The sequence below is a fragment of the Larkinella insperata genome (genome assembly GCF_026248825.1).
Classification (GTDB): Bacteria; Bacteroidota; Bacteroidia; order Cytophagales; family Spirosomataceae; genus Larkinella; species Larkinella insperata.
On record NZ_CP110973.1, the window covers coordinates 3,101,268 to 3,158,938 of the forward strand.

The window sequence follows — 57,671 nt, forward strand, 5'->3', positions numbered from 1 at the left end:
TCTCGAAGAACTCGTTGTTGAGCCCGTCGCGGTGGCTTTTCCGCCAGATATTCTGCGCAATGTACGCTTTAAGCTGCGTCTGGACGTATTTCTTCGACCGCTTGAATTCGGCTTCGTTGAACTTAATGCCCTGCGCCGTGGCGTCGTCCGTGAGTCGTTTCAGCATGGCGTCCGTTATGACGAAGTTCTTCTTGTAGCTATCAAAACCGTCTTTTTCCAGTTGTTTGCGGTGATCGTTGGCGTATTCCATGGCCTGCTCCCGCACAATGTTCTTGTTGAACAACTGAATCAGATACTTGGTCATAAACATCGTGTCGCGGGGCACAAATACGTCGGGGGTAATGCCGCCCGCGCCAAATACCGTCCGTCCGCCGGTGGTTTTGAACTTGTACTTCTCGTTGTTCTTGATGCTGTCGGCAATGTAATATTCACCGCTTTTCGAGCGGGCTTCCAGCTCTTTTTCGTAGTCCTCGCCGTGGCCCGCCATGTACGGTTTCTGGATACTCCGGCCGCTCGGGGTGTAATACCGGGAAATGGTCAGCCGCAGCTCCGAACCGTCAGACAGCATAACCGGCATCTGCACCAGTCCTTTGCCGAACGACCGCCGACCGACGATCAGCGCCCGGTCGTGGTCCTGCAACGCACCGGCCACGATCTCCGACGCCGACGCACTGCCTTCGTCCACCAGCACGATCACCGGGCCGTCTTCAAACTGGCCCGCAATCCGGGCTTTGGTCTGGCGGTCGTAACGGTCGTCTTTCCCGTCGGTGTAAACCAGCAGTTTATCGCCGGAAATGAATTCGTCGGCCAGACTCGTGGCCTTGTCCATGTAACCACCGGGGTTGTTGCGCAGGTCGAGCACCAACTGGCTCATTCCGCGTCCTTTCAACGATCCGAGGGCCTTTTTAAATTCGTCGTACGTGGTTTCCGAGAACCGGTTTACTTTGATGTAGCCCGTTTTGTCATCGATCATGTAAGAAGCATCCACCGAATAGGTCGGAATGCGATCCCGCCGAACCGTGAACGTCAGCGGTTTTTTTTCTCCCTTCCGCAAGATGCTCAGCTTCACTTCCGTTCCTTTTTTACCGCGCAGCATTTTAAACACGAGCGCGTTGTCGAGTTTGCTGCCGGTCATTTCCGTGTTATCGACCTTAACGATCTTGTCACCGCTCAGGATTCCGGCGGTTTCGGACGGGCCACCCGCCATGGGCGTCACGACGTACACGGTATCTTTGTAAATGTTGAATTCGACGCCAATACCGTCGAAACCACCTTCCAGCTGGGTCCGGGCGGCTACGGCATCCTGCGGATTCATGTACGTGGTGTGCGGGTCGAGTTTCTCCAGCATTTTGGAGATCGAATAATCCACCAATTCTTCCGTATTGACCGAATCGACGTAGTTGTTTTCAATCAGTTGCAGCACCTCCTTGAATTTGGAGTAACCCCGCCCGATGTTGTTGAGGCTTTTGCCGCCCCCAAAAAACGTAGCGCCGATCAACACGCCGGCCGCCAGCGTAATCCCCAGAAGCATGGGCAACCGCACGGTCGCCTTGTCGTTGTTAATTTTTTCGTGTTCAGGTTCTCTCATCATAAACGTACCCACGCATTAAAGCCCGTGTTTTTCATTTAATTGACTGTGTCATTTACCAGCTGTATAGACCAAACTCACACGGTCCGGCCTATCGGTACGTAACTTCTGCATAACGTAAAATAACCGGTAAATTGTTTGTCGGATTCCTAATGAAAGATAGGTAATTTCTTCCGACTCTCCTACTTGACCAGTAAATCTGATTTCATGGTATCCGCCAGTTGAATATACGTATCAAGGGCCGACGGATTTCGGAGCGTATCCGGGTTAGCGACCCGTTCGGGCGATAGTCCCATCAGGATCTTTTTCACGGGCATTTCTACCTTTTTACCGCTGATCGTGTACGGAATTTCCGGTACCTGATAAATGATATCGGGCACGTGCCGGGGGCTGTACTGCGTCCGGAGCGCCTGCCGGATCTGCTGGGCCGTTGCCTCATCCAGCTCCGCTGTCTGCCGGTTTTGGGTGTCTTTCAAGACAACGAACAGGGGCATAAGATACCGTCCGCCGTGCAGCTCCAGACAAACCACCAGGCTGTCGGCCACCGCCGGAACGCTTTCAACGGCGCTGTAGATTTCGCTTGTCCCGATCCGGACTCCGTCGCGGTTGAGGGTGGCATCGGACCGGCCGTAGATGATGACGGTTTTGCGGTCGGTGATTTTAATCCAGTCGCCGTGCCGCCAAATGCCTTCGTACTGCTCAAAATAGCTGGCTTTGTAGCGCTGGTTGTCGGGGTCGTTCCAGAAATACACCGGCATCGACGGCATGGGTTCCAGAATGACCATTTCGCCTAGTTCGTTTCGCACCGGCTTGCTGTTTTCATCAAACGATTCAAGCTTGCAGCCCAGCATCCGGCATTGGATTTCCCCTTCGTATACCGGTAGGAGCGGAGAGCCACCGACGAAACCGCTGCAAACGTCGGTACCCCCGCTGAGCGACACCAGCCAGACGTTTTTCTTGACCGACTCGTAAACCCAGCGAAACCCTTCGGGCGGCAGGGGTGAACCCGTCGAACCAATGGTTTTCAGGTGCGGTAATCTGGACGAACCCGCGAAAGACAAACCGGCCCGCATACAGGCCAGCAGGTAAGCCGCCCCCGTCCCGAAATGATTGACTTTGGCCCGCTCGGTCAGGTTCCAGAGCACGTCCAGGTTCGGGTGGATTGCCGAGCCGTCGTAAAGCACGAGTGTCGACCCAACCAGCAGCGAGGCCAACGAATAATTCCACATCATCCAGCCCGTCGTCGAATACCAGAAATAGCGGTCGCCGGGCTGCACGTCCTGGTGCAGGGCCAGCGCCTTGAGGTGTTCGAGTAGGCAGCCGCCGACGCTGTGGGTAATGGCTTTGGGTTTGCCCGTGGTTCCCGACGAAAATAAAATCCAGAGCGGATGTTCAAACGGTACGGGTTCAAACGACAGGGGGGCGTTGGGCTCGGTTTCGAGCACGGTATTCCACAAAACGGCTTTGCTGCGCGGACCGGCCGGTGGCTCAAAGGACGGGTTCAGGTACGGAATCCAGACCACTTTCTTTACCGTTGGCAGGACGCCCTGCAGGTCGTTCAGCGCGTCGGTTTTATCAATCTCTTTGCCGCCGTACACGTAGCCGTCAACGACAAACAGGACTTTGGGCTCAATGGGCCGGAACCGGTCAACGATGCTGGCCGTTCCGAAATCCGGCGAACAGCTCGACCAGATAGCCCCCACGCTGTTGGTTGCCAGGAACGCCACAACGGCTTCCGGAATATTGGGCAGGACCGACACCACGCGGTCGCCGGGCTGTACATCGTTTTTGCGCAGAAATTCGGCCACTGCATTTACCTGCTGCTCCAGTTCCGACCAGCTCATGGATGTCAGCGGGTTTCGTTCTGATTGGTAAAGCAGGGCCGGCCGTTCGTTGGTTTTGTTGCGAAAAATATGCTCGGCGTAGTTCAGGGTAGACCCCGTAAACCAGCGGGTGCCAATCTGGCCCGAAGCCGGTTTCTCGATGACTTCCTGGTAGTCCTTGTGGCAGATGACGTTAAAAAACTGCCAGATGCTCAGCCAGAAATCTTCCAGATCAGTGGTCGACCAGTCCCAGAGATCGTGGTAGTCGCGGAAATACAGTCCTTTTTTGACAAACAGCCAGTCCAGATACCGCTTCATCTGTGAAGAATCGATGAACCGCCGGTCGGGTTTCCAGAGCGGTTCTTTGCGTTCAGCGTGTGTGGGGAAGTGTTCAGAAGCCATAGTAAAAATCTAACTCGAAATTCCTGGAATTATTCTGAATCGTTTCGAACGAAATTGTGTTCCGTTTCAGAACAAAGTCAGAATTTATACGAAAATACGCTAACTTTGCAGCCCATTTCAGAAAGCGTTTTAGAACTGGCTGAAAATCAAATTATTCTACACAAACTACAGTAGTGATACTGCAACTTTTATGAGCAAAAGGAGAGAAGAACCAACAGGTCGCCGGGAAGGCCGAACAGGTGGAGCGGGGCGGCCTGATTCAGCCAGTAAATTCTACAGTAAATTCAATAAAGATACCGAACGGCGGGACGATTCCCGCGGGGAAGAACGCCGGGAGCGCAGCTTCGATAAACAGCGGGGAGAGCGTTCGTCGGGTGCCCCACGCCGGTCTGACGACAACCGGTCGCGGAATGATTCGCCACGCGGGGAGCGGAGTGGCCGCTACGAAGGCGGAGGACCCCGCCGGGAGTTTGACCGGCCGCGCGAATCCCGCGATGACAACCGGGAGTCTCGCCGGGACAACGACCGGGGGTTCCGTCGGGATGATAACCGCAGCAACCGGTTTGAAGGCGGAGGACCCCGTCGCGATTTCGAAGGACCGCGCTCAGGCCGGCCTTCGTCGGATCGGGATAACGATAATAGAGGATTTCGGAGGGATGAACGCGGCTCCGCAGACCGGGGCAACGCCGGACGCCCCCGCTTCGACGAGAACCGCTCACGAAACGATGACCGCGGGGAGCGGAGTGGCCGCTACGAAGGCGGAGGACCCCGCCGAGACTTTGACCGGCCGCGCGAATCCCGCGATGACAACCGGGAGTCTCGCCGGGACAACGACCGGGGATTCCGTCGGGATGATGACCGCAGCAACCGGTTTGGCAATTCGGAACCCCGCGAGGACCGTTTCGGCGGGGAACGCTCGTACGGTGACCGTTCACGGAATGCCGACGCCCGTCCTGAGCGTCGGGACAATCGTTTTGGTAATGAACGCAGCTACAGCGATCGCTCTGATCGCAGCCGTGATCAAGAATCCCGCCATCAGCGCGATGCGCGTCCGGGTTTCGACCGTTCGCGCCGGGATGACCGTCCGTCACGCGATGATCGCCCGGGCTACTCCGACCGTTCGCGCCGGGACGAGAACGATGAATCTTACCGCCGGAAAGTGCAAGACAGCCGGGAGCGGCAGGTGGGTCGGTCGCAGGCGCCGGACTATGATATTGATAAATTGAGAGCCAAAGCGTTTGCCGGCCGTGATTCCCGCGATAAACGGGGGAAGAAACCGGGTCGGAGCCAGGCCGTCAGCAGAAGCCGGAGCGAGTCCACTTCAGAGGAGGAAGATTCGGGCCTGATTCGGTTGAACCGCTACATTGCCAACTCCGGGATCTGTTCGCGCCGGGATGCCGACGAATTGATTGCCCAGGGCGACGTGAGCGTCAACGGGAAAGTGATCACCGAGATGGGCTACAAAGTGAAGCCCACCGACGTGGTCAAATACGGCAGCCGGGTGTTGAATCCGGAGAAGATGACCTACGTGCTGCTGAACAAACCCAAAGATTACATCACCACCACCGATGATCCGAACGACCGCAATACGGTGATGGATCTGGTGGCAGGTGCTACACCGTACCGCATTTATCCGGTGGGGCGTCTCGACCGTAATACAACTGGCCTGCTGCTGCTGACGAACGACGGTGAACTGGTTGAAAAATTGACGCACCCGTCAAACGAGGTGAAGAAAGTGTACCAGGTAGAACTTGATAAACCGATTAGCGAGGAGCATTTCGAAGCGATTCGCGACGGGATTGAACTTGAGGACGGTTACATCAAGCCCGATGATCTGGGAATTGTTACCCCGGACGCTCAGGTGATTGGCATTGAAATTCACAGTGGTCGCAACCGGATTGTCCGCCGAATCTTCGAGCATTTTGGTTACGAAGTCACCAAGCTGGACCGTACGGTTTATGCCGGTTTGACCAAGAAAGAGTTGCCGCGCGGTTCGTGGCGGTATCTGGACGAGAAAGAAGTGATTCGGCTGAAGTTTTTGCTGTAACTGAGTTTTATGTTTTGATGCTATAAAAAACAGGGCCTCACCAAGTGAGGCCCTGTTTTTTATTCTGCTCCCTGAACTGCCGTTCAATGGAGAGAAAAATAGACTTGCTTACTTATTGCCTCCTTCGTCCAGCGTTTTTAAGCCTACGGCAATATCGCCAAACAGAACGGTCAGTTTGTCCCGAATTTCGTCGTCGGGCATGGTGGGGTTTCGTTCCAGCTTTTTCAGTTCAGCGGCCAGTCCCAGCATGGCAAGCGAATTGAGCGAGGAGCGAAACCGGTGAGCCACCCGGTCGAACTCAACCCGGTCTTTCTGCTCGAGTGCACCAAAGAGTGCCTTCCGGTTATTGGGAAGGTCGTTTTTAAAGTAACTGATCAGCTCATTCAATAACTCGCTGCTGCCTCCCGTCATTTCTTCCAGATAAGGCCGATCAATTACGGGCAGCTTTTGTTCTTTCTCCGGAAGATACCGCTCCAAGACGGCTTCGAGCTGCCTTTTCTGAACGGGCTTCGACAGAAAATCATTCATGCCCGCGGCCTGGCAACGGGGGCGGGCGTCAAACTCGGGGTTTGAAGTAACCGCTACAATCGGAACCGAAAGTTGTAGTTGCTCCCGAATCACCCTGGTAGCCATCAGACCGTCCATCACCGGCATCTGAATATCCATCAGTATTAGATCGACGGTTTCGCTCTTTAGGAAATTAACCGCTTCCAACCCATTGTTGACCACCACATTAGAAATACCATACTTGCGAAGCAAGGTCGACAGAAAGGCCTGGTTGATCAGGTTATCTTCAACAATCAGAACCCGACCAGCCAAGTCAGCTCTTGGGGGTTGTTGTGAAATTGGAAAACTCATGATGATTTACTGGCAAAGGGCTTTTCGTAATTTTAAGGCAACAGTACAACTTTTTGAAGGAATTATTGTCTGATAATTCGAATTGCTTAGTACTTTTAGAGAAATTTTTTAAAGATAGTATTATACAAATACAGTAACAAGGAGCGGTACGGTTTTTGCCCTTTCTATTATAATTATGGCCGTTTCACGACACTAGTGACCACTTCGGTTGCGATTAGGGAACTGGAATTGTCTGAGTCAAGTTGCGAGTTACTTTAGAGGGCCACTTCGCGTAAAATTTCAATTTGTTGCTACCGTCTCCGGCTTTAGGCGTATGAAAATTTCATCAACCAGGTGGTTGTCCATCGGATCAGTCATTGCACTGCTGATCTTTGTTAGCATCGGCATTATTGCGTTTCGAACCATTCGGAATCAGTTAGAAGAAGCGCGGTGGGTGGAGCACAGTTATATGGTTTTAAACCAGATTGGGCATACCCGGCAGTTGCTCATCGATATGGAAACGGGTCGGCGGGGCTTCCGGAGCACCAACGAGCCGCGGTTTTTGAAGCCTTACAATGAGGCTATCCATAAAGTAATGCCAGCGGCCAGTCATATTAAAGATCTGGTAACGGACAATCAGAGCCAGCGTGAGCGGGCTGTGGAGATTGAACGAGGGGTGCTGGAAATGTTGCAGTACTGGAAAAGCCTGGGCAACGACGCCAGCCAGTACAGCAAGGTCGACATTGTTCGCATCACGGACGGGGAGAAGACCCGCATGGATAACTTGCGGCAGCAACTGGCAACCATGACTCGTGTGGAAGAATCCTTACTGGCCAACCGGGAAAGGGAAAGCAACCGGGCGGTGATGTTGGCGATCAATGTGTTTAGCCTGGGTGCCGTTTTCCTGCTGGGTCTGGGCGCCCTACTTTATTACCTGTTTTCTTCGGAGATCAAGAAACGCCAGAATGCGGAGGGCAACCTGCAGCAGAATCTGGATGAGGTCGAACAGTTGAATCAGATTAGTACGGAAAAAAACTGGATGCTGACCGGTGTATCGCTGATGAACGACGCCATCCAGGTGGTGGGCGAGTCGGACTCGCTGGCGCAGGAGGTTTTGCAAACAATTACCCGCTACCTGGAGGTTCCGGCGGGCGCTTTTTACTGCTACGACGAAGATCGGCAACTGCTGGAACTGAATGCCGCCGTGGCCCTGCCGACCCAGATTTCCCGCGCCTACAGTTTGCACGAAGGTTTGGTGGGGCAGGCGGCTACGAGCCATGAGATGATTGTGATCAATCACGTTCCGGCGGGGTATTGGTCGATTCAGTCGGGAAGTGGACAGGCGCTTGCGGGACAAATCATTTGTGTGCCTCTCTGGTACAAAAAAGAGTTGAAGGGCGTGATGGAACTGGCAACTTTCCAGCCACTGGGCATGGCGCAACTGGATCTGCTGAAAACCGTTGGCAACAACATTGCCATTGCCCTGAATGCCGCCGAAGCCCGGAAACGAGTGATGCGTTTGCTGGAACAGGTTCAGGAACAGAAAGGAGCGCTGGAGCATCAGCAGGAAGAACTCCGGCAGTCGAACGAGGAACTGACGCGTCAGGCCGAGATCCTGCAGGCGTCGGAGGAGGAATTGCGGGTTCAGGAAGAAGAACTCCGGCAAATCAACGCCGAACTGGAAGAAAAAAACGAAGCCGTGGAGGTGGGTCGTCAGGCCCTGTCGCAGAAAGCCCGCGAGCTCGAAAACACCAGCCAGTATAAATCAGAGTTCCTGGCGAATATGTCGCACGAGTTACGGACGCCGTTGAACAGCGTACTGATTCTGGCCAAAATGCTGTCCGAAAACAAAGCCAGTAACCTGACCGACAAACAGATTGAGTACGCCAATGTCATTCACAAATCCGGGTCGGACCTGCTCAACCTGATCAACGACATCCTGGATTTGTCTAAAATTGAAGCGGGCAAAATCGACATGGTGGCCGAAAATACGTTGGTCAGTAACATGGTCTACGACCAGGAGCAATTGTTCAGCGTGGTGGCCGAGCAGAAAGAGGTGAAACTGGTAACGGAAGTCGACGAGTCGGTTCCGCAAACCCTGTTCATCGCCCGGACGCGACTCGAACAGGTGATCAAAAACCTGCTGTCCAACGCCTTTAAGTTTACGCCCATGGGCGGTACCATCACGCTTTCTTTCCGAACGCAGGCGCCCATGAACGGCTTTACCAACGAACCGCTGATCCGCGCCAACCGCCTGCTGGTTATTTCCGTAACCGATACGGGCATTGGTATTCCGGCCGATAAACAGCAGTTGATCTTCGAAGCCTTCCAGCAGGCCGACGGTTCAACCAGCCGGAAATACGGCGGTACGGGGTTGGGTCTTTCCATCAGCAAAGAACTGGTCAAACGGCTGGGGGGCGAAATGCGCCTGCAGAGCGAAGAAGGAAAGGGCAGCACCTTTACGGTTTACCTGCCGCTGGTTGAGGCCCCAACGAACCCGGCACCGAAAAAACAGCCCACGCCGGAACCCAAGAAGGAGCCCGCGATGGCAAAGGACGCAGTGGCGCATTTGCAAAAGAATATTGTCGAGCAAAACGATCTGAAAGATGACCGTAACTCACTGCAGAAAGGCGATAAGGTGATGCTGATTGTGGAAGATGATCCGGTATTTGCCGCTGTCGTTCAGGATTTTGCCCGCGGGAAAGGTTACAAAACCGTGGTGGCATTGCAAGGTGACGAGGGCATCCATTACGCTCGGAAGTACAAACCGTCGGCCATTATTCTGGACATGCAGTTGCCGGTTGTCGACGGCTGGAGCGTGCTGAACTGGCTTAAAAACGACGAAAACCTGAAACACATTCCGGTACACGTGATGTCGGCGGCCGACGAACCGAAATCCGGTATTGGCAGTGCGCTGGCTTACCTGCGCAAGCCCATCGAGAAGCAGGATCTGGAAAAGGCGTTCGGACGAATCAGTGACCATTTGCAGGCTCAGGTCAAGCAGGTGCTGGTGTTGTCGGGCGACTACCTGAACGACGATTCCCTGGAGCAAATTATTGGTCAGCGTCAGTTCGAACTCGAATGCGAGTACGTCCGTACAAACGAAGAAGCGCTCAGGAAGCTGCAGGAGCGCACTTTCGACTGCCTGATTGTGGACATGGGGGGCGATCTGGAAAAAGGGCTCGAACAATTGAAACAGTTGCGGGAAGCCATGCCGTCGCAACCGCTGCCGGTTATTATTTACATGGACAAGGATCTGAACCCGGCCGATGAGTGGAAGCTCAAAAAACTTTCGGACGTGGTCATCCGGGAGTCGTCGCAGTCGATAGACCGCCTGATGGACGAACTAGAACTGTTTTTGTACAAGGTTCAGGAGGTAGAAACCAAGGATTTGCCCCAGCCGCTGACGCAGATCAACGACCAGAGTTTGCAGGGCAAAAAAGTGCTGCTGGTCGACGACGACATGCGGAATGTATTTGCGCTCAGTACCTTACTGGAAGATCAGCAAATGGAAGTCTTGACGGCAGTTGACGGGCGGGAAGCCCTGGAGACTTTGCAGGCCAACCCGGATGTCGATGTGGTGTTGATGGATATCATGATGCCGGAAATGGACGGTTACGAAGCCACCCGGCGGATTCGGACGGATTTGAAAAAAACGCATCTGCCGGTGATTGCCCTGACGGCAAAGGCCATGCCCGGCGATCGTGAAAAAGCCATTGAAGCGGGCGCGTCGGATTACATTACCAAACCGGTCGATAGTGGACGTTTATTTTCTTTGATGCGAGTATGGTTATCCGTGAAAGCATGACGGGGAAGAATCCCATTTCAGCGGAGGAACTCGAGGAGATTGTCTTCTTGATTCGGCGGCAGTACGGCTACGATTTCGGCGATTACGCCCGGGCTTCGCTGCACCGGCGGGTGATTCGGTGTATGCAGAAGGCAGGATGTCTGACGGCCTATGAGCTTAAGTACCAACTGACGAACGACCACCGGTTTTTTGCGTGGTTCATTGAATCGCTGACGGTGAACGTCACGGAGATGTTCCGTGATCCGGCTTTTTACAAAGAATTGCGCCATAACGTGTTGCCCAAACTGGCGTCGTATCCGGCCATTAAGATCTGGCACGCGGGCTGTTCGACGGGGGAGGAAGTCTTTTCGATGGCTATTCTGTTGCACGAAGTGGGTTTGCTGAGCCGAACCCGGCTGTACGCTACCGATCTGAATCCGGCAAATCTGGAGCGGGCCCGGCAGGGAATTGTTCCGTTGCAGTACATGAAAGATTATACGGCCAACTACATTCAGTCGGGTGGAACCAACGATTTTTCGGCGTATTATACGGCCCGTTACGAGAATGCGATTATTCATAAGGAATACCGAAAGAACATCGTCTTTGCCGTACACAACCTGGCAACGGATCAGGTTTTTAACGAATTTCAACTGGTCTGCTGCCGGAATGTACTGATCTATTTCAACCGGACTTTGCAGAACCGGGCGATCAGTCTGTTCAGCGATAGCCTGACACCGCTCGGGTACCTGGCGCTCGGTATGAAGGAATCGCTGCTCTTTACGGACGTCCGGCACCAGTTTGAGGTGGTAAACCCCACAGTCCGGATTTACCGCAGCAAACGATGAGGAAAGCGAATCAGATGAATCAAGTCAAGGTGGTGGTGATCGGCGGCTCAGCGGGCAGTATTTCGGTGGTGACGGAATTACTGCGGGCATTGCCCCGGAATTTTTCGTTCAGTGTCATCATTGTTCTGCACCGCCTGAGAAACGTGTCCAGTAGTCTGGAGATCATTTTGGCGGGCAAGGTGCAGGAAATTACCATTCGGGAACCCGACGACAAGGAGGAAATTCGGGAGCAGTCTATTTATTTAGCCCCGCAAAATTACCACCTCTTGGTTGAAGCAGATAAAACGTTCAGCCTGGATTATTCCGAAGCCGTCCACCATAGCCGTCCGTCCATCGATGTAACCTTTGAAAGCGTTGCACAGGTTTATGCCGGTCAGGCGGTGGGGGTTTTGCTGAGCGGGGCCAATCCGGACGGAGCCGACGGCTTACAGGCCATTATAAACCAGGGTGGCAGGGCCATTGTGCAGGACCCGACCACCGCCGACTACCCGGCCATGCCGAAGGCGGCTCTGGATCGGAATCAGGAGGCTGTCGCGCTGACGCCACCGGAAATTGCAGCTTTTTTACGAACTCTTACTCAATAATTGATAGAAAATGGTATCAGCGAATCACTCCCAGGAGATGACAATTTTGCTCGTCGACGACCGCGAGGAAAACCTGCTTGTCCTGGAAGAAATGCTGGCTAATGATCAGCGCACCTTTATAAAAGCCACATCTGGCAACGAAGCGTTGCGTCACGCCCTCAGGAACGACCGCATCGGGCTGGTCATGCTGGATGTGCAAATGCCCGAGATGGACGGCTTTGAAGTGGCCCGAATTTTGAAGTCGAATCCGAAGACCAAAGACATTTCCATCATTTTCGTAACGGCCATCAACAAAGAAGAACAGTATATTTTGAAGGGCTTCGGCGAAGGGGCCGTCGACTACCTGCAAAAGCCGCTGGATGTCAACGTGACCAAGGCCAAGGTCAATGTTTTTGAGCAGCTCTATCATTATCAGCAGGAACTGAAACAGACTGCCAGCCAGTTGGAGAAAATCAACAAACAGTTGGAAAAGTTTGTCTACATCGTGGCCCACGATCTGAAGTCTCCGCTGGTCGGGATGATTGCCGCCCTGTCGTTGCTGGAAATGAAGAACGAAGAGGATGTGGTGCCGCGGGAGGAAATTCAGGAATACGTGGGGCATTCGAAGTCGGCGGCCTTCCACTTGTCCGAAATGATTAACTCGTTGCTTGAATTTTCGCGGAAAAACGTGGCCCAACAGACCATTGAAGAAGTGGATGTGCACGAACTGGTTGATCAGATCGCGCTGCTGCTTTTCCCGCCCAAGCACATTTCCATCGAGATCAACGGGCGTTTGCCAGTGTTGAAAACCAAAAAGATTAAGCTTCATCAAATTTTTCAGAACCTGCTCAGCAACGCCATCAAATACAACGATAAAGCCGAAGGTCACATCGAAGTCGGTTGCACGGATCGGGGGCGTTCGGTTGAATTTTACGTCAGAGACAATGGGCCGGGCATCCCGGAGGACGAACACGAAACCATTTTTAAGTTATTCCGGACCACCGCCAACGTCTCCCAAACCGACACCAGCACGGGCGTCGGGTTGTTTATCCTGAAAATGCTGGTTGAAGAGCAGGGCGGAAAAATCTGGGTTGAGTCGGCAATGGGAAAGGGCACTACATTTTATTTCGAATGGATGAAGTAGCGAGAACATGGACAAAGAAGAAAACATAACCTTCTACATAGTGGAAGACGATCCGACGGATTTTGAGCACATCAACCGGGCGATTCACGAGATTCAGCCCGCATTAAAAATCCGGCGGTTCCTGCACGGGGCGGCTTTGCTGGCTCATCTGCAGAACAGCCAGCCCAGCGAATATCCGTCGCTGATCATGCTCGATTTTTTCATGCCGGTGCTGGACGGTCTGAAAACCCTGCAGCAGTTGAAGGCCAACGAAAATTTCCAGCAGATTCCCGTCGTGATGTGGTCGGGATCGTCGCGGCCCGAAGACATCAGCCAGGCATACCGGTTGGGAGCACGGGCGTTCCACACCAAGCCGGTTTTGTTTGAAGACTGGCAGGAACAACTCCAAACCACCCTGCGGTATTGGCTAAGAACCGTCGAACTTCCGCATCTGGCCGAGTGCTGACCAGATCGTTCTCCATTCCATAGGCAGAAACCGGGTCCGGACAGGACCCGGTTTTTTGTTTGGTTTCCACCACTTTAGATTTGCTTACAGGCCCGTTTTTTGAATTTTAATGAAAAAGCAGCGTAGCGTATTAGCGAAACAATTACTTCCTGATTAAATCGGGCCGCACAATTCTGTACCAGTCAGCCGGAATTCTGTAACGGTCGGATGTGTTCTATGGATGATATTTGCACAATTCAATGACACAACCGAAATCATGGAAAAGTTAACCTTCAAAACCAATATCAAGTGCGGTGGCTGCGTGGCTACCGTAACGCCGTTTCTGAACAAAGCCGTTGGGGAAAACAACTGGCAGGTAGATACCCAAAACCCGGACAAGCTGCTGACCGTCGATGGCGCAACGGCTGATCAGGTGAAAGAAGCCCTGAAAGACGCCGGGTATAAAGCGGAACTCGTATGAACGCGACCCCAACCGTAACCGAACGAACGGCCCGTACGGGTTCGGTGCGGAAGACCTACCCCGTGCTGGAGATGACCTGCGCGGCCTGTGCCGTCAGCGTGGAATCCATGCTAAAACATACGCCGGGCGTTGCCGATGCGGGCGTTAATTACGCCAACCAGCAGGCCTGGGTGGAATTTGACCCCAAAGCCGTTACGCAGCAGGACTTGCAGAATGCCGTGCGATCCATCGGTTACGACCTGATCATCGACGCTGAAGACCCGCAGGAAGTGCAGGCCGAAGCCCAGCAGCGTCATTACGAATCCCTGAAAAAACGCACCCGCTGGGCGGCTGTTCTGTCGGTTCCGCTGGTGGTAGTGGGCATGTTTTTTATGGATATGCCTTACGCCAATGAACTCATGCTGGTGCTGGCGGCTCCGGTGGTGTTTGGTCTCGGACGGCCGTTTTACGTTAACGCCTGGAAGCAGGCCCGGCACGGCAAGACCAACATGGATACGCTGGTGGCGCTGTCTACGGGCATTGCTTTTCTGTTCAGTGCGTTCAACACGGTGTATCCCGAATTCTGGCACCAGCGCGGCATCCATCCGCACGTGTACTTTGAATCGGCCGCCGTTGTCGTTACTTTTATTCTGCTCGGGAAACTGCTCGAAGAACGCGCCAAGTCGAATACCTCTTCGGCCATTAAAAAGCTAATGGGGTTGCAGCCCAAGACCGTTCGGATTGTGGAAGACGGCGTCGAATCCGAAATCCCGGTGGCGTCGGTGCGGGTTGGACAGGTGATTGTGGTGCGCCCCGGCGAGAAAATACCGGTTGATGGAGCGGTGGTAGCGGGCTCCTCGTTCGTCGACGAAAGCATGATTTCGGGCGAATCCGTGCCGGTCGAGAAAAAGGTCGATCAGAAGGTATTTGCCGGAACAATCAACCAAAAGGGAAGCTTCCGTTTCCGGGCCGAGAAGGTCGGAGCCGATACCATACTGTCGCAGATCATCCGTCTGGTGCAGGAGGCCCAGGGCAGCAAAGCGCCCGTGCAGCAACTGGTAGACCGGATCGCCGGTATTTTCGTGCCGGTTGTGATCGGGATTGCCCTGCTGACGTTCCTGGTCTGGATGCTTTTCGGGGGTGAAAATGCCTTTGCGCAGGCCCTGCTGACTTCGGTGACGGTTCTGGTCATTGCCTGTCCGTGTGCGCTGGGGCTGGCAACTCCGACGGCCATCATGGTTGGTGTAGGCAAGGGGGCAGACAATCAGATTCTGATCAAAGACGCCGAGAGTCTGGAGCTAGGCTATCAGGTAAACGCCATAGTGCTGGACAAAACCGGTACCATCACCGCCGGAAAACCCGCCGTTACGAACCTGGACTGGCAGCAACCGGAATCCGCGCAGTTGGCGTCCGTTTTATACGCCCTGGAGAGCCAGTCAGAGCACCCGTTGGCCGGAGCCGTGGTGGATCACCTGAACGATTCGGTAGAAAAAAGGGTGACGTTAGACAACTTTCAAAGCCTGACGGGGCGCGGGGTGACGGGCCGCTACGAAGGTGTTCAGTACGTGGTTGGAAACCGTCATTTACTGGATGAACACGGAATTTCGTTGAGTCTGGCCGTGAAGCAGCGGGCGGAGCAGTGGCAGCAGGAAGCCCGGACGGTGGTGTATTTTGCCGACGAACAAAACGTACGGGCCCTCATCGCCATTGCCGACCCGATCAAAGAAACGTCAAAAGCTGCGATTCAAACCCTCAAAAACCGGGGAATCAAGGTTTACATGCTCACCGGCGATAACCCGCAAACCGCCGGGGCGGTTGCCAAAACCGTGGGCCTGACGGACTACCGCGCGGAAGTGATGCCGTCCGACAAAGCCGAATTTGTGAAAGAATTGCAGCAGCAGGGCAAGGTGGTGGCGATGGTCGGCGACGGCATCAACGACTCGCAGGCGCTGGCGCAGGCCGATGTGAGCATTGCGATGGGCAAAGGGTCCGACATTGCGATGGATGTTGCCCGGATGACGCTCATTACGTCGGATCTGGGCCGGATTCCGAAAGCGCTGGAACTGTCGCGCCGAACCGTGCGGGTGATTCGTCAGAACCTGTTCTGGGCATTTATTTACAACCTGATCGGCATTCCGATTGCCGCCGGTATTCTGTTTCCGATCAACGGTTTTCTGCTCAATCCGATGCTGGCCGGAGCCGCTATGGCCCTCAGTTCCGTGTCGGTTGTGAGCAACAGTTTGCGGCTGCGGACCGCGCGACTGTAATTTTTCAAGGTGGAAAAGTACAAATAGCCCCCGGCTTCAACCGGGGGCTTTCGTTAGTTGGGCAGCAGTTGCTTCACGGCCCACTGTTCTACAATCCTTCGTTCGTGCAGCCGGAAAATATGGTAAAACGCATACGGCTTTAAGCCAAGCTGCCCTTCTGACTGAATCACGACAAAGTTGCCTTCGCCGATGATCCGGTGTACTTTCTGAACGGCGAACAGATCGGCTTTTTTCCGTAAATACTGCGCCAGACCGTCCAGTCCGTTGGCGATCTCCGGCTGGTGCTGAATAAGGTTGGCGGTGACAAAATCAGGGAGCCGTTTCAGGTCCCGATCCACCAGAACCCGTTGAAAGAATTCCTCAGCGATTTTTTTGTTTTCCCCGGTCAGGGCCATGTCTTCAACCGCGACGTCACCGTCCATCATGGGGTTTCCGTTCCGGGTGGTTTCGGGCTGGTCTTCAATGGCGTCCCAGTGCTCAACCACCTGCCCGTTGTCCAGCCGGAACAGATCGACCACAGCTTTCGTTTTGTCGCCCAACTTGACGCTGGTGTTGGTAACAACGTATTGGCCTTCCGCCAGAAGCCGCATAAACGGTTTGGCAGAAGTAGCAGGTTTGGGCATCTGACTCAGGTACCGGAGTGCTTCCATCAGCCCGGCCTTCCCCGGCGGAACCGCGGAGCTGTGCTGGATGTATTCGTCGGCAATAATTTGACGAGCATAGTCGAGATCACCGTTGGCGACGGCGCGCCGGTAAAAATCCCGGATAATGGATTTGTTCACTTCTATGGATTGCATCGGATGATTCGTTTGGGTTGATTCATGCAGAAACCCGACAGGTTTCTGTCTGGATGGTTTCGCTGCGCGGGGACCCCGGCGGCTGTTAGTCGGACAGACCGGTGCCGCTCGGGACGCACCCGGGTTAGCGAAAAAATGAAAAGGAATAACTGCCGCGCCACGAAAGGAAGCGCGCAGAAGGCACTAGCGGCAAGCGCGGGCGGGGCAGTATGTGATGAGGGTGATTTTCAGGAAGACAAAGGTAAAAGCCAACGGGTTTGATGGCAACTTTTTACTGACTAACTGTCGTTGCTGCGGGTACAATCAGGGGAAGAGTCACGGCAAATTCACCGTTCTCGTTTTCGACAACGGGTTTGGGCTGTTGCAGGCGCTGGTACTGGGTCAGAATGGCCGACAACCCGACACCGTTGGAAAGAACCGGGGTGTTTTTGCGCTGGAGGTTGTTGCGAACGATGAGCCGCCCCCGGTCGTCGGTCAGAATCTCCACCTTCAGCGGACGTTTGGCCTGCACCACGTTGTGTTTGACGGCATTTTCCACCAGCAGTTGCAGTGTCAGCGGGGGCAGCAGTTGGGATTCGTACGTGGGATCAACCCGAACCTCCAAATCAAGGCCGCTGCCGTAGCGGGTTTTCAGGAGCCTGAAATAGGACCGGATAAAATCGAGTTCACTGGAAAGGGCCGTTAGCGCCTGGTCGTTTGCCTTGAGTAAATACCGGTACACCAGGCTTAGTTCATCCACAAACTCACTGGCCTGCGGGGGATTCTCGTCAATCAGCGATGAGAGGGAGTTAAGGCTGTTGAACAGAAAATGCGGGTTGACCTGTGCCTGCAACGCCCGGAGCTGAACATCGGTTTTTTCCTGCTCCAGCCGACGCACGGCCAGTTCGGCTTCCAGACTTTCCCGGTGCCGCTGATCCCGCTCGTGAATTAACTGCTCCTTTTCGCGGGTTTGCTCAATCGCCTGGGCGACGGCAATCTGGCGCTGGCGGAAAGCCAGACAGAGCGAAAGACACAGCAATTCCACCATCAGCGCTACGCTGACCACATTCGTAAAGAAATCTTTGACCGGATCGGTGGCCCAACTCCATTGAAAGGCCGTGTAAAACACCAGTGTTCGGATGCTGCGCAGCAACAGAATAGCGCTGGCGGCCAGAAAAAAGCGGCCAACGGCATCACGCCGGTGCGACGCCACCCCGATGCCCGTGGCAACGAGCATGATCACCAGCAGCCAGTAAAGGGCCGAGATGTACGGGTAAGCCGGATGGGTGTTGAAGCCGAAGGTGATGATGGCCAGTTCTTCCAGGAGCAAATACCCAACCAGAACTCGCTGGGCGATCCGGAGCCATCGGCGTAGTCGGGGGTAATGGGAGGGGAGGTCGAAAAGCTGATAGACCAATTCCAGGTAGATGATTCGGGAAAGCCCCACCACCAGTGCCTGAATGATCAGGTAATTGGCCATGCCGCCGACATCATACCGTTGCGAGATGCTGTAGGCCAGCCAGATAAAAAGTTGTAACGTAAACAGACCGTGCACCCGGTCGCGGGAAAGCCCCCACTGCACGGCATTCAACGCAAACAATGCGCCCAACGAACCCATGTAGAGCAAACCCAACGAGTCGAAGGACATAGTTAGCGAGGATGATTTTCTTGAGACGGTACGAATATACAACTTTGACCGTCAACGAAAAAGCGGAAGAAGCTGAGTTGGAAGGTCTTCGCAGGGTGGGACCGTGCTCTGGATCCATCACCCGCCAACGCATCAGCCCCCGCCAAGGTTTTACCTTAACGGGGGCTGAGATGTTACCAGATACCGCTGCCTTTTCTCTCTGAAGTACCACCCACGGCTAATGAGCGTCAACGCCGTTGGGGTTGGTCTTTACGTGAATAGCTGGGACTTGAACCATCCTGACCCGGTGCTTTTGGCCTGCACGAAATGCAGGGGTACAGCCAGGTCTGAAATGTTTGTGCGCTATAGCCGACGGGCCAGACGGTCGGCTTGCACCGCCGTCAGCAGGGAGTTCAGGCCATTCTGTTCGGTAACCTTGCGGTGTGTTTCGGGGTAATAAATAGAGCTGGTCTGGTCGCGGATCATCAGCCGCAGCAGTTCGCCGTAAAGGTTCATTTTGTTGTGATCGAATCCGTAGCGAATTTCCACATTCTGGGAAATTTCAAACTCCTTGTTGCGTCCACGGGCCGCCCGGTCTTTGCCGCCATAATTGCCGGTAATGTCCAGAATCGACCCCGGAAACAGGTCCATCAGAGCCCGTGTTCCGGCTTCGTCCACCAAACCCCGGACGATGGCCCGCGTCGGTACCCATTCGTGCAGCGTTACATCCCCGCGCTCAAACAGAAGCCGCATTTCCTGGCGATCCATCCGGCCCACCTGCGTAAACCCGTGGTAAAAATTGACGAGCGTGTCGCCGTAGCGGACGGTAGCCTGCACCTGGTCTTCCAGGTCCGTGCCGGGGCGTTTGCAAATCTGTGCGGCTTCTACCGTGCCGTCGCCCAGCCAGCCCGCAAACATGTCAAAGAAGTGAACACCGTGTTCGATGAAAATACCGCCACTAAGTTCGCGGTTCCAGAACCAGTGCTGGGGCGAAAGCCCTTCGTCACCCGCGTAATTCTCGAAGTAACCGTGCAGAAATTCACCCAGGATCTTTTTGTCAATCAGAGTTTTGATGCGCTCGAACATCGGGTTGTAGCGCTGCATCAGGTTCGTTACCATCAGCAGACCCTTGCTTTGGGCGAACTCGACCATCTCACGGCCCTCTTCCTCGCTGGTTGCCAGCGGTTTCTCGCAAATAACGTGTTTGCCCGCCCGCAGCGCCTGCATGGATTGCTCGTAATGCAGAAAAGGCGGAGTGGAAATGTACACGATGTCGAGGTCGGGCTGGGCCAGCAGCTCGTCGATGGAATCGAAATGGGTGGCGCCAAAACGGTTGGCGGCCCGGGTGGCTTCCTCCCGCTGGGATCCCGCAATGCCAACCAGTTTGAGGTGAGGAGATTGCAGGAAATGCTGGGCGGCAAAAAGGCCAAAGCCGCCAAAACCAATGATGCCTAAGCCAAGTTCTTTTAGTTCACTCATGTCGTTCCAGGTTGTCTGATTTCCTACCTAACCACAATTAGGCGGAACTGTTGAAAAGATTTAAACCCAGATGACCCGAAAGCGAGGTTTTTATCCAATAAGCCGTGCCTTTCAGTATCGAATTTAGGCACTTCATCATTTTTTTGTCCTACCTAATGGGGGGAACCCCGACCTTTGCTGTCAACCAACAAATACACAAACTTTACTGGCGCTTTCGCGATACAACCTGACTTATGAAACAATTCTTACAAGGATGCCTCCTGCTGCTGCTGACCAGCACGGTTCTGCGGGCGCAGGAAACAGCCGGTGCTGCCCCAACGACCCGGCGCGTGAGTGGACAGGGAACGGTGAGCGGTTACATTAAAGATGCGGCCAACGGCGAAGGATTAATCGGTGTCTCGGTGTTTGTCAAAGAAACGGAGACCGGCATTACGACCAATTCATACGGCTTTTATTCCCTCACGCTCCCGGCTGGTACCTATACGTTAACGTATACCTACGTCGGTTTTGCCAGAGAAACCCGCACCGTCGATCTGACGGGCGAGAACGTACGACTCAATATCGAATTGCAGGAGGAAGGACGCGACCTCCAGGAAGTAACCGTTTCGACCAGACGTGAAGACGATAACGTAAAGAGCGTAGCCATGAGCGTTAATACGGTCGAAATGAAGACGATCCAGAAAATGCCGGCCCTGCTGGGGGAAGTTGACGTTATCCGGAGCATTCAGCTGCTGCCGGGCGTTTCGACGGTGGGCGAGGGCGCGACGGGCTTTAACGTCCGGGGCGGCAACGTTGACCAGAACCTGGTATTGCTGGATGAAGCACCGGTTTATAACTCTTCGCACCTGTTCGGTTTCTTCTCGGTCTTCAATCCCGATGCGGTGAAAGACGTGAAGCTGGTGAAAGGCGGGATTCCGGCCCTGTACGGCGGGCGGGTTTCGTCCATTCTGGATGTCCGGATGAAGGAAGGAAATTCCAAGCGAACCACGGTATCGGGTGGTATCGGCCTAATTTTTAGCCGGTTGACGCTGGAGCAGCCGCTCTTCAAAGATAAAAACGGGCAGGCCCGGGGTTCATTCATCATTGCGGGTCGCCGGTCGTACGCTGACGTGCTGGCCAAACCGTTTCTGACGGGCGATTTGAAAGGCTCCCGGTTTTTCTTCTACGACCTGACGGCCAAAGCCAACTACCGCATCAACGACAAAAATACCATTTACGCATCCGGTTATCTGGGGCGCGATGTGTTCGGCGCCGATTTTGGCTTTAACTGGGGCAATACCACCACGAGCCTGCGCTGGAACCACGTCTTTAGCGACAAGCTGTTTTTGAACACAACGGCTTTCTACAGCAACTACGATTACCTGCTGGACAGCGACCTGAAACGCACCAATCAGAAAGACTTTTTCAACTGGAAATCGGGCATTGTCAACTACAGCCTCAAACCCGACTTTACGCTGTTTCTGAAAAACAACACGCTGACGTTCGGTGGGCAGGCCATTATCTACGACTTCCGGCCGGGCGAAGCCAACGCGGCCAGCGGGGGAGAAGTGCGGTCGTTTGGGCTGGAAAGCAAGTATGCCCTGGAAAGTGCGCTCTACATCGGCAACGAGCAGCAGGTTTCCCGGCGGTTGCAGTTGCAGTACGGCCTGCGGTATTCGCTGTATAATTACCTCGGCCCCGGCGAAGCTTACGAATTTCAAACCAATGTGCCCGCGGGTCAGCGCCGGTTCCCGGTTTCAACCACGAGGTATGATCGTAACGAAGTGATTCAGACCTACGGAAACTGGGAACCCCGGTTTTCGGCCAAGTACGAGTTGAATGACATTAGCTCGCTGAAAGTCAGCTACAACCGGCTGGCGCAGTACCTGCACTTGGTATCGAACACAACGGCTTCGACTCCGCTGGACGTCTGGACCCCATCGACCAACAACATCAAACCACAGATTGCCGACCAGATTGCCGGGGGCTATTTCCGGAACTTTGGCCAAACCGGAACGGAATTTGAGGCTTCGGTGGAACTCTACTACAAGTGGTTGCAGAATCAGGTCGATTACATCGACGGCGCCGAACTGCTGCTCAACAAATACCTCGAAGGTGACCTGCTGAACGGCAAGGGGCGGGCGTATGGGGCCGAGTTTTACCTGAAAAAAAACCGGGGCGACCTGACCGGCTGGATAAGCTACACGCTTGCGAAAACCGAACGCTTCGTGGACGGCATTAACAACAACCGCTGGTTTCCGACGCGCTTTGACAAGCGGCACACCCTGAATGCCGTGGCCTTGTACGACCTCAATAAACGCTGGAGTTTCTCGGCATCTTTCGCGTTTGCAACCGGTACACCCGGCACGTTCCCGACCAACGGCTATCTTTTTCAAAATGTGTTAGTTGGCATCGTGAACGGACGCAACAACTACCGCATTCCGCCGTACCACCGGATCGATTTGTCGGCAACGCTGTACAACCGCAAGAAACGCCCCGATCAGAAGTGGGAAAGTAACTGGGTCTTCTCGGTTTACAACGCTTACGGACGCAAAAACCCGTTTTCCGTCTTTTTCCGGCAGGCCGAAGAAAAACGCACCGTCATGCTGAACGGCGAACCGGCGCAGATTCCAGTCGCCGAGGCCGTCCGGTATTCGGTGTTCGCTACCCTGATTCCGTCAGCAACTTACAATTTCAAGTTCTAAGCAACCCTCGGACTTTTTTACCAGAAAATAGCCATGAAAAATACCCATATATGCGGTTTCTCGATCCTTCATGTGATCTTGTTCGGCCTGCTACTACTGGGCCTGACTTCCTGTGAAGACCCGATCGACATTAACCTGGCGACCGGTCCGTCGCAACTGGCCGTTGATGGCTGGCTGACCAACCAGCCCGGCCCGCAGACAATCCGGCTTATGCGTACCGCCGGTTATTTTGATGCCGCCCAGCCCCCGGCGGCTCTGGGCGCTACGGTCATTGTAGCCGACGAAGACTCGGTTATTCACGAGTTTGTTGATCTGAAAGGCAACGGCAATTACGTCTGGACGCCCAAAAACGGCGAGACGTTCGGCAAAATTGGTAAGAAGTATCTGTTGGGCATCCGTTACGAAGGGCAGGAGTATTACGCCATTTCCCAGATGCAGCCCGTTCCGCCCATTGATTCCCTGGTTTTCCGGGAAGAAAAATTGAATCCGGTTTCGAGCGAAACGGGTTTTCAGGCTGAATTTTACGCCACCGACCTGCCCGGCCAGGGCGATTACTACTGGATTCGTACGTACCACAACGGCAAAAGACTCGACGGCACAAACAACATCGTGGTTTCCTACAACGGTTCGTTCAATGGGTCGGCGGATACCGATGGGCTGCTGTTTATTCAGCCGATCCGGTGGGCCATCAATCCCGAAGACCTGTACCAGATGAACGATTCGGTCCGGGTTGAAGTGTTGTCCATTACGCCGGATGCATTTTATTTCTTCCAGCAACTAAGCACCCAGATTAACAACGGCGGTTTGTTTGCGTCTCCGCCGGCCAACGTGCCCACCAACGTCGTCAACCGTAACGCCAGCGGTCCGAAAGCCGTGGGATTCTTCGGTATCTCGGCCCTGAGCAGCAAAACCGCCAAGGTTGAACCGGCGAACATTCGGCCGAGTGACGATTAAACCGTTGGCTCATTGGTCCGGACTACGGCTTGTTTAAGCGGGCCAGCCATCCGTTTTGTCCCGGCAGCGGACGGCTAACCCGCATAGCCGGGCGACAACTTTGTAGCGTTCAGCTGCGGCTCAGCACAATTTATCCACACCTCAACTCGAGTAGCGCGTAAAACCTATTCGTTGCTTACCAGGACAAAGTCGCACCAAGCCGTGTGATTTTGTAGTAAGTCAGGTAACAAAAACGGATTCAGTGAATCCGTTTTTATGTTTCTCAAAACTTCCAGCGCACCTGCGCCTTTACTTCGCTTTTGTGTGGCCTGGCAATTTCGTCCAGATCCGAGCCAACGGTATCCTGCTGGCGAAAATCGGTGCGGCTCCAGCGCAGCCAGAGGTCCAGATGCTTGTTCAACGTGTACTGAACCAGAAGGTAATTTCGGATGCCCTTGTTGGCGTAAGCCGGGATCGAAAAGGCGGACAGTACATCTTTTTCGTAAATATACTGCCGACTGTCGTAACTGTCAGTGCTGAACCACGCCAGCCGCCCGCTGAGGGAAAGCCGTCCGAAATCCGCCGTGGCATCCTGCACCACCGCCAAACCGTTGGACGCTTCATGATCGGCGTAGTGGAAGCCGCCCCACTGCACCCGCGTCCGCCACGACCATACCCGCGAGGGAGCGTATTCGACATTGATGGCGTAGTTTTTCCGCACGGTCCCGACCGTTTCTTTGGTTTTACTCAGCGCCGTCGGCAGGTTTTTCTCCTTGTGCTCCTCGCGGTAGATACCGTATAGGGTCAGTTTTTTGGTGGGCGTGTAGGTGGTCTGCACCAAAAAATCGTAGCCCTGCGACGGCTTGTCAACCAAGTACTTCAGCCACGGGAACCGGTAAAAGTCGAAGAACGTACCCAACGTCAGCTTGCGGTAAATGACGTAGCGCAACCCCGTGTAAATGCCCCGTTCATTGCTGTTTCGCGTGTTTTCTCCGAAAGCATTGGCATAGAAGCTATGGAAATTCCGGGCGTAATACCGTCCCAGCAGGGCCGCGTCCAACCGTTTGGTCAGACTGGCGACGGCCCCACCCACCGCGCCAACACCACCGCTGGTGGACCGGGCGGCCTCTCCAAAAAAGTTAATGTTTTGCCAGATGTAACTGCCGTGCAGCCCAATGACGGTGTTCTGCTTACCTGCAAATTCGTAGCGGTTGTACGGCAGATCGCGTTTTTGCAGCCTTTTGTCAAAAGTGGTGTGCAGCACTGTCGCGCCCAGTTGCAGCCGCTGGTCCGGATGATAGAGCAGGTGCGCCCCCAGGTTTTGTTCCAGAACGCTGGCGTGGTCGGCCTGTTCGGCGGGTGTCCGGTGCAGACCGCTGGTGAGAAGCGAACTGATTTTATCTTCCTGATTTTCCGAATCCGTTACCACGTTGCCGTCGCGCCGGTTGTGGGCTGCCAGCAGCGTGACATCCCAGCTTCGGGTCAGCGCACAGGTCGCTGTCAGGCCACGTAAGTAACCGTATTCGCTCAAAGAAGTATGAGGCCGCGCACCCAGCGAGGGCCGCCGAACGCCCGCTACGGTTTCCGCCCCCTTTCCCAGCGAAAAGCCCGACGCCAGTACAAGGCCCTGTCCGATCTGGAGTTGGTAATCTCCGATCAGAATGTTGCGCCAGCGTCCCCGGTTCTGAAGTTGGGCGTGGAAGGAAACGTAATCCATACCGTACTGATACCGGCCCGGCTGCCAGCGAAACGGCTCACCGGGGTCCTGCTCGAGGGTGAAGCCAAAACTGAAATCGCGTGGCCGGCTGTAACGATAGCGCCAATACCACTGCTGTCGGCTGCCGTCGTAGCGCCGGGGCAAGTTTCCGTTTTTATCCGGTTCGCCCGGGGTAAATCCCTTTTGCTGTTCCAGAACCCGTTCAACGCGCATCATCAGGTAATGATCGGTCGGATTCCGAACCGAGAAAGAACGGTTCCGCGCATCGATGGTCACAAACGGTAGCAGCCGGCGGATGGTCGGCAGGTCAAAATCCGGGACGGCCTGCAGTTCGTAGACGGACAGGAAATTGCCGAAGCTGGCCCGGTACTCAAACAGGCTGTTAAGCTGCCGTTCAGTCAGCAGGTACGTAGCCGAAAGTTCGTCGCGGGTGAGGGTGTTGAGGTCAAGCGGACTGGCGTAAAGCTGGTACAGATTTTCGTAAACCGTAGGGTAGTCGATGCCCTCGGTTTGTACCGGAAACAGATTCTGGATAAAATCGCTGAGGTTGGTTTCGCGCCGACGGTATTCCTGCGCCCCGGCAAACGAACCGAGCAGCAGGAAACCGCCAAGCAACCAACAGGTGAAATGGTAGTTCAAATCGTCGTTACAAGTGGGAAGGCCGCACGTTTGCCGGACGGCCCGGTCCGGCTGAAAGAAGGTTTCTTTCAGTTACTTATGACGACGTAAGTGGGTAGAGGACACACCATTGGAACGGTTTTCTAGCTGATTAGTCTGCCCGATTGATGACATCAACCAGATCCTGGAGATTTTTCTGCTGTTCTTTGGTCACCTTCGGATACTCCATTTTCAGGCTCCGCAGCGTTTCGGCCACGACTTTAGCCACAATTAGCCGCATGTTTTTCTTGTCGTCGGCCGGAATGATGTACCAGGGCGCTTTTTCGGTGGCGGTTTCGTTGATCGCTTCTTCGTAAGCCTGCATGTATTGTTTCCAGAAGCCGCGTTCGACTACGTCCTGGTTGTCGAATTTCCAGTTTTTCGACGGGTCTTCGATTCGGGAAATCAGCCGTTCGGCCTGTTCTTTTTTCGATACGTTCAGGAAAAATTTCAGCACCGGAAAGCCGTTGCGAATCAGGTAGGTTTCGAAATTCCGGATGTCCTTGTAGCGTTGCTTCCAGAGTTTATCCAGGTTGGCGGTTCGTTCGTCGGGTAACCGCTGGCTCTGGGTTAAAATATCGGGATGGACTTTAACGACCAGTACCTCTTCGTAATACGAACGGTTGAAAATACCGATGGTGCCCCGTTCGGGCAGGTTGATCATGCTACGCCAGAGAAAATCGTGATCCAGTTCCGCGTCGTTGGGCCGTTTGAACGAATGCACACGCAACCCCAGCGGATTAACCCCCGAAAAAACATGCTGGATGGTGCTGTCTTTGCCGGCGGCATCCATCGCCTGAAAAATCGTAACCATTCCGTAGCGGTTGTGGGCAAACATGGTTTCCTGGAACTCATTCAGTTCGGACGTCAGGTTGCGCAGTATAATCTCGTAATGCTCCTTATTTTCGTATAGATCGTCGATTTTTGTGGGGGCGTCAGCGATGGAAAATTTCTTAGATTCGTGGCCCGAGAAACGGAACTGTTCAATGGCTAGCGCTAGGGACTCAGTCATAGATTCTGTAAGGATTGTGGTAAACACGGAGTTCATCGAACCGTCTTAAAACAGAATCTGTTTTACTTAAAAACCGTCGGACCGATTTCCGCGTAAGTACAGGATCGGGAACTCGTATTTGTTATACGGGTGTAAACCTTTCAACATCGAACTATGTTCAAACCAGTGCAACTGAAACGTCTTACAGCCTGGCTGATGGCACTGCTGCCCATCGTGCCCCTGTTGTCGTGTGGTCAATCCTCAAAACAATCATCATCCGAACGAAAAACCAAAATTATGAATACCAGCAACACTGCATCTACCGCCCCGGGAATGGAAAAAGCAACTTTCGGAACCGGCTGCTTCTGGTGTACGGAAGCCATGTTTGAATCTCTGGACGGCGTTTCGGAAGCGGTTTCGGGCTACGAAGGCGGCACCAAAGCCAACCCAACGTACAAAGAAGTCTGCACCGGAACAACCGGCCATGCGGAGTGCGTAGAAGTAACCTATGATCCCAGGAAAGTGACTTATGCGGAATTGCTGCAAGCGTTCTTCCGCAGCCACGACCCGACCTCGCTGAACCGCCAGGGCGCCGACGTGGGTACGCAATACCGTTCGGTGATTTTCTACCACAACGACGAGCAGAAGCAACTGGCCGAAACCGTTAAGAAGGAGTTGAACGAGTCTGGCGCCTACGACAAGCCCATTGTAACAGAAATCAGCCCGGCTTCGACGTTCTACGTGGCCGAAGATTACCACCAGAGCTATTTCGCCAACAACCCCGAGCAAGGCTACTGTGCTTTTGTGATTGCACCGAAGCTGGATAAGTTCCGCAAGGTGTTCAAGGATAAGCTCAAAAGCAGCGAGCTCTCAAGCCACTGAACACTGCACTGATTCTGAAAAAAGCCCCGAAAGGGGCTTTTTTCATTTGTGCGCTACCGGGTTATCTCTCCGAAGAAATCGTTTTGCGGAACGCACGGTCTGTCCCTAAATGAAAAATTAGGCCGTGATTTATACTCTTAAGCGGATAAAGCGATATGTTATTAGTAGTATGTACTCAACGTAATTAGGGCAAAGCGATGTTTTGCCAGACGTATAAAGGTATCGTAGAGGAGATTGGAGGAACAGCGACCAGTTGTGTCCGGGTCCGCAATAAAAAAATAGTTTGGGTGCAATTGGTTGATTATTAGATTTTATAAAATTTTCCCTACATTCGTCCCAATCCAGGTTAAAACGATAAGACGATGATCAACTTTTATTTACGGTTTGGTGTATTGGGAGTATTTTTACTCTGCTCACAATGGATCTTTGCTCAGGTCTCAGGCCGGGCACTGCATGTACAGGTGGGGTACGAAGCCTTTAATGCCTCGAAAATTAATGGCTGGTTCCTACCCAGTTATCCCACTCTTCAAAAAGCATACACAACCTTCGGTTTCAGCGGGTACGGTGTCAGAAACAACGTGCTGTTGGGTGGGGAGCTTCAAGCCAAGACCGGCGGCACGATAAGCAACACGGCGGCTAAGCTGACGCCCTGTGCCGCTAATCTCGCTTTTAACGTCGGGTACGTCCTGCTGCACAAGAAAGGCCTGACGGTATTTCCGATTGCCGGGGTGGGTTACGGCTTTTTTGCTACCCGGATCTGGGAAGCCGAGAAACGGTATCCGGCCTTCGTGCCCGAACAAGTCAGTATGCGGGAAAACATCGTCGCGTCGCAACAGGGCGTGACAGGAAGCATAGCCGCTGGGGCGGAGTACATTCTTGGAAAACAGAACGGAAGTCGCACCAAAGGCTTTTCCGTTGGGCTGCGGGCGGGCTATAACTTTATGCCGGCCAGTACCAAATGGCGGGTTAATTACACGGAGTCTATTAAAGGGACCTCGTTCGGTGCTTCCGGGCCTTTTGTTCGCTTGCTGGTGGGCCTTGGTCGTATTGGCTCCGCCCAGTGACAGATGGCGCTGCCTTTAAATGCAGATTTTAACGTTGAAAAGCTCCGAAAGGGGCTTTTTTCATGCGGATCAAGCCGGAAAGCTTGAGTAGAAATAAGTACATTGCGATTGGGTTGTGCGGGCTGATCCCGAATGGCCTTCTATTCTTGCTTATGACGGCTGGTTCTATCGCGAATTTGCTCCTGGTGGAAGACGAACCCAAGGTGGCTACATTTATTAAAAAAGGGTTGCAAACGCAGTCGTATACGGTTGAGGTAGCATTGACGGGGGAGGAGGGCAAGCAGCGTTTCAGTGAAATCGCCTTTGATCTGATCATTCTGGACGTGAATCTGCCCGACATCAGCGGTCTTGAACTGGCTGAGTACATCCGCCAGCACAACCGCCGGGTGCCCATTCTGATGCTGACGGCCCTGGACACCACCGCCGACAAACTGCTGGGTTTTGAAGCCGGCGCCGATGATTACCTGGCCAAGCCCTTCGATTTTCTGGAACTGGTGGCCCGAATTAAAGCCTTGCTTCGGCGGGCCGGTACGACAGAAGAAGCGGACCGCATCCTGCGCGTGGCCGACCTGGAACTCAACCTGGATGAGCGCGTAGCCCGGCGGCAGGGGCAGACCATCGAACTGACCGCCCGCGAATACGCCCTGCTGGAATACCTGATGCGAAACGCCGGGCGGGTGGTTTCGCGGGTGGACATCGCCGAGCAGGTGTGGGACATTGGCTTCGATACAGGTACGAATGTGATCGATGTGTACGTCAGCTACCTGCGCGCCAAAATCGATAAGGATTATCCCGTTAAACTGATCCACACCCTGATCGGGATGGGTTATGTACTGAAAGAAAAATGAGCCTTCAGAACCGCCTGACCCTTCTGTCGACCGCCATCGTCTCCGTTTTGCTGGTGTTTTTTTGCCTGTTTCTCTACCTGGTGGCCGAACAATACCGCAAACACGAGTTTCTGACCCGCTTACGGGCGGAAGCAATGACGGCGGGGCATCTGCTGGTAGGCCGGGAGCGCCTGGGTCCGGCTCTTTACAAGTTGATTGACAAAAATCAGTTGACGGTGTTGCCGGATGAAGAAATCATTATTTACAACGCCAAGAATGAATTGATCTACGAAAGCGGCACGGATTACCTTTCCGTAACCCCCGCTACCCTGCAGCGCGTTCGGGAACTGAAAACGACCAGCTGGCAGGAAGGCGACCGCGAAATCGTGGGAATGCTGTTCACCGAAGACGACGCTCCCTTCGTTATTCTTGCTTCGGCGGTCGATGTCTACGGCGTGCGGACCGTTCAGGATTTCGCCCGGCTACTGGCGGGAGGCTGGTTTCTGATGACGGGGATTGTGCTGGTGGCCGGACGGTATTTTATGGGCCGCATTGTGCAACCCATCAGCCGGATCAACCAGCGGATTGATGAAATCACGGCTTCCAATCTGTCGCTGCGGCTGCCCGAGGGCAAAAGTGGTGACGAGCTGACGCAATTGGCGCAGCGGTTCAACCGGATGCTCAACCGGCTGGAAGAAGCCTTTCGGTTGCAGCGGTCGTTTGTGTCGCACGCATCGCACGAACTGCGCACCCCGCTGACGGCCATCACGGGCCAGTTGGAGGTCTCGTTGCTGGCCGATGACGGGCCGGATGAACTGCGCGCTACGCTCCAGTCGGTGCTCGACGATGTGCGGGGGCTCAACCGGATGGCCAACGGGTTGCTGGCGCTGGCCAGCGCCAGTATGGATTCGTCGGCCGTACCGATGGGACCCGTGCAGCTAGACCATCTGCTCGAACAGGTTCGGCTGGAAACACAGCGTCTGCAACCCACGTATACCGTTCATCTCCAGATTGATCCGCTGAACAAGCCGCCTACCGACTGGCAGTTGATGGGCAGCGAGCCACTCCTGCGGACGGCTTTCTTTAACCTGCTGGACAACGGCGGTAAGTTTTCGCCGGATCATACCGTGACCCTGCACCTATCGGCACCGGGAAAGTTGCTGCAACTACGGGTGCACAATGCCGGTTCGGTGATTCCGACCGACCAGTTGGCCGACATTTTCGTGCCCTTTCAGCGGGGCCGCAACGCCAGCGGATTACCGGGCTACGGCATTGGGCTTCCCCTGACCGAGCGCATTGTGCAACTGCACCGGGGCCAGATTTGGGTGGAATCGTCGGCCGAAGCCGGAACGACGTTCGTTGTCACCTTCCCGCGTTAAGCCCTCTCATTCCGTTCTGTTTTAAACTTGCTCTTTTGGCACGTTAAATCCCGCAAAAAGACCGTTGAGGTCGTTTAAAAGAGGTTTTGTGAATTTCTAATCCCGTTCTAATGCGGCTCTAACGCGAGCCTAACACCGGCTTCCGATCTTTGTAGTGTTAACCAGGAGATCAGGTACATACACCTTGAATTATTTCCAGGAGGTTGACCACTAAAAGATAAAATAGCCATGAAAACATACTTTTTTGCTCTTGTATTAATCGGACTTTTCAGTGTAACCGCTTCGGCCCAGGATGACGCAAAACGCCGGAACGATGTGACTTACTCAACGCATAATTACAAACATCCGAATAAAGCGGCTGCAGCCCGGAAATGGGCCAACGAAAAGGGCGGAACCATCAGCGCCACTGGCTTCGACCAGAAGTTGGTGACCAATTACAAACAACCCGTCCCGCGCACGGAAGCCGCTGACGGTCTGATTGTACCGCATACCGCACAGGAAAACCTGGCCGACCGGAATTATAAGGTGCAGCGCGTAAACACGGTAACTCCGGTTACACCGTCTGCCGAAATTGCTAACACTATTCCACACACCTCCCTCCCTGAAAAGAATTAAGGGACTTTCCTCGCCCGGTCGCGTAAGGCTCCGAATGCCGGTCCTTACGCGGTCAAAGGCATTTATTGCAGCGTTGATTAATAACCTGATGCTGGTACCTCCCAAGAGCTTGCCAAGAACATGGGAGTCGGTTTGAAAGCCGAACGCTTCAGCTTGTTTAAAACGGGCTTACTGAAAGATTTGAGAATTACCAAAGATCACACCAGCGCGATTGATGAAGGAATCGGCTCGGACCCGTCTTTGCAGAAATAAGTAGTTGGTTGGAAGAACTGGAAATACCTGAACCCTTTGCCTTCGCGTGAGATGCTGCAATTGCGTCTTCCTATAGCGGGAAGACGCGATTCTTACCTCAAAACCGTCCTGGTTGCTACAACTGGACGGTTTTTTTACGTTCAGACTTTTCGCAGCGGTGTCTGGATACAGAATTCGGAAATCTTTACTGGTTTGGTTGGACCATCAGCGATTTTACCGTCTCAAATTCTGGTGACGGAGTTTGCGGATAACGGGCGTATTCGTCCTCCTGTTTTTTCAGGTAATCGGTCAGCGTAAAACCGTTGGGGGCTTTGAAACGGACGTCGGCACCTTTCTGAATAAGCAGCAGGCAGATGTTCCAGTGCCCGAGGTGGGCCGCAAAGAGCAGGGGCGAATAGTGTTCAGTTTCAACATCGAAGGTGCTGGTTTGCTGGAGGGGAACGCCGTGGTCGAGTAGAATCTGGATCTTTTCGAGCGGTTCTTCGGCGTGGTGGATAACATTGAACAGGAGCGGCATTTCATACGGGCCATTGGTGTTGGGGTCGGCTCCGCGGTCGAGAAAAAACTGGAGCATGGCGGCCGGACAACGGTCAATGCACTGGGCGTGCGTCGCCATCCGTCCGGGATCCGCGTTTTCAATTTTCGCACCGGCTTCCAAAAGCAACTCCAGTTTGCGCCGGGTAATGTTCCAGTCTTTGTTATACACCGTATTATAAGAACTGTAGCTCCGGGCCGCATAATCCAGCAAGGTCCAATGTTCCGGGTTCCGTGCGTCGTTGATCAGGGGGACCGGTTCGCGGAGCAGGCGTTCCAGCTCGTCCATTCGGTCGAAAGAAAGAGCCCGGGCAATGGCTTTGCGCTGGGGATCGGCAAAGTACCGGGAACCGTCGTAGTCGGCCTGATCGTAGCTGAACTCTTTTTTGAGGTTAATAAAAACGTCGTCAAACCAGATTAGAAAGAAAGGCAGCAGGATTACCGCCAGCCCGGCGTATTTCCCCCAACGGAACGGTAACAGATTAACAACCAGCAGCACCGCCAGCGCCCCGGCAGCTAGAATAAGCCAGAACGTACCCTGCCCTTGCCCGGCCGCGTCCCCGCCCTTCTTCGAGTTAAAAAAGGTGAGGATCAGGAACAGGGCCAGCAGGCCCATAACGGTCCAGTTGACAACGGTCAGAATCTTGTTCACGGAGTAGCACGTTAGGCAGCCGGGCGGTAGCAACGAGTGGAATTCCAATCTTCTAAGAGCCCGTGCTTTCCGGAAGCAAAGGAAAGGCGGACCGGGTGATAACACCCGGGATTTTATATCTTACGGTTTCTTTCGCTAGTAACCGGTCATTTTCAATGAATTTCACCCCCCGCATCCTGATCCTGCCCGGGCTGGGCAACTCGGGCGAACAACACTGGCAGAGCATCTGGGAACGACAATACCCTGACTTTTCGCGGATTAATCAGCAGAATTGGGACAATCCCGTCTGCCGGGACTGGATCGAGCAGATTGACAGAGACGTTATGGCGGGGGATCCTTCGAACGTCATTCTGGTGGGGCACAGTCTGGCCTGCACGGCCATTGCTTATTGGGCGCAAACGTTTCAGCGAACGATCAGAGGGGCCTTGTTGGTAGCTCCCAGCGATACGGAAGCGGATACGTATCCGCCGGGAACTACCGGTTTTATTCCGGTTCCACTCCTGAACTTGCCTTTTCCTTCCACTGTAGTGACGAGCACCGATGATTATTACGTTACCCTGTCGCGGGCCACGTTTTTCGCCCGGAGCTGGGGCAGCAAACTCGTTGTTCTGGATGCCGCCGGACACATCAACGCCGGTTCGGGGTACGGTAACTGGCCGGAAGGGCTGGCATTGCTCCGGGAATTGGATACCGGGACCGTATCCTAACTGGCCGCTTTGGCCGCGTTTCTCTTCCGGGTGGCAGCCGCCTTCTTCGCCGATGCCGACCGTTCTTCGGGGCTGCGTGAGGCCGATGCCGCCCCGCCTTTTTTACCGCCCTTCTGCGCTGGCTCCCGGTTTTCGGCGTGGCCCCGGCCCGATCCGCTCTTTTTGCCTCCGCCCGAAGTTTTATTCACGGTGGCCCAGGCCCGGCGCTCGGCTTCTTCTTCAGGTAGGCCCTGGTCTTCGTAACTTTCCTCGATGTGTTCGGCTTGTCGTTTCTGTTTGTCCGTATAAGCCGATTTGTCTCCTCGTGCCATACTTTTCGTTTGTTTCGTGTGACCTATGACGGCATTCCTTAGACAGTTGATTCACTGCCTGCTGGATTCCGGTTAATTGCTGGATAAAACCCGAATTTCTGAATTATGTTTACGGAGCGGCCAGTTCAGGACGGAAGGAAATTATTTTCGGCTTCGGACGTAAACGTTGTTGCTGATCGATTCCAGCCGGACTTCCGGCCCTCCGCCGTTGACAGTTCCTTCCAGCAAATAGCCTACGATGGGATTTTGCTGTTTCTTGTTTTTGAAATCGATGGCTAAGTCGGAATAAACCTCGCCGGTGATGGTTTTCAGGGCCAGATTCGCGCCTTTGGAGCCGGGCCAGTTCAGGTCCACAAAACCGCTGATGGTTTTGGCAAAGACGGCTTCGCTGGCTCCTTCAATATCGATGTTACCGTTGATGGTTTCCAGACGAAGTTTGGCTTGCCGGGGCAAAAAAACCTGGTAGTTGATGGTGCTACAGATGTAATGAGACTGCCCGTTGACTTCAGTACGCCAGCTGGTTTTTGTTCCCGGGCAATCCTCGGCTTTTCCTTGCTTCAGCATTTCGCGGTCGAAGTCGGTTTTGAGGCTGATCTCGCTGGCGGTAGAACCCGATTCAACCAAAAGGGCGTCGTTGAGTCGCCCCCCGTTGACGGTTACCGCAATCCGAACGGACACTTCAGCTTTATCCCAATACCGGACCTGAATGCTGTCGGCAAACTTCAGGTTGAGGTTTACCAGTTGGTTGGCTGAAAACGGTATTTTTTTGTCAATGATTTTTTGGGCGAAGGCCGGTACCGTCAGCAGGCCCGCCAGGAGGAAGAGGAATAGTTTTTTCACGACCGACTTATTTTTGTTTCCGGATGTAAATGTTGCTGCTAATCGTATTGAGTTGCATTTCAACGCCCCCGCCATTAGTGGTGCCTTCCACATTGTTGCCTCCGCCCACTTTCGACAAACCTTCTTTGGCGCTTTTCAGACCCAGATCAAAATCCGTGTACATTTCGCCGTTGATGGACCGCAGTTTCATCGTAGTTTTGGCGTTGGCGGGCAGGGTGACGTCTACGGCCCCGGAAATGGTCGTGATGGAGGTAGGTTTTTCCTGACTCAAGTTCGTGAACACGATGTTTACTTCGCCGTTAGTCGTGTTGGCCACAACCGGTCCGGTCACGTTTTTGAGGGTAATGGGAGAGTTCGTTGTGCGGACTTCCAGATCACCGTCCATGTTGCTGATGGTTACCGAACCGTTCCGCCAGTTGACCTGCCGTACGAGAAGGGAGACTTTTCTCGGAATCCGGATGGTATAACCGATGTCTTTGCGGGTGGCTTTTTCAATTTTTAATCCGCCATTTTCGGGGGTAACGGCTAGCCCGATGCCCGAGTTGTCGACCGCTGAATAATACAGCGGTTTTAGTCCTTTGGCTCGTTCCGGGGGCGCTTCCAGGCCCGATGACGCCCGAATGCTGACCTCATCGCCGTCGTATCCTTCAAATTTGTAATCACCGGCGTCCATTTCCAGGGTTACTTTCCGGTCTTTGGAATTGGGAAGTTTGGCTTTGTATTCCTGGGCGCTGGCGTCGAGGGCGCACACCAAAGCGGTGGCAATCAATAAGGCAATTTTTCTCATTGGTTTGGTTTGAAAAGTGAAAATTGTATGGAATTCAGGACGCAGACGGTCGGGCGCTCTGGTTCAGTCGATTCATGCCTTCTTCGGCCTTCTGGCGAACGGCTTCCAGCAGGTCACGATCGCGGGCCAGACGCTGCATTTCGTTGACCGCCCGTTTTTCCTGGATAGACACCAGCGCTTCGATAAGCATAATCTGAACGTAAGGGTCCGTCTGGATTTTCAGCGACTGAATCAGGGCTTCGCGAACACCGGGTTCGTCGGGCAAACGCATCAGCGCCTGACAGGCTGCCAGCCGGACGTTCACATTATCGTCGAAATTCAGCGTGTTAATCAGCAACTGCGTAATATCCTGATTGGCTTCGGGCAGTTCCGACGACTCATTGACCGCCTGAATCCGTTCGCTGGCCGAAGTTTGACTCATCCGATCAAAGTCCAGCGTTTTTTTAATGGCCAGCGCCGACGAGGTTTCCACGGCTGCGCCCGGTTTCTGTTCGCGTTCGTACCACAAGCCGCCCGCAAAACCGCCCGCCAGCAGGGCAACGCTGGCCGCCAGCCGCAGCCCCCACGTGGTCAGACGGCGTATCCGCCCGGTGGGACGGTTTTCCGCCGGACGATCCGACCGGGGCGGGGCAAATTTCACCGACGGTTCTTCCTGCCGGGCTTGGGAAAAGTGCCGAAACAGGCCGGCGTGTTTTTTCAGGTGAGCGGGAACCGATGCGCTTTGAAAAAACGTCCGCAACTGCTTCTCTTCTTCCAGCGTGCTCTCCCCGGCGTAATATCTTTCCAGTAGCTTCTCAATGTCCGGCTTCATAATCGTTGGTTTTTAGGTAGCTATCCCGCACTCGCTGCCGGGCCCGCGACAGAATCACCCGGATGTTGTTGACGGTCAACCCCGTTACTTCTGCAATTTCCTCAAACGAATACTCTTCCACATCGCGCAGATGGAGAATGAGTTTCTGCGGCTCCGGCAACGTTCCGATGATGCGGTGCAACAGGCTGGTGCTGTCTGACAATTCGGTCTGCTCGTAAGGCGAAACCCCGTGGCCGAATACGTCGCTCAGGTCCGAGTTATCGTCCGTCGAGCGGTGGGCCTGGGATTTCAGCTTGTCGAGGCACAGGTTCCGGGTCATCTGCACGGCCAGTGCTTCCACACTGTTGTACGAATCCAGTTGCTGGCGTTTGGTCCAGAGCCGCATCAAAACCTCCTGTAAAGCATCCTCGGCTTCTTCGCGGTTGCGCAGAAACAGTTTGGCCAGCCGAAAAAGCCGGCCCTGAACGGGGAGTACCTTGTGTTTGAAGGCTTGTAGATCCATTTCAGTGACAAAGACGACGAACGACGGAATTCATTACAGCTCCCGGCAAAAAAATCATTTTTATTTTTTGCCTCGGTTCGGAACTCGTTGAAATGGGCGATGCGCGGGCGACGGGGTGTTGACATTCGATCCGACGGCTGAAAGGGGGAACGCAGTACGTAGAACTACTTGCCGGACGGTTATTACTACGCGGTGCCGGTACGATTTCAGGAAGGATTTCTACCCAATTTTTGCCTAAAATCGACAAACTAAAGCCCAAACTCTTGTAAGACGTTCAGAAACTCCCTTATTTTGGCCCAAGTTTAACAATTAACTCTACAAATACTGATGAAAAAAATTCTCTCTTCTCTGCTTGTCATGACCCTGTTGTTGGTTGGTACCGAGACGTTTGCTCAGATGCCCATCGATAAAGGATCTAAATTTTTAAATGCTGGTATTGGTTTAGGTGGCTGGGGTGGTATCGGCTTCGGTGGGGGCGGTATTGGCCTGGGTGCATCGTTTGATCTTGGTGTCGCTAAGAATATCACCGTTGGTGCGCTGGGTGCCTTTCGTGGCTACAGCGGTTACGGCTCTTACTATAGTATTGGTGTACGGGGTTCGTACCACTTCAATGAATTGCTGCAATTAGACAACGACAAAATCGATCTGTACGCCGGTCTTGGTTTGGTTTATAGCGGCTGGAGCTGGAACAACAATTACGGCGGTTTCCGCAATTCTATCGGTGGTGTTGATCTGGGTGGCCACGTTGGGGGTCGGTACTTCTTCACCGAAAACATCGGTGCCTTTGCTGAAGCTGGTTTTGGAGTAGCCCCTCTGCAACTGGGTGTCACCTTCAAATTCTAAAATACCGTATTACAAAGCAAAACCCCGCCGGAAGTGTCCTTCCGGCGGGGTTTTGCTTTGTTGAGGAATTACTTCAAACTTTTCACTCCCATGTTCCAGAGCATGAAGGCGTAAATATCCGCCATTGCTTCGATGTTCTTCTTCGTATTGCTGGCCCCGTGGCCGGAGTTGGTTTCGATCCGGATCAGTACCGGATTTGCGCCTTTGTACTTTTCCTGCAACGTAGCGGCATACTTAAACGAGTGCGCCGGAACTACGCGGTCGTCGTGATCGGCGGTGGTGACCATCGTGGCCGGATATGGAATGTTCTCCCGGATGTTATGGATGGGCGAATACTGGTAGATCACCTTAAACTCTTCCGGATTATCGCTGCTGCCGTAGTCGCTCACCCAACCCCAGCCGACGGTAAATTTGTGAAACCGCAGCATGTCCATCACGCCCACCTGCGGAATGGCGACCCGGAACAAATCCGGCCGCTGGTTGATAACGGCCCCGACCAGCAAACCGCCGTTGGAGCCACCGCGCAGCGCCAGTTTCTGCGGGGATGTATACTTTTGCGCGATCAGGTATTCGGCGGCCGCAATGCAGTCGTCGAACACGTTTTGCTTTTTCAGCTTCATGCCCTGCTCGTGCCAGGTTTCGCCGTATTCGCTGCCCCCCCGCAGGTTCACCGACGCGTAAATACCGCCCTGCTCCAGAAAGGGAATCAGCAGCGCGCTGAATCCGGGCGTCAGGCTGATGTTGAACCCGCCGTAGCCGTAGAGCATGGTCGGGTTGCTGCCGTCGAGTTTCAGGCCTTTGCGGAAAGTCAGAAACATGGGCACGCGGGTACCGTCCTTGCTGTTGAAAAATACCTGTTTGGTTTCGTAATCGTCGGGCTGGAATTTTACTTCCGGGGCCCGGAACAGGGTGGTTTTGCGGGTGGCAATGTCGTAACGGTAAATTGTGGCCGGAAAGGTAAACGACGTGAACGTGTAAAAGACAAATTTATCGTCGCGCTCCCCGCCAAAACCGCTTACCGTGCCCAATCCGGGCAGTTTTACTTCATTTTCCAGCTTGCCGTTCAGGTCATGCACGTAGATGCGTGAAGTGGCGTCTTTCAGGTAATTGGCGATCAGTTTGCCCCCGGCGGTATGCGCTTCGTCCAGTTTCTCCGGTTTTTCCGGTACCAAATCGCTGATGGCGCCGGTTTTCGGGACCACCTTCGATATTTTGTAATTCGGAGCGCCGTTGTTGTGGTACACCAGCAGGTCACTGCCGACGTTGTCGACCACGGAATAGTTGTATTTAAATCCTTCAAAAAGCCGTTTAAACTCTTTCTCGCCGGATTGGGCGTCTTTGTACCAGATTTCGGAGCCGTCGGTTCCTTCGGAAATGTTCAAAATCAGAAACCGTTCGTCTTCTGTGGTCTGGGCGAAGAAGTACCGCAACGGGTGCGCTTTATCTTCGTAAACCAGCTGATCCTGCGTCTGCGGAGTGCCCTGCCGGTGGAAATACACCTTCATGAACTCATTTTTCGAAGACAACTCCTGCCCGGCAGCCGGTTTGTCGTACCGGCTGTAATAGAAGCCGTCGCCCTGCCAGGCCGCACCCGTAAATTTCACCCATTCGAGTTTGTCGGGCATGGTCTGAAGCGTCTGCATATCCATCACGAAAATTTCCTGCCAGTCGGACCCGGCTTTGGAAAGTGCGTAAGCCGCGTACCGTCCGTTTTTCGACAAATTAAAGCTGGTCAGGCGCGTGGTCCCGTCGGCCGCGAGTTTGTTGGGGTCGATCACCACTTCGGGTTTGCCATTCAGTCCTTTCTGCCGGTACAGCACCGACTGATTTTGCAGGCCGTCGTTTTTGTAGAAATAAAACCAGTCGCCTTTGCGCCCCGGAGCCGAATAGCGCGGGTAGTTGATGATTTGTTCGAGCCGGTTTTCGAGTTGTTTTCGGTACGGAATCTGTTCCAGATACCCGAACGTCACGGCGTTCTGGGCCTTCACCCAGGCTTCGGTTTCGGCCGAGCGGTCGTCTTCCAGCCAACGGTACGGATCGGAAACTTTGGTGCCGTGGTAATCGTCAAGCTGCTCGGTTTTGCGCGTTTGCGGATACTTAATCGGGTTGGATTGGGCCAAAGCCCCGGATATTTCAAGCATAAGTACTAAGCCAATCAATAACGGTTTTAGCATAATCAGGTAGAATAGGTTACGAAGAAAGCAGGTTAATTAGTTCGTCATGAGGTTTAATATATAAAAAAGGACGCTGTTTGAAAGCCGTTTCGACGGATGGGGCAAAAATAAATGGCAAAAGGCCCGAGCAGCGAATAAGACATCGCCGTTCCGCGCCCTTGTCAGGAAACCGGTTGGGCACGGCCGCCGAGTTGTACTGAAAAACGCATCCTACCCGGGTGAGTAGGTTCTTAACCGCGTCATCAATCACCGCTTTGGCTCCCGCGGGCTGGGTGTCGCCGTCGTAGTTTGCGGTACATCAAGCCGCTTTTTGAGCGAGACCGGCGGGTCGTCATAAACGGTTTTGCTGTGGACGAAAGCGGGTTGTGTTGATTTAAGAAGTCGCGTGTTTGGTAATGTATTCTTACTAGTTGGCTAACAATAGTTTTGAGCTGAAACAATGTCTGTTAGTGCGAATAATAAATTGTACGTAGAGAAGTGAATACCTTCAGCCTGACTACGTATATTTGTAGTTATTTGTACTTAAAAGAAAGTCTACTTATTGTAATCTCACTCTATGCAGAAAAAACTACTTTCAATTGTTGGGTTTATTGGAATACTCTTGTTGAGTGCAACCCGTTTGTCGGCGCAGGTTACCCTTTCATGGCCGCAGAACGGGATGGTTTTTCAGCGTGGACAGGACAATAAGGCGAGTGTAAAATTCATCGTTACTTCTACCAACGGGCAGGCCATTTCTTCCCTGCAACTACTTTTTTACAAATACGCATTGGCAGGCGGCACCCAGGGGCCGCTGAACCCGGTGACGGGCAGTTCGCAGGGCTGGACCACCGTCACCATTTCCAACGCGGGCACTTGCCAGGTGACGGCGCTGGTCGACATGGCGGGTGGTATGTACAAAGTGCGGGCGAAAGACAACAGCGGCCGCGAAACGGCGGATTTCGACATCGGCGTTGGCGAGGTGTTTGCCATTGCCGGGCAATCCAATGCCTCGGGTTTGTACAATCCAACGTATCCGGTGAACGAAACAGGCAACCCTACGTTTGTGCGGTTTTTTAACGAAAAAGACCAGAGCAACGGTATGCAGGGATTCGAGGAAAATGACCCCGGAAAATGCCCCGTCTGTCCACCGGGCTCCGTTAATTTTCAGTGGTATTGGGGCGGAGTGGGCAACCGGCTGATTCAGGCCCTGAACGTACCGGTGGCTTTTTATCAGAACGGCATGGCGTCAACCAGCGTGGTGGAGTGGCGCAACAGCAGCCAGGGCCGGAATACGCCGTTTACAAACGGAACGCCCCGGTTTGTGAACGGTTTTCCGTACCGTAACCTGAAGAACTTCCTGACGGGTCGGGCGCGGCAAACGGGCCTGCGGGCGATCCTCTGGCACCAGGGGGAGAACGACCGCCGGGATGATCCAACAACCCCAAACGGTTCGCCCTCCAATTCTGCCGGTAGTTTTCCGCGGGCCAGACGGTATTTCGACGTGCGAACCAATTCGGTAAACACGGCGGAGAACGACGCCGACGTACTCAACGATCTGATTGGACAAACCCGCGTGGACCTGGGAGCCGATGTGCCCTGGGTAGTTGCGCAAACCAGTCGCCTGCGCAGCCTGAGTGATCCGCTGATCCGGGAAGATCAGATTAAAGTGATTGGCTACGCCAGCCATCAGAATACCAATCCGTCCGCCCCGCCCAAAACCTTTGGCGACCCGTATGTTTCGCCCTACGGTCGTTCAAATATTTTCACCGGGCCCAACACCGACCAGTTTGACGACTCATACCGGCTGCCGGACCCCGACAAAACGCATTTCACCAGCGCGGGGCAGAGCGTCGTCGCGGCCGAATGGCACAAAGCAATGACCACGCCGTACAACGGGCAGTCGTTCTTCGGCAACGCTGTTCCCGTTCTGAACCGGGGCGAGGTAACCGGAGTAACGTCTGTGACCTGCACGCCCGTTGCGTCCTGTAATTTTGCCGTCACCACAACGCCGGTCAGCGCCAGTTGCAACACGGCCACGACCCTGACGGCGGGGTGTACGGGCAGCGATTGTGGCAGCGTGACGTATGCCTGGAACGGGAACGGGGTCGCGAAGACGGGCGCATCGGTTGGCATAACGACGCCAGCCACCGCGGGCGTTTACAGCTATACGGTAACGGCTACGAAAGCAGGATGCGCCACTAAAAGCTCGGTGCTTGCACTGACGGTCAACTGCGCCACGACGCCCCCGCCGGTCGTTACTGGTAACTTTGACGGTCACCTGTATGCGGCCGACTGCGAATCCTTCCAGGGATGGGTTTGGGATGCCAACCAGAAAAACACCCCGATTTCCGTACAACTTCTGGACGGAACCCAGGTAATAGCGACCCTGACAGCGGGTGAATTCCGGCAGGACCTGCTTAACGCGGGGAAGGGCGACGGACGGCACGCGTTCCAGTACGCGATACCTACTAATCTGAAAGATGGTCTGAAACATACCCTGTCGGCGCGGGTGACGGGCAGTACGTTCGTCCTGAAAAGTGGCCCGAAAATAATTCAGTGCCAAGCAACGGGCACACCGCCACCCGCCACTAACAACCTGCCCCAGCCGCCCACCGTGGCCCCGCTAACTGCCCAGCAGGGGGTAGCGTATTCCGCCACCTTGCCGGCCTTTACCGATCCGGACGGCGAAGCCCTTTCGTACAGCCTGACCTCGCTGCCGGGCGGGTTGAGTTTCAACGCAACCAGCCGGGTGCTGAGCGGAACACCAACGGGCAGCGGTACTTTTTCGATGCCTTATAAAGCAACCGATCCGCGGGGTGGAGCCGGAACCACCACGGTCACCCTAACCGTTCAGCCGCCGGTTACTCAACCGCCTTCGTCGACGACCGTAACCGGTAATTTTGAAGGGTACCTGGATAAGGTCGAGTGCGGAACAATCCGGGGCTGGATCTGGGACCGTAACAAGCCCAACACGCCGATGACGCTGGAGTTTTTCGCCAACGGAACCTCAATCGGGACAACGGAAGCCAACATTTTCCGGCAGGATTTGCTTGACGCCAAGAAGGGAAATGGCGTTCACGGCTACAGCTTTACAACCCCGGCCAGCCTGAAAAACAACACAACGTACCAGATCAGCGCCAAAATCAAGAACAGTACGTACGTGCTGAAGGGAGCGCCCAAAACGCTGACCTGCTCAAGTTCGGCGGCCCGGTTGTCGGCGGGTGTGGACGGCGGTAAACTGGCGGTGACCGTGCTGGGCAACCCCGTCACCGAAACCGTGGAAGTTGAAATCCGGGGAGCCGAGGGGCAGCCGGTTCACTTGCAACTGACCGACCTGAACGGCCGGAATGTAACGGAGCGCGAAGTACCTGCCGCTGACGCCATTGAAGTTCAGCGGTTGACCATCGGTCGGCAACAGGCCGGGTTGCTGCTGCTGCGGGTTCGAAGCGGTCAGCAAGCCGTTACTCTAAAGGTTCTCAAACAATAATTCGGTTAATGTTAAGCAACAGCCCGGACCCCGAAATCCGGGCTGTTTTTGTTTTAATCCGGGCTTCTTCGACGCTCAGGTGAGTTGTCAACTATGTTTACAGGTCTGGTAAATCCGGCGTCGAAAAGCTTGCTTTAACAATCGAATTTGCAGATTATCAACCAATCCGCTAATTTACCATGATGTTTCCGGCTCGGTAACAAATGAAACTAGTCCCATTCGTAATTCTGATCATCTGGTGGTTGGCCTTCGGGTTGCCAGACGTTTCGGGAGCCTCCAAAGACCCACTGAATCAGTCGCTCCGGATTGATCACATCGGGGTCGATGAAGGCTTGACGCAGGGGTCGGTGTATCATATTCTGAACGATAGCCGGGGGTTTCTCTGGCTCGGCACTCAGGACGGTCTGAACCGGTACGACGGCGCTCATTTCCGGCACTACCGTCCCGACATGACGAACCCGAACGCTATTGTCGGCATTAACATTTCCGGGATCGTCGAGGATCGCAACGGCAACCTTTGGGTCGGTACTGAATACGGCCTGAACTATTACGACCGCGCAACGGACCGCTTTTCCTGCATCTATTCGTACTCTAAGTCGAAAAGGCCGTTAAAGAGCAAAACCATACCGTTTTACGCCAATGGGCAGGAAGTGCTGTATTATAGCGAAACGGAGGGGCTGGTTTCGTTGACCATTAAAACGAAGCAGAAGCTGGTGCTTGACCCCACGATCCGGCCCACGCACGAATACGACCAGCTCAACTCGACCGTCCGGACACCGCTGGGCGATGTCTGGCTTCACGCACCCACCGGTTTGATCCGTTACAATCTTTACGAGCGCCGGGCGCATTATTATTTCAGCAGCCACCCCGACAACGAAGCCGGTCCGTCGATGGGCGTCTTTTCGTTCCACTGCGATTCGGCGGGCGTCGTGTGGCTGGGGACCGCAACCGGACTGATTCGGTTTGAACCGCAGACGGGGCGTTACCAGACGTTTCTGCCCGGCGAGGGCCGGAATTTAACCTCCATTTACACCATCGCTGAAGACCACAACGGCCGGTTGTGGCTCGGCACGCAGCGCGGGGGAATCTGGCTCTTCGACAAATCGGACAAACGGTTTAGCCAGGTGGGCGGCTTTTCCAACAGCGCCCGTCAGTTAGCGGACTACGAAATCTGCAAAATTCACATCGACCGGCAGGGCATCATCTGGGCCAATACCGACCCCGACGGCCTGGCCCGGATTGTGCCGGGTAGCACGTTTTTTGGCGGTATGGCCGTTTCGCAGAATGAATCTCATGAGGCCAAAGATCCCACCACGCTCAGCCATTTTGTGGTCCGGGGGTTTTTGGAAACCTCGCCGACCGAAATGTGGATTGCAACCGAGCGCAGCCTCGACGTGCTGGACCGGACCCAGAACCGCATCATCCGGCGCTACCTGACCCAGGCCAAACACAGCGATTTGCCGTCGCGTACGCTGATCAAGTGCCTGTATAAAGATCCGTTGAACCGGATTTGGGTGGGGACGAACGGCGGTGTTTTTACGTTTGACAAAGCCCGGTCAACGTTTAGCAAAATTCCGTTACCGGGGTCGGCCAACAGCAAAGTGGTCGAAAATTACGTTCGTCGGTTGCTGGCGCTCGATGACAACACCATCCTGACGGCTACGGAAGACGGTCTTTTTCTACTGGATGTGCGTCAGCGGACGTTCAGACTGCTGCCCACGCTGGCGAATAAGAATATTTTTAGCTTTGCCCGGGATCGGGCCGGTCGGTACTGGGTTGGCATTTATTCCGATGGTTTCTACTGCTACGAGCGGGCTCCCATTGGCAAAGATACCCGTCCGCAACGGATTGTCCGGGGGTTGGACGGCTACACCATTTTATATTTTTACGAGGACCCCGTCCGGCCCATTGTCTGGATGGCGACCGACAAAGGGCTGGCGGCTTTTAATACCAAGACCGGGCGGATTCAGCTTTACGATCACCGGCACGGTTTGGCCAATCCATTCGTGTATGGTATTTTACCCGATCATCAGAACCGGCTTTGGATCAGTACCAACCGCGGGATTTCATTTTTCAACCCGACCACCAGCACGTTCAAGAACTTCGACCTCACTGACGGTTTGCAGGGCTACGAATTCAACGGCAATGCGTATTACCGCACCCAGGACGGTGAGTTGTTTTTCGGGGGCGTCAACGGTTTCAACCGGTTTTACCCCGAGCAGTTTCGGACGAGTTCGTACATGCCATCGGTGCACATTCACAAAATGACCGTCAATGAAGCGCCGTACCAGTCTGACAGCTACATCGGAGAAACCTCCCGGCTTGAACTCCCGTACAACCAGAATACCGTAGCCCTCGAATTTACGGCGTTGGATTATTACAGCAACGGCCGTAACCAGTATCAGTATCAGTTGGTTGGCTACGACGACCAATGGGTGCAGTCCGGCAATGCTACTTACGTCCGGTACGCAAACCTGCCGCCGGGTACATACGTATTCCGGGTCAAAGCCGCCAACAAAGACGGGCAATGGAGTCCGAAAATCAGGCGGTTAACCATGATAATCCAGCCCCCGTTCTGGCAGCGGGCCTGGTTTCTGTCGTTGATGGCCCTGCTGGTTGGCGCTGCGGCTTATTACTGGGTTCGCCGGCGCGAAAACCGGATACACCGGCAGCACCAGCGGAACACGCGGCTGGCCGTTGAGTTGCAGGAGCAGATCAAGAAAAACCTGGCCCGCGACCTGCACGACGAGATTGGTGCCCAACTGGCGACCCTGAAGCTGTACGTCAGTCGGCTGACCGATCCGCCTGGTCAGCCGGCGCGCTCCACCTCCCTGAGCGAGCTGGCCCGCGAACTCATCACCGACATCATTGGCAACATCCGTAACCTGCTGCGTGAACTGAGCCCCCGAACGCTCGAGCAGTACGGTTATGCCGCAGCCGTGGAGGAACTTTTATCGCGCATCGACCGCACGACGCTGGAAACCCATTTCTGGGCCGACGAACTGCCGTCACGGCTGGAGGCTGAAACCGAATTGATGCTTTACCGGATTACGCAGGAGTTGCTGAACAATACACTCAAACACGCCAATGCCCGGCAGGTCAGCATCCGGCTGGTGTTTGAATCCCCGCTGGTCAAACTCTACTACAGCGATGACGGCCAGGGCTTCGACCTCAAGGAAGCCCGGCGGGGGCTGGGAATCGGTAACATCGAATCCCGTGTGGCCCTGATCAACGGGGATATCGACTGGCAGTCGACGCCCGGTGAAGGAACGCGGGTTATTGTAACGCTGCCGTTCCGGGCATCGAACCGGTTTTTGTCACTGAACCGGCTGGAACGGTCGCTTAGAAAAGTGACGACATTGTTTTAAACTTGCCTTTGGTTATGGCAAATTTACGCATCAACGGACGGGTCTGGCTCGAAGCGCAGGAACGGTTTTTTGGAATTGGTCGGATGGAGCTACTGGAACGAATCCAGCAAACGGGTTCGATCAACCAGGCCGCCAAAGAAATGAAGATGTCTTACAAACGCGCCTGGGAACTGGTCCAATCCATGAACAGCCAGGCCGATGCCCCACTGGTCAGCACCCAAACTGGCGGGGAGCGGGGCGGGGGCGCCGTCGTTACCGAAGAGGGGCTTAAATACCTTACCTACTACCGGGGGCTGCAGGACCGGTTTCAGCAATTTCTCGCCCAGGAAGTCCATCACTTACCCATTTGATCTCCGGGGAAAGCCGGCTTTGATGTTGGTTTTGAAGAGCGGCCTGAAAGAAATCACAGTAAAGTAATAGTGTCTGATAAATGCTTTTTATTGGCGATCTGCTGAGATTTTGAACCCTGGTTAAATGGGGTTTACAAAAAAATAATTTTTTAGAAAACCGGCCTTTACGCTTCCGTTTCGCGGTTCTTCCTTTCCCGTTCCCTCGAATAGTGCCTTAAAAAAAAATAATTCATCATTTCCGAAATCCAAAAATCAGGCTTACTCGTTCGTATGGTTGTCTTGCAAGAAGCACCCTTTTCAATTCACCCATTTTACAACTAATCTTTTCTCATGGAAGAATTAACGAGTACCTCTACCCCCAAGAAAGGTTCGAGTGTAGCCGCCATTCCATCGGTCGAGCGCCGGATGTTTCTGCGAGCTCTGGGCTTAACAACCGTTTCGGCTTCGGCTTTTCTGGCAGCCTGCCAAAATTCAATAAACGACGTAGCTCCTAAAATTTCTGGCGCCCGGATTTCAGCTGAAGGGGTTAGTTTCGGGGAAGGCGATTTTGCCATTCTGAACTACGCTTATGCCCTGGAGCAACTGGAAACCGCTTTCTACATGGCCGTTATTGAGAAAAAAACGTTCCCGGCGGGCAGTAAAGAAGAAATGGTTTTCAAAGATATTCACGATCATGAACTCGTACACCGGGAGTTTTTCAAGCTAGCGCTGGGCTCTAACGCCATTGGTGATCTGGAATTCGACGTGAGCAGCATCGATTTCAGCAACCGCCGGGAAGTTTTGAACACCGCCCGGGTTCTGGAAGATACGGGAGTTGCTGCCTATAACGGAGCCGGACCGCTGCTGAGCAATTCAACGTTCCTGACGCTGGCCGGCAAGATTGTGTCCGTAGAAGCTCGTCACGCTGCCCTGATCAGTACCATCCTGCAACCCAACGGCGCGTTGTTTGCTGGTGATTACGTGGTGGACAACAACGGTTTGGAAAGACCGCTGACGATCTCCGAAGTACTGGGCAGAGCCGGTAAGTACATCAAAACTCCCATCAACCCGGCCTCCCTACTGGCGCTGGAATCATCCAAATCATAACCCAACGAACGATCATGAATCTCTTCGGAATATTCTCACAAATTGAAAAAGTTGATGCGGAAGCGGGTGAAAAAATGGATTTTGCCCGCCGGAAAATGCTGAAAACCGCAACGGTTGCGGCTGCTGCTACGCCCGCATTTTTTGTCGGAATGGTTAACAAAGCGTTTGCGGCAGAAGGCTGCGCCGGTGATGCGGTGGCTATCCTGAAATACGCCCTGACGCTGGAATACCTCGAGCGTGATTTCTACCGGGCTGCTCAGTTCAAGGCGGGTTTGTTGCCCGTCGGAACCCGGGCGTACGTGGTGCAAATTGCCAAACACGAAGCGCAGCACGTTGACCTCCTGGAAGGCGTACTGGGTCTGAAAAAGAACGAGTTGCAGCCGAAGTACAACATGACTACCCTTAACGCTGCGCTGGCCGATTACGAAACCTTCCTGACGTATGCACAGGCGCTGGAGGATACCGGGGTTCGGGCTTACAAAGGACAGGCTGCGTGTCTGCTGGAAGAAGGATCGGCTACTGCGAAAGTGGCTCTGCCGGTAGCCCTGCGGATTCACTCGGTGGAAGCACGGCACGCGGCTGCCGTTCGTTACATGCGGGGATTGCGGGTATGGGCTTCCAGCGGTGAAAACGGAACGGAAGCAGATCCGAAGGTTTATGCCAACGAAGACATGGGCCATCAGGGTGGTGCCGATCTGGAAGGCTACTTCAACACCCCGGAAAATAAAATGAAATTGTACACGCCGGATATGTCGAAGCGGGCGGTTTACGAATCGTTTGACGAGCCACTGACCAAGGACGAAGTACTGGCTATTGCCGGTCCGTTCTTCGCACCAACGATGTGATACAACCAATTGAGAAGTACCAAAAAAGACCGGCGTGCGCCGGTCTTTTTGGTTTCATTCGTTTTACAAGGTGACGGTCTGCTGCCCTTCTTTCAACGCCACGGTTTTGCCGTGCCATTTCAGGGTTCCGGTCAAACCGTCGGGTAACGTAATGACTCCTTTCAAACCGCCGGTCGGGGTTTTGTCAAACCGCACGGTAATGTCACCCGCCGGATGCGGCATCGTTCCTTCCGCAAATTGCAACGCACCCAGGTACGGTGTAATGACGACGGACTGAAAACCGGGTGAGGCCGGATTGATTCCGCAAACCGTCGACAAAAATTCGTAATTCGGGGCCGCACTCCACGCGTGGCAGTCGGAGCGGGTAGGCTCCGGGTTTTCGGCAAACGTCGTTAAACCCAGGGCCAGCATGTCGTGCCACGGTTTGAGCGTTGGTAGGAACTGATCCGCCATGCCGGTTTTTTTCAGCGCCTGAAACAGGTAAAACTTGAAATAGAATGTCGCCTGAGTCAGATTCGGATCAGCCATGACTTTCTGCATCAGGGCTTTCTGCTGCGCCACCGGCACGGCGTCGGTCAGGATGGCCCAGATGTTGGCGTGCTGACTGAAACTGGTTTTATCGGGTGTGTCGGCCACCAGCCCCCGGCCCGCGTCCCAGCAATTGTTATATACATTTTTGGCCAGCCGGATGCCCATCAGACGGTAATGTTCGGCCTGCTGGTTTTTGCCGTAATGGTAAAACACCTGCGAAATTCGCTGCATGGTATAAGCCTGTTGCAGCGTCAGAATGGCCGAGCCGCCTTTCCGGGCGCCCTTCGGTACTCCGCCCATGCCTTCGTCCGGGGCGTCCCACTTCGCCCAGTCCACAAAATTCCACCATTGAAGCGGACCGTTCAGGCCGTTGTCGGCCAGTCGTTTTTCGTGCCAGTCAAGCACGGTTGTAATGCCGGGTAGCATGGATTCAACAAATTTGTCGTCTTTCCGGTGCATCCAGTAATCGTAAATCATGGTGACCCAGTACAACGAAAACGGCGGAATCACCTGAAAATCGGCACTCGGGTAACGGCTCTGCGTTAGGCCGTCGTTGAACCGGCTGTGGTCGTAATCCAGGATGGCTTTCCGCATCAGCCGGTCGTCACCCGTCATGTAGAGGGAAATCAGCGACTGGATGCGGGTGTCGCCGGTGTACTGCAATTGTTCGTAGTAGGGGCAATCGTAATACGTTTCACCCGCGCAGAGCCGGGCCGTCCGCCAACCCACGTTCCAAATATCTTTTAAACTTTCGTCGCTGCTGGTAAACCGGGCTTTTTCCTGAAACGGGTAGCCGGTAAAATGACCCATCAGATCGTGAATTTCGACGGGGTCGCCTTTGGTTTCAATGGTGATTTGCAGGTAGCGATACGTCCGGAACAGGAGCGGGCGGAAGGTGCGTTTCTGCTTGCTGCCGTCGCCAACGAATTGATCTTCAAAGCCAATGAGTTGTTTGCCGTTCACCTGATCGCGGTTGCCTTTCTGCCGGTTGTCGTCCACCAGTGCCTCCGCGTACGCCAGCGTAATGACGGCATCTTTGCCCCGGCTGATGGTCAGTTCCGGGAAGGCGTTGGTCAGATGCCCCTGGTCGCAGAGGATCACGGCTTTGTGGTTGCGGTGAACGGCGAACGAGTTTTTTCCCTGTAAAAAATCGTCGGCTACGTCCACCCCCTCCGCCCGGCGGACCGTCGCCAGCCGTTGCGGTATTTCTTCCATCAGCGGAATGGTGCGCGGCACCAGGTTCCAGTTGCCGTCGGTACCCAGACCGCGCGGTTTGGCGGCCCAGCCTACCGGTTTAGCCGCTGACCAACCGGCATCGTCGAAAGCCGGTTCCTGCCAGCCCCAGGGGTATTTGGCCCCCTCTACCCGGTCGCCCGCACCGACAACAATGTAGGTGCGTAGTTTCGGAATGTCGTTGATAACGGGCGAATAGGCCGGATTCTGGTAAACTTTCCAGGTGTTGTTGGTATTGACGACCTGTTCGGCGTCGCCATCGCCCTGCACGATGAACCCGAACTGGTAGTGCATTTGATAAAAGGGAGCGTATTCGGCCATGTAAGTCACCACGGCCGCCAGCGTATTTTTGCCGCTGGTCAGGTACGGCGCAAGATCGACGGTTTCATAATTCCAGTTCTGCAGATCGCTGCGGGCCGGGCCGGACACCACGGCTTTTCCGTTGACGAACAGTTGATAGCGGTTATCACCCGAAACGTTGATAACGAAGCGGCTGGGCTTTTGGGCCAGATCAAAATTCTTGCGGAAATGGTAGACGCCGTAGGACCGGATGGGAGCCGTTGGGTGCCCGATCCACTGCGCTTTCCAGAAATCGGTTTGCCAGCGGAGACTCGGGTTAACGGCCAACGGAGCGGGGGTTTGAGCGAAGGAGAGAAAAGTCGAAAAAATAAGGTAAAAAAGCAGCCAGGTTTTCATACAAGCGGGAATCAATCAGAATCTTGCTGCAAGATAATGACAAATCCGCGCTTCTTCGCTTTTGTCCGTTTGAGAAGACGGGTTGCCCGTCATGCCAAAGTCACGGCCTTTCAACGCTCATGCGCAGGCCGTTTATTATCGTTTCTGATTTAATTCGGGTACGATCCTTTTTGGAAATATAGTAAGTCGTGTGGGCGTCGGGAGCAATGTCATCGTTGACGTCAACAACGTAACAGGTAATTCTTTCGCCCTTGGTATCTGTCAACTGCGTTTCGCTAACGCCGATGATGCGGGCAGTGAGCAACCCGCGTCTTCCAAGAGTAACGTCAAAGATCGGAATCGTGGCTTGATAACTGACTTTCAGGGGCAAAAAACGGATTAAGAGCGGGTAGAAACTGGAGCTGACCGTAGGAACTGCTACGGTTTCCCGCTCCGAAGTTTCCCGCATAGTTTTATGATCGTGAACAGACGCATTCATTTCCTGACCGCTGAACGTTAGGTGTATGGTGCGTTGTAGATTGGAAGAAGTGTAATAAACGGGAACGAGTGTTTCCTGAAGAACGACGGTTGTATCGATTTGCGTCGGACCAGAAGCCCCTTTTGAGGTCAGTTCCTGGATAAAAAGGAGCTTGTCTCCCTGATAATTCGGTTGAACAGTCGTCAGGGAGGTGGCCCATTCCCGCTTCGTTGCGCCTTCCCAATAATACCAGACGGCTTTTTGCTTTTCAGCCGGAATTGCAAATGGACCCGCTATGACTTGAATGGATTGTGTTTTAGTCTGCGCTGTTGCCGGTTTTGACAAGAATAGTAACAGAACCAGGCAGAAGCTTAGTTGCTTCATTAGAATGAACTGGTTACAAAACGTGCTTAGATTCGCTCAATCAGCTCGGCCACTTTCCGCACCGGCTTGCCCGTGAGGTGGTCGATGATGGCTTTGGCGTGCTCACGACCGTTTTCGATAAACACTTTTTCGGTGTAAATCCCGGCCATGACGGTACCGCAGACGTACAGACCCGGCACGTTGGTTTCAAAGGTTTCCTTGTCGTACACCGGCACCTGCGTTTCCGGATTCAGTTCTACACCGCATTCTTTCAGTAGCTCAGCGTCGGGAATGTAACCCGTCAGGATCAGGACGAAATCGGCGGGGAGCTCGTTTTCCTCACCGGTCTGCAAATTCGTGAGGCACACTTTTCCGGGTTCGATGCGGGTCACGCAGGTGCTGAACCGGGTGTTAATTTTGCCTTCCTTCACCCGGTTTTTAACGTCCGGAACAAGCCAGTATTTAACGGTTTTTCGGAAGTCGTCGGCCCGGTGAACAATCGTGACGTGGGCGTCGGCGCGGTAAAGTTCCAGAGCCGCTTCGACCGCCGAGTTCGACGCGCCAACGATGACAACGTTCGTGTAGGAGTACTGAAATGGTTCGTCGTAATAGTGCGTGACGTGCGGCAAATCCTCACCCGGAATCTGAAGCGAGCGCGGTTTGTCGAAATAACCCGTCGCCAGAATTACCTTGCGCGACTGGTAGGTTTGTCCGTTGGTCGTAAAAACCGTAAATAACTCTTCGTTCTGATCCCCTTCGTCGCCCGTCGGTGCATACCGCGTTACGTGGTTGACTTCAGTAAACAGTTTGAAATTCAGGTTGAAATAACCCGCTACTTTGCGGTAATACTGGAGAGCTTCGTTCCGGTTGGCTTTAACGCCCGCAATGGGAAATGGAATACCGCCAATCTCAATATTTTCGGCGGTTGAGAAAAACCGCATCATCTTCGGGTACCGCCGAATGGACTCCGTCAGGCTGCCTTTTTCCAGAATCAGGTGACTCAAACCGGCTTTGGAAGCTTCAATTCCTGCGGCCAGTCCACACGGTCCACCACCAATAATTATTACGTCGTACATAGTTGGAAAATCTCGTTAACAGGCTGTATTCGTGCACCAAAATAAGAATACCAAAAGTAACCAAAGAAGTTCTGTCTGGCGGGATATTTTCCCAAAATCACGCGCTGATTGGGCCGGTTTTACCCGAAATTAGGGTGGGTAACCAAAGACGGGCGCGGTTTTTATTTCTTTCTATTTGGCTTAAATTTGACCAGACAGGGGCATCCGACGGGCTGGCCCGTTGCATATTTCAACTCTTTACGGCTAAAAAATGGCGTCCGTTCTCATTCTTTTTGCGCACCCCGCCCTGGAGAAATCCCGGACCAACCGGATTTTGATGGGAGCCTGTCGGTCGGTCGCTTCGTCGGTTCCGTCGGTCACCGTCAATGATCTTTACGAGGAATACCCGGATTTTGACATCGACGTGGACCGGGAGCAGCAGTTGTTGCTCGATCATGAATACATCATTCTACACCATCCGTTTTACTGGTATAGTGCGCCCGCGATGGTGAAACAGTGGGAGGATTTGGTACTCGAACACGGCTGGGCGTACGGTCGGGAGGGCAATGCGCTGGTGGGCAAAAAGATTTTCAATGCCATCACCACCGGCGGTCCCCGGCGTGCCTACGAAGAAACGGGCCTGAACCGCTTTACGGTGCGGCAGTTTCTGGCACCTTTTGACCAGACGGCGCATTTGTGCAAGATGATCTACCTGCCTCCGTTCGTTGTTCACGGCACCCACCGGCTCACGGAAGAGGAAATGCACCAGTACGCCCAGCAATACCAAAGTCTGCTGACCATGCTGGCCACCGAACAGGTCGATGTGGAAGACGCCCGGAAGCGGCTGTATCTGAATGAAATACTTGTTGATTAATCCATTATGAACCAATCCATTCTAATTCAGGCCATTGTTTACCTGGCCTCGGGAGTTGTGTTTGTTCCCATTGCCAAACGGCTGGGGCTGGGGTCGGTGCTGGGGTATTTGCTGGCCGGTGTGGCCATCGGCCCGGCGGTGCTGGGGCTGGTGGGCGATGAAGGACAGGATATCATGCATTTTGCCGAATTCGGCGTCATCATCATGCTGTTTCTGGTGGGGCTGGAACTCGAGCCCGAACGGCTCTGGAAACTCCGCGTTCCGGTGTTGGGGCTGGGCGGGTTACAGGTGCTGCTGACGGCTTTGCTAACCGGCGGTCTGGCACTGGCAGCGGGTTTGCCGTGGCAACCGGCGCTGGCGCTGGGGATGATTCTGGCCATGTCGTCGACCGCCATTGTGCTGCAAACCCTCAACGAAAAAGGGCTGATGCAGACAGCCGCCGGGCAGAATACCTTCGCCGTGCTGCTGTTTCAGGACATTGCCGTTATTCCGATTTTAGCCATAATGCCGCTGCTGGCGACGTATCCGGTTGCTTCCTCAACCGATCACCACGCGCATTTTTCGCTGACCGACGGTTTGCCCGGCTGGTTGCGGCCGTTTGTGGTCGTTGGGGCGGTGCTGGCGCTGGTGTTGATTGGGCGGTATGTGATGGGAACGGTTTTTCGGATCATCGCCCGGACCGGCCTGCGGGAGGTTTTCATTGCCACGGCTCTGCTGATGGTGGCGAGTATCTCGGTATTGATGGAAATGGTGGGGCTGAGTCCGGCGCTCGGGGCTTTTGTTGCGGGGGTGGTGTTGGCCAACAGCGAATACAAACACGAGCTGGAAAGCGACATTGATCCGTTCAAAGGGTTGTTGCTCGGTTTGTTTTTCATTTCCGTCGGGGCCGCCATCAATTTCGATCTGATCATGGAAAACCCCTTGCTGGTCATCGGAATTGTGGTGGCTATCATGGCGGCCAAGGCGCTGGTTCTGGCGGGGTTAGGGAGGACGTTTGGTTTGCCCACAGACCAGAACCTGTTGTTTTCGCTGGGGCTTTGTCAGGTAGGTGAGTTTGCCTTTGTGTTGTTTTCCTTCGCTTCGCAGAACGGTATTCTAGCGCAGAATGTGGTGGACCTCATGACGGCAGTTGTTGCCATCAGCATGGGCCTAACCCCGCTGGTTTTCCTGGCGAACGAAAAGCTGATTCTGCCGCGACTGGGCGCCAAAGAGGACGACAGGAAAGAACCGGATCACATCGAAGAACACAACGCCGTTATTGTGGCCGGTTTTGGCCGGTATGGTAACATTGTCGGGCGGTTTTTGCGGGCCAACAACATCGGTACGACGGTGCTGGATTTTGATTCGGATCGGGTCGATACACTGCGGAAACTGGGCATGAAAGTCTACTACGGCGATGCCTCCCGGTACGATCTGCTCAAATCGGCGGGGGCGGAAAAAGCCCGGTTGATGATTATTGCGCTCGATTCGCCGGAGAAAGTGCTCGATCTGGTCGAAACAGCCAAAAAGCATTTTCCAAACCTGAAACTGCTGGTGCGGGCCGCCGACCGCGAAGATGCCTACGAACTGCTGGATGCGGGCCTCTCCCATGTTTACCGCGAAACGCTCGATAGTTCACTCCGGATGGGCGTCGATGCCATGACGTTGCTGGGCTTCCGAGCCTACCAGTCGCAGCGGGCGGCCCGATTGTTCCGTAAACACGACGAACGGAACCTAACCGAACTGGCCGCCGTTCGGCACGACCGCAAGCAGTATTTCAGCAGCGCCCGCCAGCGCATCCGCGATCTGGAAGAACTGCTCAGTTCCGACACCAACGACCGCTGGCTGAAAGATGTTGACGACGGCTGGGACCCGGAAAGCCTGCGCAACGAAGTCCGGCAGATGAAGCCGTGAGCTGACTAAAAATAAAGGGGGCGTTTTGAGCGCTGGGGCGGCTTTGGCGATTTTTCGGAAGGAACTTATCGCGGCAATTGTTAACTTGCTATAAGAAAAGATAGCCATACCACCTGTGCAACCATTGCCGCTGACATTTGATTTTGCCGAAGAAACCACCTATTTCGCCGACCTCATTCTACCCGTTCCGATCCCAAGGATGTTTACCTACCGCGTGCCGCGCGATATGGTGGAACGGCTGAAAGTGGGCGCGCGGGTGATTGTGCCGTTTGGCAAAAACCGGGTGTATACGGCCGTTGTCGGGCGCATTCATCACCAGCCTCCGAGTAATTACCAGGCCAAATACATCCTCGAACTCCTGGACGAATACCCGCTGGTGACAACCTACCAGCTGGAGTTATTCTCCTGGATGGCTGAGTATTACCTCTGTAACATCGGCGAGGTGCTGAACGTGGCGCTGCCCTCGGGGCTGAAGATTACGAGCCAGTCGAAAGTGCAGTACAACCCGGACTTTGACTACCCCGAACTGCTGACGGAGGGTGAAGGGCGGTTGCTGGATGAACTGAAAAAACATTCGGCCCTGTCGTACGAAGAACTCGGGCGGCTGGTCGGGGAAACCAACGTGCCGACAACGATCAAATCGCTGGTGGGAAAACGGGCGGTGATTGTGTTCGACGAGGTGCGGGAAAAGTACGTGCCGAAAATGGTGCGGAAAGTGCGGCTGACGGAGCGCTACGAAACCCGTGAGCAGGTCCTGGCCCTAATCAATGCACTGGAGAAATCGCCCAAGCAGCAGGAAGTGGTCATGAAATACCTGAGCTACGTGCCGGTGCAGAATAACCCCATCCTGAACCGCAAAGGGCTCGACAAAACCGTCCTGAACCAGGACGATGAAGTCTCGCAGTCTTCGCTGCAAACGCTGATCAAAAATCAGGTTTTCGAAACGTATGAAGTGATCGTGCCGCGTTTTGGCGACGACGATTTGCCGAATGTGGAAGTAAAACTGACGGACGTTCAACAGCGGGCCTGCAACCAGGTGCTCAGCCAGTTTAACGAAAAAGACATTGTTTTGCTGCACGGTATTACCGGAAGCGGGAAAACGGAAGTGTATATCAACCTGATCCAGACGGCCCTGGAAAGTGGTTCGCAGGTCCTTTACCTGCTGCCCGAAATCGCTCTGACAACCCAGATTGTGGTCCGGCTGAAAAAAGTTTTTGGTGACA

General features: G+C 54.2%; 43 protein-coding genes (2 of these 43 cut by a window edge). 25 read left to right on the forward strand and 18 right to left on the reverse strand.

The genetic code is table 11. The annotated features are described in order from the left end of the window. On the reverse strand, positions 1–1,591 hold the 5' portion of the coding sequence (locus OQ371_RS12650) for a S41 family peptidase (protein ID WP_265994132.1). The gene continues 95 nt to the left of window position 1, outside the view; only the first 1,591 of its 1,686 coding nucleotides appear in the window; it begins with the start codon at positions 1,589–1,591; its stop codon lies beyond the left edge, outside the window. A gap of 179 nt (positions 1,592–1,770) precedes the next feature. Continuing rightward, a complete protein-coding gene (locus OQ371_RS12655; RefSeq protein ID WP_265994133.1) occupies positions 1,771–3,813 on the reverse strand; it encodes an acetoacetate--CoA ligase in 2,043 nt (680 codons plus the stop codon). 190 nt (positions 3,814–4,003) lie between these two features. Between OQ371_RS12655 and OQ371_RS12660 the strand changes: the two genes are divergently transcribed. Then, positions 4,004–5,860 (forward strand): pseudouridine synthase, encoded by a 1,857-nt coding sequence (locus OQ371_RS12660; RefSeq protein ID WP_265994134.1) that lies wholly within the window; start codon positions 4,004–4,006, stop codon positions 5,858–5,860. A gap of 108 nt (positions 5,861–5,968) precedes the next feature. Here the strand turns inward: OQ371_RS12660 and OQ371_RS12665 are convergent, their stop codons facing one another. After that, entirely contained in the window at positions 5,969–6,718 is a 750-nt protein-coding gene (locus OQ371_RS12665) for a response regulator (RefSeq protein ID WP_265994135.1), read from the reverse strand. Positions 6,719–7,031: 313 nt separating this feature from the next. Between OQ371_RS12665 and OQ371_RS12670 the strand changes: the two genes are divergently transcribed. The 7 genes from OQ371_RS12670 (at position 7,032) to OQ371_RS12700 (ending at position 16,187) form a co-directional block, all read left to right on the forward strand. After that, positions 7,032–10,505 carry a response regulator gene (locus tag OQ371_RS12670; protein WP_265994136.1) on the forward strand — a complete coding sequence of 1,158 codons (3,474 nt, stop codon included), beginning with the start codon at positions 7,032–7,034 and terminating at the stop codon, positions 10,503–10,505. Beyond that, on the forward strand, positions 10,502–11,329 hold the full coding sequence (locus OQ371_RS12675; protein WP_265994137.1) for a CheR family methyltransferase: 828 nt from the start codon (positions 10,502–10,504) through the stop codon (positions 11,327–11,329). The genes OQ371_RS12670 and OQ371_RS12675 overlap by 4 nt, the downstream gene beginning before the upstream one ends. Further along, positions 11,326–11,913, forward strand: coding sequence for a chemotaxis protein CheB (locus tag OQ371_RS12680; protein ID WP_265994138.1), 588 nt, complete (start codon positions 11,326–11,328; stop codon positions 11,911–11,913). The genes OQ371_RS12675 and OQ371_RS12680 overlap by 4 nt, the downstream gene beginning before the upstream one ends. 37 nt (positions 11,914–11,950) lie before the next feature. Then, positions 11,951–13,036: a sensor histidine kinase gene (locus tag OQ371_RS12685; RefSeq protein WP_265994139.1), complete on the forward strand. Its 1,086-nt coding sequence runs from the start codon at positions 11,951–11,953 to the stop codon at positions 13,034–13,036. A gap of 7 nt (positions 13,037–13,043) precedes the next feature. Next, complete coding sequence (locus OQ371_RS12690) at positions 13,044–13,481, forward strand: response regulator (protein WP_265994140.1); 438 nt, start codon at positions 13,044–13,046, stop codon at positions 13,479–13,481. A gap of 256 nt (positions 13,482–13,737) precedes the next feature. After that, positions 13,738–13,941: a heavy-metal-associated domain-containing protein gene (locus tag OQ371_RS12695; protein WP_265994141.1), complete on the forward strand. Its 204-nt coding sequence runs from the start codon at positions 13,738–13,740 to the stop codon at positions 13,939–13,941. After that, entirely contained in the window at positions 13,938–16,187 is a 2,250-nt protein-coding gene (locus OQ371_RS12700) for a heavy metal translocating P-type ATPase (protein ID WP_265994142.1), read from the forward strand. The genes OQ371_RS12695 and OQ371_RS12700 overlap by 4 nt, the downstream gene beginning before the upstream one ends. A 53-nt stretch (positions 16,188–16,240) precedes the next feature. Here the strand turns inward: OQ371_RS12700 and OQ371_RS12705 are convergent, their stop codons facing one another. The 3 genes from OQ371_RS12705 to OQ371_RS12715 form a co-directional block, all read right to left on the reverse strand. Next, entirely contained in the window at positions 16,241–16,984 is a 744-nt protein-coding gene (locus OQ371_RS12705) for a nuclear transport factor 2 family protein (protein ID WP_265994143.1), read from the reverse strand. 271 nt (positions 16,985–17,255) lie between these two features. After that, the gene (locus OQ371_RS12710) at positions 17,256–18,611 is read right to left on the reverse strand and encodes a sensor histidine kinase (RefSeq protein ID WP_265994144.1); all 1,356 of its coding nucleotides are present in this window, start codon (positions 18,609–18,611) and stop codon (positions 17,256–17,258) included. Positions 18,612–18,953: 342 nt separating this feature from the next. Continuing rightward, positions 18,954–20,069 (reverse strand): Gfo/Idh/MocA family protein, encoded by a 1,116-nt coding sequence (locus OQ371_RS12715; RefSeq protein ID WP_265994145.1) that lies wholly within the window; start codon positions 20,067–20,069, stop codon positions 18,954–18,956. 233 nt (positions 20,070–20,302) lie between these two features. Between OQ371_RS12715 and OQ371_RS12720 the strand changes: the two genes are divergently transcribed. Further along, positions 20,303–22,753 (forward strand): TonB-dependent receptor, encoded by a 2,451-nt coding sequence (locus OQ371_RS12720; RefSeq protein WP_265994146.1) that lies wholly within the window; start codon positions 20,303–20,305, stop codon positions 22,751–22,753. 33 nt (positions 22,754–22,786) lie between these two features. Then, positions 22,787–23,707: a DUF4249 domain-containing protein gene (locus tag OQ371_RS12725; protein WP_265994147.1), complete on the forward strand. Its 921-nt coding sequence runs from the start codon at positions 22,787–22,789 to the stop codon at positions 23,705–23,707. A gap of 262 nt (positions 23,708–23,969) precedes the next feature. Here OQ371_RS12725 and OQ371_RS12730 read toward each other — a convergent pair whose 3' ends face one another. Further along, the gene (locus OQ371_RS12730; protein ID WP_265994148.1) at positions 23,970–26,042 is read right to left on the reverse strand and encodes a ComEA family DNA-binding protein; all 2,073 of its coding nucleotides are present in this window, start codon (positions 26,040–26,042) and stop codon (positions 23,970–23,972) included. Between the two features lie 130 nt (positions 26,043–26,172). After that, positions 26,173–27,072: a PPK2 family polyphosphate kinase gene (locus OQ371_RS12735; RefSeq protein ID WP_265994149.1), complete on the reverse strand. Its 900-nt coding sequence runs from the start codon at positions 27,070–27,072 to the stop codon at positions 26,173–26,175. 312 nt (positions 27,073–27,384) lie between these two features. Here OQ371_RS12735 and msrA point away from each other — a divergent pair, with 312 nt between their 5' ends. From msrA to OQ371_RS12760, 5 genes are all read left to right on the forward strand, one after another. Continuing rightward, entirely contained in the window at positions 27,385–27,933 is a 549-nt protein-coding gene (gene msrA / locus OQ371_RS12740; protein ID WP_374761445.1) for a peptide-methionine (S)-S-oxide reductase MsrA, read from the forward strand. 362 nt (positions 27,934–28,295) lie between these two features. Continuing rightward, positions 28,296–28,997, forward strand: a complete 702-nt coding sequence (locus OQ371_RS12745; RefSeq protein WP_265994151.1) for a hypothetical protein — start codon at positions 28,296–28,298, stop codon at positions 28,995–28,997. A gap of 152 nt (positions 28,998–29,149) precedes the next feature. Beyond that, on the forward strand, positions 29,150–29,845 hold the full coding sequence (locus OQ371_RS12750) for a response regulator transcription factor (protein WP_265994152.1): 696 nt from the start codon (positions 29,150–29,152) through the stop codon (positions 29,843–29,845). Then, positions 29,842–31,203, forward strand: coding sequence for a HAMP domain-containing sensor histidine kinase (locus tag OQ371_RS12755; protein ID WP_265994153.1), 1,362 nt, complete (start codon positions 29,842–29,844; stop codon positions 31,201–31,203). The genes OQ371_RS12750 and OQ371_RS12755 overlap by 4 nt, the downstream gene beginning before the upstream one ends. Positions 31,204–31,431: 228 nt before the next feature. Further along, positions 31,432–31,818, forward strand: coding sequence for a hypothetical protein (locus tag OQ371_RS12760; RefSeq protein ID WP_265994154.1), 387 nt, complete (start codon positions 31,432–31,434; stop codon positions 31,816–31,818). A gap of 436 nt (positions 31,819–32,254) precedes the next feature. On the opposite strand, the gene OQ371_RS12765 is transcribed toward OQ371_RS12760, so the two are convergent. Continuing rightward, positions 32,255–33,256, reverse strand: coding sequence for an ankyrin repeat domain-containing protein (locus OQ371_RS12765; RefSeq protein WP_265994155.1), 1,002 nt, complete (start codon positions 33,254–33,256; stop codon positions 32,255–32,257). Between the two features lie 155 nt (positions 33,257–33,411). Here OQ371_RS12765 and OQ371_RS12770 point away from each other — a divergent pair, with 155 nt between their 5' ends. Continuing rightward, complete coding sequence (locus tag OQ371_RS12770) at positions 33,412–33,963, forward strand: RBBP9/YdeN family alpha/beta hydrolase (protein ID WP_265994156.1); 552 nt, start codon at positions 33,412–33,414, stop codon at positions 33,961–33,963. Here the strand turns inward: OQ371_RS12770 and OQ371_RS12775 are convergent. From OQ371_RS12775 to OQ371_RS12795, 5 genes are all read right to left on the reverse strand, one after another. Beyond that, complete coding sequence (locus OQ371_RS12775) at positions 33,960–34,274, reverse strand: plasmid stabilization protein (protein ID WP_265994157.1); 315 nt, start codon at positions 34,272–34,274, stop codon at positions 33,960–33,962. The two genes, OQ371_RS12770 and OQ371_RS12775, sit on opposite strands and share 4 nt — an antisense overlap. Before the next feature lie 141 nt (positions 34,275–34,415). Continuing rightward, the gene (locus tag OQ371_RS12780) at positions 34,416–35,114 is read right to left on the reverse strand and encodes a DUF4097 family beta strand repeat-containing protein (protein ID WP_265994158.1); all 699 of its coding nucleotides are present in this window, start codon (positions 35,112–35,114) and stop codon (positions 34,416–34,418) included. Positions 35,115–35,121: 7 nt separating this feature from the next. Further along, positions 35,122–35,901, reverse strand: a complete 780-nt coding sequence (locus OQ371_RS12785) for a DUF4097 family beta strand repeat-containing protein (protein WP_265994159.1) — start codon at positions 35,899–35,901, stop codon at positions 35,122–35,124. 34 nt (positions 35,902–35,935) lie between these two features. Further along, entirely contained in the window at positions 35,936–36,712 is a 777-nt protein-coding gene (locus OQ371_RS12790; RefSeq protein WP_265994160.1) for a HEAT repeat domain-containing protein, read from the reverse strand. After that, a complete protein-coding gene (locus OQ371_RS12795) occupies positions 36,696–37,214 on the reverse strand; it encodes a GFO_1088 family ECF-type sigma factor (RefSeq protein WP_265994161.1) in 519 nt (172 codons plus the stop codon). The genes OQ371_RS12790 and OQ371_RS12795 overlap by 17 nt, the downstream gene beginning before the upstream one ends. 327 nt (positions 37,215–37,541) lie before the next feature. On the opposite strand from OQ371_RS12795, the gene OQ371_RS12800 reads away from it, so the two are divergent. Then, positions 37,542–38,057, forward strand: coding sequence for a hypothetical protein (locus OQ371_RS12800; protein WP_265994162.1), 516 nt, complete (start codon positions 37,542–37,544; stop codon positions 38,055–38,057). A gap of 68 nt (positions 38,058–38,125) precedes the next feature. Here the strand turns inward: OQ371_RS12800 and OQ371_RS12805 are convergent, their stop codons facing one another. After that, entirely contained in the window at positions 38,126–40,198 is a 2,073-nt protein-coding gene (locus OQ371_RS12805) for a prolyl oligopeptidase family serine peptidase (protein WP_265994163.1), read from the reverse strand. Positions 40,199–40,787: 589 nt separating this feature from the next. Between OQ371_RS12805 and OQ371_RS12810 the strand changes: the two genes are divergently transcribed. The 5 genes from OQ371_RS12810 (at position 40,788) to OQ371_RS12830 (ending at position 49,346) form a co-directional block, all read left to right on the forward strand. Beyond that, complete coding sequence (locus OQ371_RS12810) at positions 40,788–43,697, forward strand: putative Ig domain-containing protein (RefSeq protein ID WP_265994164.1); 2,910 nt, start codon at positions 40,788–40,790, stop codon at positions 43,695–43,697. A gap of 203 nt (positions 43,698–43,900) precedes the next feature. Next, entirely contained in the window at positions 43,901–47,065 is a 3,165-nt protein-coding gene (locus OQ371_RS12815) for a ligand-binding sensor domain-containing protein (RefSeq protein WP_265994165.1), read from the forward strand. Positions 47,066–47,079: 14 nt separating this feature from the next. Continuing rightward, positions 47,080–47,415, forward strand: a complete 336-nt coding sequence (locus OQ371_RS12820; protein WP_265994166.1) for a winged helix-turn-helix domain-containing protein — start codon at positions 47,080–47,082, stop codon at positions 47,413–47,415. A 330-nt stretch (positions 47,416–47,745) separates the two neighbouring features. After that, positions 47,746–48,501, forward strand: a complete 756-nt coding sequence (locus OQ371_RS12825; RefSeq protein WP_265994167.1) for a ferritin-like domain-containing protein — start codon at positions 47,746–47,748, stop codon at positions 48,499–48,501. Positions 48,502–48,515: 14 nt separating this feature from the next. Continuing rightward, the gene (locus OQ371_RS12830) at positions 48,516–49,346 is read left to right on the forward strand and encodes a ferritin-like domain-containing protein (protein WP_265994168.1); all 831 of its coding nucleotides are present in this window, start codon (positions 48,516–48,518) and stop codon (positions 49,344–49,346) included. 63 nt (positions 49,347–49,409) lie between these two features. Here the strand turns inward: OQ371_RS12830 and OQ371_RS12835 are convergent, their stop codons facing one another. The 3 genes from OQ371_RS12835 to OQ371_RS12845 all read right to left on the reverse strand — a co-directional run bounded on the left by OQ371_RS12835 (position 49,410) and on the right by OQ371_RS12845 (position 53,702). Then, complete coding sequence (locus OQ371_RS12835) at positions 49,410–51,806, reverse strand: alpha-L-rhamnosidase-related protein (RefSeq protein WP_265994169.1); 2,397 nt, start codon at positions 51,804–51,806, stop codon at positions 49,410–49,412. Positions 51,807–51,906: 100 nt separating this feature from the next. After that, a complete protein-coding gene (locus OQ371_RS12840) occupies positions 51,907–52,647 on the reverse strand; it encodes a DUF3108 domain-containing protein (RefSeq protein WP_265994170.1) in 741 nt (246 codons plus the stop codon). Positions 52,648–52,673: 26 nt separating this feature from the next. After that, positions 52,674–53,702, reverse strand: coding sequence for a YpdA family putative bacillithiol disulfide reductase (locus tag OQ371_RS12845; RefSeq protein ID WP_265994171.1), 1,029 nt, complete (start codon positions 53,700–53,702; stop codon positions 52,674–52,676). 250 nt (positions 53,703–53,952) lie between these two features. Between OQ371_RS12845 and OQ371_RS12850 the strand changes: the two genes are divergently transcribed. The 3 genes from OQ371_RS12850 to priA form a co-directional block, all read left to right on the forward strand. After that, positions 53,953–54,555: an NAD(P)H-dependent oxidoreductase gene (locus OQ371_RS12850; RefSeq protein WP_265994172.1), complete on the forward strand. Its 603-nt coding sequence runs from the start codon at positions 53,953–53,955 to the stop codon at positions 54,553–54,555. A 6-nt stretch (positions 54,556–54,561) separates the two neighbouring features. Beyond that, on the forward strand, positions 54,562–56,448 hold the full coding sequence (locus OQ371_RS12855; RefSeq protein ID WP_265994173.1) for a monovalent cation:proton antiporter-2 (CPA2) family protein: 1,887 nt from the start codon (positions 54,562–54,564) through the stop codon (positions 56,446–56,448). Positions 56,449–56,563: 115 nt separating this feature from the next. Beyond that, on the forward strand, positions 56,564–57,671 hold the 5' end (the start) of the coding sequence (gene priA, locus OQ371_RS12860; RefSeq protein ID WP_265994174.1) for a replication restart helicase PriA. The gene runs 1,397 nt beyond the window's last position; 1,108 of the gene's 2,505 nt are visible here — the first part of the coding sequence; it begins with the start codon at positions 56,564–56,566; the stop codon falls past the right edge of the window.

Excerpts from the sequence above, each read along its gene's own strand:
- OQ371_RS12655 (WP_265994133.1), bottom strand. The coding sequence starts at position 3,813 with ATGGCTTCTGAACACTTCCCCACACACGCTGAACGCAAAGAACCGCTC.
- OQ371_RS12660 (WP_265994134.1), top strand. The coding sequence starts at position 4,004 with ATGAGCAAAAGGAGAGAAGAACCAACAGGTCGCCGGGAAGGCCGAACA.
- OQ371_RS12665 (WP_265994135.1), bottom strand. The coding sequence starts at position 6,718 with ATGAGTTTTCCAATTTCACAACAACCCCCAAGAGCTGACTTGGCTGGT.
- OQ371_RS12670 (WP_265994136.1), top strand. The coding sequence starts at position 7,032 with ATGAAAATTTCATCAACCAGGTGGTTGTCCATCGGATCAGTCATTGCA.
- OQ371_RS12675 (WP_265994137.1), top strand. The coding sequence starts at position 10,502 with ATGACGGGGAAGAATCCCATTTCAGCGGAGGAACTCGAGGAGATTGTC.
- OQ371_RS12680 (WP_265994138.1), top strand. The coding sequence starts at position 11,326 with ATGAGGAAAGCGAATCAGATGAATCAAGTCAAGGTGGTGGTGATCGGC.
- OQ371_RS12685 (WP_265994139.1), top strand. The coding sequence starts at position 11,951 with ATGACAATTTTGCTCGTCGACGACCGCGAGGAAAACCTGCTTGTCCTG.
- OQ371_RS12690 (WP_265994140.1), top strand. The coding sequence starts at position 13,044 with ATGGACAAAGAAGAAAACATAACCTTCTACATAGTGGAAGACGATCCG.
- OQ371_RS12695 (WP_265994141.1), top strand. The coding sequence starts at position 13,738 with ATGGAAAAGTTAACCTTCAAAACCAATATCAAGTGCGGTGGCTGCGTG.
- OQ371_RS12700 (WP_265994142.1), top strand. The coding sequence starts at position 13,938 with ATGAACGCGACCCCAACCGTAACCGAACGAACGGCCCGTACGGGTTCG.
- OQ371_RS12705 (WP_265994143.1), bottom strand. The coding sequence starts at position 16,984 with ATGCAATCCATAGAAGTGAACAAATCCATTATCCGGGATTTTTACCGG.
- OQ371_RS12710 (WP_265994144.1), bottom strand. The coding sequence starts at position 18,611 with ATGTCCTTCGACTCGTTGGGTTTGCTCTACATGGGTTCGTTGGGCGCA.
- OQ371_RS12715 (WP_265994145.1), bottom strand. The coding sequence starts at position 20,069 with ATGAGTGAACTAAAAGAACTTGGCTTAGGCATCATTGGTTTTGGCGGC.
- OQ371_RS12720 (WP_265994146.1), top strand. The coding sequence starts at position 20,303 with ATGAAACAATTCTTACAAGGATGCCTCCTGCTGCTGCTGACCAGCACG.
- OQ371_RS12725 (WP_265994147.1), top strand. The coding sequence starts at position 22,787 with ATGAAAAATACCCATATATGCGGTTTCTCGATCCTTCATGTGATCTTG.
- OQ371_RS12735 (WP_265994149.1), bottom strand. The coding sequence starts at position 27,072 with ATGACTGAGTCCCTAGCGCTAGCCATTGAACAGTTCCGTTTCTCGGGC.
- msrA (WP_374761445.1), top strand. The coding sequence starts at position 27,385 with ATGGAAAAAGCAACTTTCGGAACCGGCTGCTTCTGGTGTACGGAAGCC.
- OQ371_RS12745 (WP_265994151.1), top strand. The coding sequence starts at position 28,296 with ATGATCAACTTTTATTTACGGTTTGGTGTATTGGGAGTATTTTTACTC.
- OQ371_RS12750 (WP_265994152.1), top strand. The coding sequence starts at position 29,150 with ATGACGGCTGGTTCTATCGCGAATTTGCTCCTGGTGGAAGACGAACCC.
- OQ371_RS12755 (WP_265994153.1), top strand. The coding sequence starts at position 29,842 with ATGAGCCTTCAGAACCGCCTGACCCTTCTGTCGACCGCCATCGTCTCC.
- OQ371_RS12760 (WP_265994154.1), top strand. The coding sequence starts at position 31,432 with ATGAAAACATACTTTTTTGCTCTTGTATTAATCGGACTTTTCAGTGTA.
- OQ371_RS12770 (WP_265994156.1), top strand. The coding sequence starts at position 33,412 with ATGAATTTCACCCCCCGCATCCTGATCCTGCCCGGGCTGGGCAACTCG.
- OQ371_RS12775 (WP_265994157.1), bottom strand. The coding sequence starts at position 34,274 with ATGGCACGAGGAGACAAATCGGCTTATACGGACAAACAGAAACGACAA.
- OQ371_RS12785 (WP_265994159.1), bottom strand. The coding sequence starts at position 35,901 with ATGAGAAAAATTGCCTTATTGATTGCCACCGCTTTGGTGTGCGCCCTC.
- OQ371_RS12790 (WP_265994160.1), bottom strand. The coding sequence starts at position 36,712 with ATGAAGCCGGACATTGAGAAGCTACTGGAAAGATATTACGCCGGGGAG.
- OQ371_RS12795 (WP_265994161.1), bottom strand. The coding sequence starts at position 37,214 with ATGGATCTACAAGCCTTCAAACACAAGGTACTCCCCGTTCAGGGCCGG.
- OQ371_RS12800 (WP_265994162.1), top strand. The coding sequence starts at position 37,542 with ATGAAAAAAATTCTCTCTTCTCTGCTTGTCATGACCCTGTTGTTGGTT.
- OQ371_RS12805 (WP_265994163.1), bottom strand. The coding sequence starts at position 40,198 with ATGCTTGAAATATCCGGGGCTTTGGCCCAATCCAACCCGATTAAGTAT.
- OQ371_RS12810 (WP_265994164.1), top strand. The coding sequence starts at position 40,788 with ATGCAGAAAAAACTACTTTCAATTGTTGGGTTTATTGGAATACTCTTG.
- OQ371_RS12815 (WP_265994165.1), top strand. The coding sequence starts at position 43,901 with ATGAAACTAGTCCCATTCGTAATTCTGATCATCTGGTGGTTGGCCTTC.
- OQ371_RS12820 (WP_265994166.1), top strand. The coding sequence starts at position 47,080 with ATGGCAAATTTACGCATCAACGGACGGGTCTGGCTCGAAGCGCAGGAA.
- OQ371_RS12825 (WP_265994167.1), top strand. The coding sequence starts at position 47,746 with ATGGAAGAATTAACGAGTACCTCTACCCCCAAGAAAGGTTCGAGTGTA.
- OQ371_RS12830 (WP_265994168.1), top strand. The coding sequence starts at position 48,516 with ATGAATCTCTTCGGAATATTCTCACAAATTGAAAAAGTTGATGCGGAA.
- OQ371_RS12835 (WP_265994169.1), bottom strand. The coding sequence starts at position 51,806 with ATGAAAACCTGGCTGCTTTTTTACCTTATTTTTTCGACTTTTCTCTCC.
- OQ371_RS12840 (WP_265994170.1), bottom strand. The coding sequence starts at position 52,647 with ATGAAGCAACTAAGCTTCTGCCTGGTTCTGTTACTATTCTTGTCAAAA.
- OQ371_RS12845 (WP_265994171.1), bottom strand. The coding sequence starts at position 53,702 with ATGTACGACGTAATAATTATTGGTGGTGGACCGTGTGGACTGGCCGCA.
- OQ371_RS12850 (WP_265994172.1), top strand. The coding sequence starts at position 53,953 with ATGGCGTCCGTTCTCATTCTTTTTGCGCACCCCGCCCTGGAGAAATCC.
- OQ371_RS12855 (WP_265994173.1), top strand. The coding sequence starts at position 54,562 with ATGAACCAATCCATTCTAATTCAGGCCATTGTTTACCTGGCCTCGGGA.